At 31.8% G+C, this 57,671-nt stretch carries 59 protein-coding genes (2 of these 59 only partly in view); 23 read left to right on the top strand and 36 right to left on the bottom strand.

Translation table 11 applies throughout. The annotated features are described in order from the left end of the window. The 6 genes from ACE193_RS10100 to ACE193_RS10075 all read right to left on the bottom strand — a co-directional run. On the bottom strand, positions 1-1,908 hold the 5' portion of the coding sequence (locus tag ACE193_RS10100; protein ID WP_375562850.1) for a TIGR03032 family protein. It extends 1,209 nt beyond the left edge of the window; the window shows 1,908 of its 3,117 coding nt (coding positions 1-1,908); its start codon is at positions 1,906-1,908; its stop codon lies beyond the left edge, outside the window. Between the two features lie 223 nt (positions 1,909-2,131). Further along, a complete protein-coding gene (locus ACE193_RS10095) occupies positions 2,132-2,482 on the bottom strand; it encodes a DNA-directed RNA polymerase subunit omega (RefSeq protein WP_375562849.1) in 351 nt (116 codons plus the stop codon). Between the two features lie 78 nt (positions 2,483-2,560). Continuing rightward, positions 2,561-3,472 (bottom strand): outer membrane protein assembly factor BamD, encoded by a 912-nt coding sequence (locus ACE193_RS10090; protein ID WP_375562848.1) that lies wholly within the window; start codon positions 3,470-3,472, stop codon positions 2,561-2,563. Positions 3,473-3,525: 53 nt separating this feature from the next. After that, positions 3,526-3,897, bottom strand: a complete 372-nt coding sequence (locus ACE193_RS10085; RefSeq protein ID WP_375562847.1) for a hypothetical protein — start codon at positions 3,895-3,897, stop codon at positions 3,526-3,528. A gap of 166 nt (positions 3,898-4,063) precedes the next feature. Then, positions 4,064-4,528, bottom strand: a complete 465-nt coding sequence (locus tag ACE193_RS10080) for a hypothetical protein (protein WP_375562846.1) — start codon at positions 4,526-4,528, stop codon at positions 4,064-4,066. Between the two features lie 149 nt (positions 4,529-4,677). After that, positions 4,678-4,965 carry a hypothetical protein gene (locus ACE193_RS10075; protein ID WP_375562845.1) on the bottom strand — a complete coding sequence of 96 codons (288 nt, stop codon included), beginning with the start codon at positions 4,963-4,965 and terminating at the stop codon, positions 4,678-4,680. A 281-nt stretch (positions 4,966-5,246) separates the two neighbouring features. Here ACE193_RS10075 and der point away from each other — a divergent pair, with 281 nt between their 5' ends. From der to ACE193_RS10050, 5 genes are all read left to right on the top strand, one after another. Next, positions 5,247-6,554 carry a ribosome biogenesis GTPase Der gene (der, locus tag ACE193_RS10070; RefSeq protein WP_375562844.1) on the top strand — a complete coding sequence of 436 codons (1,308 nt, stop codon included), beginning with the start codon at positions 5,247-5,249 and terminating at the stop codon, positions 6,552-6,554. A 164-nt stretch (positions 6,555-6,718) separates the two neighbouring features. Beyond that, positions 6,719-8,287, top strand: a complete 1,569-nt coding sequence (locus ACE193_RS10065; protein WP_375562843.1) for an acyl-CoA carboxylase subunit beta — start codon at positions 6,719-6,721, stop codon at positions 8,285-8,287. Positions 8,288-8,389: 102 nt separating this feature from the next. After that, positions 8,390-8,650 carry a hypothetical protein gene (locus ACE193_RS10060; RefSeq protein WP_375562842.1) on the top strand — a complete coding sequence of 87 codons (261 nt, stop codon included), beginning with the start codon at positions 8,390-8,392 and terminating at the stop codon, positions 8,648-8,650. A 28-nt stretch (positions 8,651-8,678) separates the two neighbouring features. Continuing rightward, positions 8,679-9,146 (top strand): type II toxin-antitoxin system VapC family toxin, encoded by a 468-nt coding sequence (locus ACE193_RS10055; protein ID WP_375562841.1) that lies wholly within the window; start codon positions 8,679-8,681, stop codon positions 9,144-9,146. Between the two features lie 225 nt (positions 9,147-9,371). Further along, positions 9,372-10,310 (top strand): DNA-methyltransferase, encoded by a 939-nt coding sequence (locus tag ACE193_RS10050; protein WP_375562840.1) that lies wholly within the window; start codon positions 9,372-9,374, stop codon positions 10,308-10,310. A gap of 165 nt (positions 10,311-10,475) precedes the next feature. Here the strand turns inward: ACE193_RS10050 and ACE193_RS10045 are convergent, their stop codons facing one another. After that, positions 10,476-11,663 carry an ISL3 family transposase gene (locus ACE193_RS10045; RefSeq protein WP_375560648.1) on the bottom strand — a complete coding sequence of 396 codons (1,188 nt, stop codon included), beginning with the start codon at positions 11,661-11,663 and terminating at the stop codon, positions 10,476-10,478. Between the two features lie 11 nt (positions 11,664-11,674). On the opposite strand from ACE193_RS10045, the gene ACE193_RS10040 reads away from it, so the two are divergent. The 3 genes from ACE193_RS10040 (at position 11,675) to ACE193_RS10030 (ending at position 14,772) form a co-directional block, all read left to right on the top strand. Beyond that, on the top strand, positions 11,675-11,968 hold the full coding sequence (locus ACE193_RS10040; protein WP_375563354.1) for a type II toxin-antitoxin system PemK/MazF family toxin: 294 nt from the start codon (positions 11,675-11,677) through the stop codon (positions 11,966-11,968). A gap of 44 nt (positions 11,969-12,012) precedes the next feature. Beyond that, a complete protein-coding gene (locus tag ACE193_RS10035; protein ID WP_375562839.1) occupies positions 12,013-12,480 on the top strand; it encodes a hypothetical protein in 468 nt (155 codons plus the stop codon). A 78-nt stretch (positions 12,481-12,558) separates the two neighbouring features. Then, positions 12,559-14,772 (top strand): ComEC/Rec2 family competence protein, encoded by a 2,214-nt coding sequence (locus tag ACE193_RS10030; RefSeq protein WP_375562838.1) that lies wholly within the window; start codon positions 12,559-12,561, stop codon positions 14,770-14,772. 34 nt (positions 14,773-14,806) lie between these two features. On the opposite strand, the gene ACE193_RS10025 is transcribed toward ACE193_RS10030, so the two are convergent. From ACE193_RS10025 to ACE193_RS10015, 3 genes are all read right to left on the bottom strand, one after another. Continuing rightward, entirely contained in the window at positions 14,807-15,928 is a 1,122-nt protein-coding gene (locus ACE193_RS10025) for a transposase (protein ID WP_375559008.1), read from the bottom strand. A 314-nt stretch (positions 15,929-16,242) separates the two neighbouring features. Next, positions 16,243-16,989: a polyprenol monophosphomannose synthase gene (locus ACE193_RS10020; protein WP_375562837.1), complete on the bottom strand. Its 747-nt coding sequence runs from the start codon at positions 16,987-16,989 to the stop codon at positions 16,243-16,245. Positions 16,990-17,178: 189 nt separating this feature from the next. Then, the gene (locus tag ACE193_RS10015; protein ID WP_375562836.1) at positions 17,179-17,385 is read right to left on the bottom strand and encodes a hypothetical protein; all 207 of its coding nucleotides are present in this window, start codon (positions 17,383-17,385) and stop codon (positions 17,179-17,181) included. Between the two features lie 122 nt (positions 17,386-17,507). Here ACE193_RS10015 and ACE193_RS10010 point away from each other — a divergent pair, with 122 nt between their 5' ends. Beyond that, on the top strand, positions 17,508-17,783 hold the full coding sequence (locus tag ACE193_RS10010) for a cytochrome b5 domain-containing protein (RefSeq protein WP_375562835.1): 276 nt from the start codon (positions 17,508-17,510) through the stop codon (positions 17,781-17,783). A gap of 27 nt (positions 17,784-17,810) precedes the next feature. Here ACE193_RS10010 and ACE193_RS10005 read toward each other — a convergent pair whose 3' ends face one another. Further along, entirely contained in the window at positions 17,811-18,050 is a 240-nt protein-coding gene (locus ACE193_RS10005; RefSeq protein WP_375562834.1) for a hypothetical protein, read from the bottom strand. 233 nt (positions 18,051-18,283) lie between these two features. Between ACE193_RS10005 and ACE193_RS10000 the strand changes: the two genes are divergently transcribed. The 5 genes from ACE193_RS10000 (at position 18,284) to ACE193_RS09980 (ending at position 27,369) form a co-directional block, all read left to right on the top strand. Then, positions 18,284-19,267 carry an NAD(P)-dependent oxidoreductase gene (locus tag ACE193_RS10000; RefSeq protein ID WP_375562833.1) on the top strand — a complete coding sequence of 328 codons (984 nt, stop codon included), beginning with the start codon at positions 18,284-18,286 and terminating at the stop codon, positions 19,265-19,267. 148 nt (positions 19,268-19,415) lie between these two features. Continuing rightward, complete coding sequence (locus tag ACE193_RS09995; protein WP_375562832.1) at positions 19,416-22,364, top strand: tetratricopeptide repeat protein; 2,949 nt, start codon at positions 19,416-19,418, stop codon at positions 22,362-22,364. A gap of 352 nt (positions 22,365-22,716) precedes the next feature. After that, a complete protein-coding gene (locus ACE193_RS09990; RefSeq protein WP_375562831.1) occupies positions 22,717-25,896 on the top strand; it encodes a DUF2723 domain-containing protein in 3,180 nt (1,059 codons plus the stop codon). A gap of 193 nt (positions 25,897-26,089) precedes the next feature. After that, positions 26,090-26,473 (top strand): helix-turn-helix domain-containing protein, encoded by a 384-nt coding sequence (locus tag ACE193_RS09985; protein WP_375559769.1) that lies wholly within the window; start codon positions 26,090-26,092, stop codon positions 26,471-26,473. Next, on the top strand, positions 26,473-27,369 hold the full coding sequence (locus ACE193_RS09980) for an IS3 family transposase (RefSeq protein WP_375563340.1): 897 nt from the start codon (positions 26,473-26,475) through the stop codon (positions 27,367-27,369). Before ACE193_RS09985 ends, ACE193_RS09980 begins: the two co-directional genes overlap by 1 nt. 43 nt (positions 27,370-27,412) lie before the next feature. Here the strand turns inward: ACE193_RS09980 and ACE193_RS09975 are convergent, their stop codons facing one another. Then, entirely contained in the window at positions 27,413-28,282 is an 870-nt protein-coding gene (locus tag ACE193_RS09975; protein WP_375562830.1) for a DUF72 domain-containing protein, read from the bottom strand. A gap of 93 nt (positions 28,283-28,375) precedes the next feature. Here ACE193_RS09975 and ACE193_RS09970 point away from each other — a divergent pair, with 93 nt between their 5' ends. The 4 genes from ACE193_RS09970 to ACE193_RS09955 all read left to right on the top strand — a co-directional run bounded on the left by ACE193_RS09970 (position 28,376) and on the right by ACE193_RS09955 (position 31,443). Then, positions 28,376-28,894, top strand: a complete 519-nt coding sequence (locus ACE193_RS09970; protein ID WP_375562829.1) for a hypothetical protein — start codon at positions 28,376-28,378, stop codon at positions 28,892-28,894. Positions 28,895-28,988: 94 nt separating this feature from the next. Next, the gene (locus tag ACE193_RS09965; protein ID WP_375562828.1) at positions 28,989-29,678 is read left to right on the top strand and encodes a hypothetical protein; all 690 of its coding nucleotides are present in this window, start codon (positions 28,989-28,991) and stop codon (positions 29,676-29,678) included. A gap of 14 nt (positions 29,679-29,692) precedes the next feature. Then, entirely contained in the window at positions 29,693-30,517 is an 825-nt protein-coding gene (locus ACE193_RS09960; RefSeq protein WP_375562827.1) for a cation transporter, read from the top strand. Then, complete coding sequence (locus ACE193_RS09955; protein WP_375562826.1) at positions 30,517-31,443, top strand: lysophospholipid acyltransferase family protein; 927 nt, start codon at positions 30,517-30,519, stop codon at positions 31,441-31,443. Before ACE193_RS09960 ends, ACE193_RS09955 begins: the two co-directional genes overlap by 1 nt. Position 31,444: 1 nt before the next feature. On the opposite strand, the gene ACE193_RS09950 is transcribed toward ACE193_RS09955, so the two are convergent. From ACE193_RS09950 to ACE193_RS09935, 4 genes are all read right to left on the bottom strand, one after another. Further along, a complete protein-coding gene (locus ACE193_RS09950; protein ID WP_375562825.1) occupies positions 31,445-32,653 on the bottom strand; it encodes an efflux RND transporter periplasmic adaptor subunit in 1,209 nt (402 codons plus the stop codon). A 92-nt stretch (positions 32,654-32,745) separates the two neighbouring features. Beyond that, positions 32,746-33,972 carry a TolC family protein gene (locus ACE193_RS09945; protein WP_375562824.1) on the bottom strand — a complete coding sequence of 409 codons (1,227 nt, stop codon included), beginning with the start codon at positions 33,970-33,972 and terminating at the stop codon, positions 32,746-32,748. A 97-nt stretch (positions 33,973-34,069) separates the two neighbouring features. After that, on the bottom strand, positions 34,070-37,252 hold the full coding sequence (locus ACE193_RS09940) for an efflux RND transporter permease subunit (RefSeq protein WP_375562823.1): 3,183 nt from the start codon (positions 37,250-37,252) through the stop codon (positions 34,070-34,072). A gap of 102 nt (positions 37,253-37,354) precedes the next feature. After that, the gene (locus ACE193_RS09935) at positions 37,355-37,795 is read right to left on the bottom strand and encodes a hypothetical protein (protein WP_375562822.1); all 441 of its coding nucleotides are present in this window, start codon (positions 37,793-37,795) and stop codon (positions 37,355-37,357) included. 557 nt (positions 37,796-38,352) lie between these two features. Between ACE193_RS09935 and ACE193_RS09930 the strand changes: the two genes are divergently transcribed. Together ACE193_RS09930 and ACE193_RS09925 are read left to right on the top strand one after the other, a co-directional pair. Next, a complete protein-coding gene (locus tag ACE193_RS09930; protein WP_375562821.1) occupies positions 38,353-39,024 on the top strand; it encodes a helix-turn-helix transcriptional regulator in 672 nt (223 codons plus the stop codon). A 15-nt stretch (positions 39,025-39,039) separates the two neighbouring features. After that, positions 39,040-39,708: a LuxR C-terminal-related transcriptional regulator gene (locus tag ACE193_RS09925; protein WP_375562820.1), complete on the top strand. Its 669-nt coding sequence runs from the start codon at positions 39,040-39,042 to the stop codon at positions 39,706-39,708. On the opposite strand, the gene ACE193_RS09920 is transcribed toward ACE193_RS09925, so the two are convergent. The 13 genes from ACE193_RS09920 to ACE193_RS09860 form a co-directional block, all read right to left on the bottom strand. Continuing rightward, complete coding sequence (locus tag ACE193_RS09920; RefSeq protein ID WP_375562819.1) at positions 39,705-40,172, bottom strand: hypothetical protein; 468 nt, start codon at positions 40,170-40,172, stop codon at positions 39,705-39,707. The two genes, ACE193_RS09925 and ACE193_RS09920, sit on opposite strands and share 4 nt — an antisense overlap. 21 nt (positions 40,173-40,193) lie before the next feature. Beyond that, complete coding sequence (locus tag ACE193_RS09915; protein WP_375562818.1) at positions 40,194-41,081, bottom strand: hypothetical protein; 888 nt, start codon at positions 41,079-41,081, stop codon at positions 40,194-40,196. Between the two features lie 4 nt (positions 41,082-41,085). After that, positions 41,086-41,427 carry a hypothetical protein gene (locus ACE193_RS09910; protein WP_375562817.1) on the bottom strand — a complete coding sequence of 114 codons (342 nt, stop codon included), beginning with the start codon at positions 41,425-41,427 and terminating at the stop codon, positions 41,086-41,088. A gap of 46 nt (positions 41,428-41,473) precedes the next feature. After that, entirely contained in the window at positions 41,474-42,043 is a 570-nt protein-coding gene (locus ACE193_RS09905; RefSeq protein WP_375562816.1) for a hypothetical protein, read from the bottom strand. A 4-nt stretch (positions 42,044-42,047) separates the two neighbouring features. Further along, positions 42,048-42,398: a hypothetical protein gene (locus tag ACE193_RS09900; protein ID WP_375562815.1), complete on the bottom strand. Its 351-nt coding sequence runs from the start codon at positions 42,396-42,398 to the stop codon at positions 42,048-42,050. 1 nt (position 42,399) lies between these two features. Then, complete coding sequence (locus ACE193_RS09895; protein WP_375562814.1) at positions 42,400-42,648, bottom strand: hypothetical protein; 249 nt, start codon at positions 42,646-42,648, stop codon at positions 42,400-42,402. An 86-nt stretch (positions 42,649-42,734) separates the two neighbouring features. Continuing rightward, the gene (locus ACE193_RS09890) at positions 42,735-43,232 is read right to left on the bottom strand and encodes a hypothetical protein (protein WP_375562813.1); all 498 of its coding nucleotides are present in this window, start codon (positions 43,230-43,232) and stop codon (positions 42,735-42,737) included. Between the two features lie 33 nt (positions 43,233-43,265). Further along, positions 43,266-44,402, bottom strand: coding sequence for a hypothetical protein (locus ACE193_RS09885; RefSeq protein ID WP_375562812.1), 1,137 nt, complete (start codon positions 44,400-44,402; stop codon positions 43,266-43,268). A gap of 142 nt (positions 44,403-44,544) precedes the next feature. Further along, the gene (locus ACE193_RS09880) at positions 44,545-45,006 is read right to left on the bottom strand and encodes a hypothetical protein (protein ID WP_375562811.1); all 462 of its coding nucleotides are present in this window, start codon (positions 45,004-45,006) and stop codon (positions 44,545-44,547) included. A 72-nt stretch (positions 45,007-45,078) separates the two neighbouring features. Then, positions 45,079-45,507, bottom strand: coding sequence for a hypothetical protein (locus tag ACE193_RS09875; RefSeq protein ID WP_375562810.1), 429 nt, complete (start codon positions 45,505-45,507; stop codon positions 45,079-45,081). Positions 45,508-45,594: 87 nt separating this feature from the next. Beyond that, complete coding sequence (locus ACE193_RS09870; RefSeq protein WP_375562809.1) at positions 45,595-45,957, bottom strand: hypothetical protein; 363 nt, start codon at positions 45,955-45,957, stop codon at positions 45,595-45,597. 54 nt (positions 45,958-46,011) lie between these two features. Continuing rightward, positions 46,012-47,397, bottom strand: a complete 1,386-nt coding sequence (locus tag ACE193_RS09865) for a hypothetical protein (protein ID WP_375562808.1) — start codon at positions 47,395-47,397, stop codon at positions 46,012-46,014. An 85-nt stretch (positions 47,398-47,482) separates the two neighbouring features. Then, a complete protein-coding gene (locus ACE193_RS09860) occupies positions 47,483-47,836 on the bottom strand; it encodes a hypothetical protein (RefSeq protein ID WP_375562807.1) in 354 nt (117 codons plus the stop codon). A gap of 297 nt (positions 47,837-48,133) precedes the next feature. Between ACE193_RS09860 and ACE193_RS09855 the strand changes: the two genes are divergently transcribed. Then, on the top strand, positions 48,134-48,751 hold the full coding sequence (locus ACE193_RS09855; RefSeq protein ID WP_375562806.1) for a Crp/Fnr family transcriptional regulator: 618 nt from the start codon (positions 48,134-48,136) through the stop codon (positions 48,749-48,751). Between the two features lie 180 nt (positions 48,752-48,931). On the opposite strand, the gene ACE193_RS09850 is transcribed toward ACE193_RS09855, so the two are convergent. Further along, positions 48,932-49,369, bottom strand: coding sequence for an STAS/SEC14 domain-containing protein (locus tag ACE193_RS09850; RefSeq protein ID WP_375562805.1), 438 nt, complete (start codon positions 49,367-49,369; stop codon positions 48,932-48,934). Positions 49,370-49,866: 497 nt separating this feature from the next. Here ACE193_RS09850 and ACE193_RS09845 point away from each other — a divergent pair, with 497 nt between their 5' ends. Further along, entirely contained in the window at positions 49,867-50,628 is a 762-nt protein-coding gene (locus ACE193_RS09845; RefSeq protein WP_375562804.1) for an SDR family oxidoreductase, read from the top strand. A 172-nt stretch (positions 50,629-50,800) separates the two neighbouring features. On the opposite strand, the gene ACE193_RS09840 is transcribed toward ACE193_RS09845, so the two are convergent. From ACE193_RS09840 to ACE193_RS09830, 3 genes are all read right to left on the bottom strand, one after another. Further along, positions 50,801-51,604, bottom strand: a complete 804-nt coding sequence (locus ACE193_RS09840; protein WP_375562803.1) for an alpha/beta hydrolase — start codon at positions 51,602-51,604, stop codon at positions 50,801-50,803. Between the two features lie 61 nt (positions 51,605-51,665). Continuing rightward, positions 51,666-52,025, bottom strand: coding sequence for a hypothetical protein (locus tag ACE193_RS09835; protein ID WP_375562802.1), 360 nt, complete (start codon positions 52,023-52,025; stop codon positions 51,666-51,668). 11 nt (positions 52,026-52,036) lie between these two features. Then, entirely contained in the window at positions 52,037-52,342 is a 306-nt protein-coding gene (locus ACE193_RS09830) for a DUF3817 domain-containing protein (RefSeq protein WP_375562801.1), read from the bottom strand. Positions 52,343-52,534: 192 nt separating this feature from the next. Between ACE193_RS09830 and ACE193_RS09825 the strand changes: the two genes are divergently transcribed. Continuing rightward, positions 52,535-53,314 carry a septal ring lytic transglycosylase RlpA family protein gene (locus ACE193_RS09825; RefSeq protein ID WP_375562800.1) on the top strand — a complete coding sequence of 260 codons (780 nt, stop codon included), beginning with the start codon at positions 52,535-52,537 and terminating at the stop codon, positions 53,312-53,314. Positions 53,315-53,483: 169 nt separating this feature from the next. Here ACE193_RS09825 and yidC read toward each other — a convergent pair whose 3' ends face one another. The 3 genes from yidC to ACE193_RS09810 all read right to left on the bottom strand — a co-directional run. Next, positions 53,484-55,325: a membrane protein insertase YidC gene (yidC, locus tag ACE193_RS09820; RefSeq protein ID WP_375562799.1), complete on the bottom strand. Its 1,842-nt coding sequence runs from the start codon at positions 55,323-55,325 to the stop codon at positions 53,484-53,486. A 181-nt stretch (positions 55,326-55,506) separates the two neighbouring features. Then, a complete protein-coding gene (locus ACE193_RS09815; protein ID WP_375562798.1) occupies positions 55,507-57,201 on the bottom strand; it encodes a CTP synthase in 1,695 nt (564 codons plus the stop codon). 77 nt (positions 57,202-57,278) lie between these two features. Next, positions 57,279-57,671: the 3' portion of a gliding motility lipoprotein GldH gene (locus tag ACE193_RS09810; protein WP_375562797.1), read on the bottom strand. The gene runs 84 nt beyond the window's last position; the window shows 393 of its 477 coding nt (coding positions 85-477); its start codon lies off the right edge, out of view; the stop codon is at positions 57,279-57,281.

Raw genomic sequence — 57,671 nt, 5'->3', positions numbered from 1 at the left:
CCAACCAAATACTTCTCCCTTATATCTCAATCCAAAGCTCAATATATCAACTCTACTACCTTCATGACTAAAAGGATCAACTGTAATTGGATACCATTCTGTAGTGGATTGTCTATGTTGTATTTTTTGTTTTTCAGCTTGAGTAAGTGTGTTCCACTGAAACATTTCAATATCTGTATTCCTATGCTCTTTCCTAACCCAAGAAGCCTTTGCCGTTTTTTCTATTTCAAATTTATATAGACTAGAGGCGACAGATGGTTTTACCCAGTTGTTATTTTTAAAAATAGAAGTAATTTTCTCAGCACTTTTCCAATCAGAACGATATTTAATATGAAGGCTATTGAACTTATTTTGACTTAAAACTTTTTCAGCACGAACCAATAATTCTTTTCCAATACCTAAATCCCTAAAAGGAGGAAGAACATACCAACTTAATATTCTAGATATGACATTAGAATGAGATTCTATCAGTATTGCTCCAATATACTGTTGTTGATTGCGAGCAACAATAACCAATAAAGGCTCATTAAATTTCTTTACTTTAGCTTGTAGATCTAATCTTGGAAATGTTAATGTATTGAATTGTTTGATTATCTGTGTTATAGGTATATTAGAAGCTATCTGATATTTTATATCTTCTACAGAAGTTGCGGCAATATTTGGATCTAATATAGGGGTATTATTATTTTGCAAAGGTGAAGAGATCAGAGATTCTTGTTGCTTTTGGATATTCTTGGAAGAAGTAACCTGTGGTAGAGAATAAGGAGATTGAAATGAATCTTTAGATTTTTCATCTAAGGTTGTTAGTGCCTTAAAATCTACTGTATTGTCATCTCCTTCTATCGAAATATAGCGTGTAACATCAGCAGAAGTCAAATCAAGACTACTTGGGCGTTTTACATTAGGAAGTGCTTGAACATCATAAAGCTCTACTACCTCTCCTTTTATTTCAAATTTATGAACAATTTCTCCTGTATTAATATCTACTATCCAAAAGCCACATTGAGGTTCTGTATTTCGGCTTTGTAAAATTTCATCTAAAGGCAAGCCTGTAAAAGTACGTTCGTGGCGAGGCTTTGAAAGCCCTATAATTGCATAATTTTTATGAAAAGCCAATCCACGCAAAAAACCATCTAATTTAGTAATAGCAATAAACTTATTGTCTTCTACATAACCAAATTCTCCTCTCCCTGCATTCAAAACCCAAATTTTATCTTGATAATAGCGAGGTGAGTGAGGCATAGAAAGTTCGTCAACAAGTACTTCACTTGTTTCCATATCCATTACAATTCCTCCATCTTGTCTATGTTCTCTCCAAGAATCTAACAAATTACTTTGAGAAATTGCAGTAACATAACGAGGTTTACCATCACGCATAGCCATTCCATTGAGATGACAGCGATCTTCTGCAACCATTTTGCTAATAAAAGGAGGCATCCAAATAGGCTTAAAATTGTATTTTTGACTGACTTTAGCAATACAATTATAGCGAGTATTCACGAAAACAATTTCTCCATTTTCATCAACAGAAACATCATGAACATTCAAATCTCCAGTATTAAATGCTTGACGAGGGATATATACCTTATCTGCTTCTTTATGAATCTGACCCTCTGCAAGGGCATTTTCGAAACGCCAAAGCAAAAAACGAGTACTTAAATAAAAAGAATTTTCAGACTCTACATGCAAACCCATAGCTCTATCAAATGACTTTTCAGAAACAAAAAGATGCTTAGTTGTATCTCTACCTATCAAAAAAAGTTTGTTAGTTTGATAAGTAGAAATAGCCAAACTAATTTCTTCAGTTCTGAGCCATTCCAAAAAATCAGAACTATAATGAAAAGTAGTATCCGATTCTGTTTGATGAAATAATGTATTATTGATTTTGCTAGTAGTTGATGTTTGCATTTAGATATAAATACGATTACTTAAAAGTAGATTGTAAAAAAAAATCTTTTGAAAAAGATGTAAATAGTTGATATTCAAATAAATTAAATGATTAATAGTGTTAATTAATAGCGTTGAATAATTCTGAAAATTACGGATTAATCATTGTTTTACGAAATTTTATACAAAAAAAATACAGTCAGATTTTGTTTTTGACTGTATTTTAAATTTAATCAATCTCAATTTACAAAGAAGGATTGCCTTCCTCTGACTGACGATAACGATAAAATAGTTTTCCTTCCATTAATTCATCGGTTGCTAAAGAAGTAGATTTTGGCATACGCTCATATTGGCGAGAAACCTCAATTTGCTCTTTGTTTTCAAAAACTTCCTCCAAAGAATCTGTTCCTACATTAAATTCAGATATTTTTTGATTTAATTCTTCTTTTGTATCTGTCGAAATCTGACGAGAACGTCTTGCAATTACAGAAATAGATTCGTAAAGATTACCAGTCGCTGCAATGATAGCTTGTACATCACGAGTATGAAGATTAGCTGTCTGAACACGACGAGGATTGAATTTTTTAGCTGACATATTTATATAAATTGTTTTGTTGTATTGTAGTATAACTTTTAAAAAAGAGAAACGCAAGTTTTCTTTTAGATATTTAATTTATTCAGATTCTCCAGCCGAGCCTTCTGAAGTAGTTATTTTTTTAGGGTCTCTCTTGTCTTTTTCTTTTGTATCGATAACTTCGCCTTTTTCTATATTTCGAATAGCTTTTTCTATATTTCCATAGATATTTTCGGCATCTCTGACAAATTTACTGTTTGGATAACGGTCTATTAAATAGAAATAGTATTCTTTAGAAATCTCATAGCGTTCTTTTTGTTTGCTATAAATACTATTTCTTGCCAAATCATACTCAGATTTAAAACGCAAAAAAGCTGCTTCATCAAGTTGTGGAGCATCTGGGAAGTCTCTTTGAAAGTTTTCTAGTGCAATTACAGCAGCTTTATAACGACCTAAATTATAAAATAACTCTGCATTTTCGAAGGCTTTAAGCTCTAATTTTGCTCTTAACTCGTCCAAATGATTACTAGCTCTTTTGGCATAATCCGTTTCTGGATACGTATTGATTACATCTTGAAAGGCTTGAATAGCTTCTTTTGAGCTTTCTTGGTCAAGGTGTGTACGAGGAGAGTCTTTATACAACGAGAAAGCATTCATAAAATAAGCCTCTGGTGCATTTGGACTTCTACGATAGGTAAAATAAAAGTTTTTGAAATAATAGGCAGATAAAAGATACTGCTTTTGATAAAAATGGCAATAAGCATATTTGAATTGAATGTCTTCTGCTCGTGGGTCACCTTTTACTATTGGAACAACATCTTCCCACAACAAACCTGCACGATAATAATCGCCTTCTTCATAATATTTTTGAGCTACCTTATCACGTTCACGCCAGTTTGGGTCTGACATCGCTTTTGTGAATTTACTACAAGAACTAAAAAAACCTGTAACTAATAAAGTACAGATTAAGAGAAATAAAAGATTTATGTTTTTCATTTGAATGAATTTCATTTTAACAGTTTGGGTAACACATTTTGAGAATTATATTTATTTTATTCTACTTTTTATTCAAGATTCAATTCTATCATAGAATTTTCTATATCATTTACATCAAAAATTTCTTTAGCTGTTTTATGAATAAACTCAATACAAGAATTATATTCTTCTGCCGAATTAATACTAACTCTATAACTATAATTTCCTTCTCCTTTGGGAGCTTCCCAGCCTAAATCAAGTGTTTTTTTCTGTAAAACAGTGCTTAATTGTTTGTCAGAAGGAAGATAATGATTAGAAACTGCTTCAAGCAATAAATGACTTGAATAGAACTCTCCAGCTACTTGGATATAATAGTTTTCTCCTAGATTAATAATAAGAAAGTTTTGTGTTCCTCCTTCTTCTATCAAGCGTTTGAGTGAGTTATGGAGTGCATCTTTCATAAAATAGGCACTTTTAAAGGTTTGATAGTGAGATGATTATAAAATATTTTTTATTCAAATCACAACGTGTTTTTTTCAATTTGCAAAGATACAATAATATAATTTGATTTTCAATTTCTGAATTGTCTATCAATCACTTAACTACCTATTTCTTTGCTTTTTTGTCTTAAAAGTGAATAATTTGCAAGAAATAAAGTACTGCAAAGGCAACCCCTAAAAGAATAATACCGACAGTAAAACCAATAAAAAAGGTAGAAACTGAAAAAGGAGGTTTGTTTTGAGCTTCTAATTCTTCAATAATACGCTGTCTTTCAGTAATTTGTTCTTCCAATGCTTGTGCTTGTTGCAGTCGTTGTACACTATCTTCTTCTCGGTCGCTAATCTCTGTACGTAAAGCTTCGATGGTTTGCTGCGTGCTTTCTGTCATTGTTTTGAGTTGAGTGAGATATTCTTCTCCCCAAAGACCATTTCGCCAACGTCTATACGCTAGTTTTTCAGATTTATCAGCCGTAAAAACGACCTTCAAAAAGGCAATTAAGATGATAATAAAAAAAAGACTTGCAATACCTACAAAAGAAGCTAGTAGAGTATCATCCATCAATCGCTCCCAAAATAAATTCAAATTCTCCATAGAATCAGTTACCAGTTACCAGTAATCAGTTATCAGTAAAATTCAATTACCAATGAAATAACAAATACTGAATTTTAAAAAAAATATTTTCAAAATGAAGTGTACTTCCCTAATCTCCAAATCTAAACCTCTATTCTATTCTCCCCAAATTACACAAAAAAAGGAAGAAGCCAAACCACCAAAACAATAATAATCGAACCACCAAAACCAAAGTAAGAAACATATTTCAATCCATCCTCTAAACCTTTACTCTTAAAACCACTCAAACTTAATGCAAGGGCAAGAAGTCCACAAATAGAAAATAATAAAAGAACAGTAGTATGATGAAGTGTGTCAGCAAATTTAGGCATCGTATTACTTACTTGTTTGAGCTGATACAACACATAAAACATCGAAGCTACCAAACCAGCACTAATATAGGGAGAGAATTTTTTCATTGGAATAATTTGCTCAATTTATTTTTATAAAATTATTCAAATATAGGATTTTATATCCATTTTATTAGTCGATTTGCGCTTGCTATTTTATAAAATTGTATATAAAATCAAAATATTGAGGATTTTTTTAAAAAAACAAGTAAACTATTTCCCAAACACTACTCAATCAATTTTAGAAGTCCAAAAGAGTTATGTAATTTTGTAGATTAATAGAAAAAGTAAAAACCAAAGGTTGGTTTTAGGTAAAAAATAGGAAATTAACTTTCCTTAAAAAATAAATTATGTCAAATATTGTAGCCATCGTAGGACGACCAAATGTCGGTAAATCTACTCTTTTTAATCGTTTAGTTGAAGCAAGAAAAGCCATCATGCATGATGAAAGTGGCGTTACTAGAGATAGGCATTACGGACAAAGTGAATGGAACGGCAAATTTTTTACAGTCATCGATACAGGTGGTTATGTTGTTGGTTCAGAAGATGTTTTTGAAAAAGCCATAAGAGAACAAGTAGAAATTGCTATGGAAGAAGCCAGTGTAATTTTATTTATGGTTGATACACACGTCGGAGTTAGTCCTCTTGATGAAGAATTTGTAAAAGTATTAAGACGTTCAAAAAAACCTCTTTATTTAGTAGCAAATAAAGTAGAAACCTTTGAACACAGAACAAGCGCATCCGAGTTTTATAATTTAGGAATTGGCGAACTATATTGTGTTTCTTCTCAAACAGGAACAGGAACAGGTGATTTATTAGACGAAGTAGTCAAAAATTTTGAAGAAGTAGGAGAAGAAAATCCAAACGAAGGATTGCCAAAAATAGCTATTTTAGGTCGCCCAAATGTTGGTAAATCTTCATTTTTGAATATCCTTTTAGGAGAAGAAAGAACAATCGTCTCAGATGTTTCGGGTACGACAAGAGATTCTATCGATACACATTACAAAGCCTACGGACAAGAGTTTATCTTGACTGATACAGCAGGGATGCGAAGAAAAGCAAAAGTAAAAGAAAATATCGAATTTTATTCAGTGATGCGTTCTTTGAAGGCGTTGGATGATTGTGATGTTTCTATCATTATGGTGGATGCCACTCAAAAGCTAGAAGGACAAGATTTGACTTTAATACGTTTGGCAGTAGAAAGACACAAAGGAGTTGTTATTATTGCCAATAAATGGGATTTGGTAGAAAAAGATTCCAAAACGGCACATGAATATACATTAGAAATGCAGGAAAGACTGGGAACAGCTTCTTGGATTCCAATTATTTTTACTTCAATGCTAACCAAACAACGAGTTTTTCAAAGTATAGAAAAAGCGATTGAAGTGTATGAAAAAAGAAGTGCAAAAATTTCTACTTCAAAACTCAATAATGTATTATTACCAGATATTAAAAGAACGCCACCACCTGTTCATCGTGGAAAAAATATTTCTATCAAATACATTACGCAACTTCAAGGAAGTGCACCTTTGTTTGCTTTCTTTACCAATTATCCTCAACACGTTCAAGAATCTTACAGACGATTTTTGGAAAACAAAATACGTGACCATTTTGGTTTTGAAGGTGTGCCGATTCGTATTGTTTTTAAAGAAAAGTAGTATTAGAATTACGAATTACGAATTACGAATTACGAATTTGATTTTTATATAAATAGTCTTTTTATAATTCTTTATTATTATGTATTTATCCTATTAATCATAAAAAATCACTCGCTAATTCTACCAAAAAGTCATTAAGAATTTTAAAAATATAAAACAAACACATGAGCCAACAAAACCCATACAACGGAAATACTCCAAACGAAGTCTTAGACCGAAAAAATGCAGAAGCAATGCTCGGTGGTGGACAAAATCGTATTGATGCACAACACAAAAGAGGAAAACTAACAGCTAGAGAACGCATAGAGCTACTTTTAGATGAAGGTTCTTTTGAAGAAATTAGACGTTTTGTGACGCACCGAGCCAAAGATTTTGGATTAGACAAACAACATTATTTGGGCGATAGTGTCGTTACTGGTTATGGAACGGTAAGTGGGCGTTTGATTTATGTTTTTTCGCAAGATTTTACTGTTTTTGGTGGTTCACTTTCAGAAGTACATGCCGAAAAAGTTTGTAAATTGATGGATTTGGCAATGAAAAACGGTGCGCCTATTATTGGTCTAAATGACTCTGGTGGTGCAAGGATTCAAGAAGGTGTTGTTTCGTTGGCTGGTTATGCAGATATTTTTTATAGAAATACAAGAGCATCAGGCGTAATTCCTCAACTTTCTGCCATTATGGGACCTTGTGCTGGTGGTGCTGTTTATTCTCCTGCCATTACAGATTTTATTATGATGGTAGAAAATACCTCGTATATGTTCGTAACGGGACCAAATGTCGTCAAAACGGTTACGCATGAAGAAGTTACTGCCGAAGAATTAGGAGGAGCAAGTACGCACAGTACAAAAAGTGGTGTAGCTCATTTTTCGTGTGCAAACGAAGTTCAATGTATTGAAAATTTGAAAAAACTTATCTCTTATATTCCTCAAAACTGCGAAGAAATTGCGCCAGTTTATCCTTATGAACCAAAAGACGACGAACTCCGTCCTGTTTTGAATGACATTGTTCCTGAAGATGCCAATAAGCCGTATGATATGCGTGAAATTATTGAAGGAACGATAGATGAAGATAGCTTTTTAGAAGTACATAAAAATTATGCTGAAAATATCTTAGTTGGTTTTGGTAGAATTGGTGGACGTAGTATCGGAATTGTAGGGAATCAGCCTTCAAATTTAGCAGGTTGTTTGACGATTGATGCAAGTAAAAAAGCAGCTCGTTTTGTTCGTTTTTGTGATGCTTTTAATATTCCATTGCTTGTTTTTGTAGATGTTCCAGGATTTTTACCAGGGACAGACCAAGAATGGAATGGGGTAATTACTGACGGTGCAAAACTCTTATATGCTTTTAGTGAGGCAACTGTTCCACGTATTACGGTCATTACTCGCAAGGCTTACGGAGGTGCGTATGACGTAATGAACTCAAAACACATTGGCGCAGATATGAATTATGCTTATCCAAATGCAGAGATTGCCGTAATGGGAGCAAAAGGAGCAGCCGAAATTATCTTCAAAAATGAAATTAAAGCAGCCGAAAATCCTGCTGAAAAGCTAAAAGAAAAAGAAGACGAATACAACCGAAAATTTGCTAATCCGTATCGTGCAGCGCATAGAGGTTATATTGATGAAGTGATTTTGCCAGAACAAACACGTCAAAAATTACTTCGTGCCTTCAAAATGCTAGAAAATAAAGTAGATTCTTTGCCAAGGAAAAAGCATGGGAATTTGCCTTTGTAGTAATTTTATAAGTTGTTGATGTAGTCAATATCAACAACTTATATAACCCAATTATCATTTACGTCGTTCTTTAAATAAAAAAGGAATAAAAACTGAACATCTATGATACAGGAACGAAAATATAATCTTATACAGCAAATTGTTCTGTTACAAAATGAACGATTACTAGCTCAATTAGAAGCCCAAATGGGTCAGCAAGATATATGGGATAAGGTAGTACGACCTATGAGAAAAGAAATTAGCGTTGAAACTTTAATTAAAGAACAAAATTATAAGCCTATTTCTAAGCAGAGTTTTTTTGAACAAGCAAATGCCATTCAAATTACAGAACCATTAGATGAGCTTTTAGAAATGCTAGACTAATCTAATCCAATATTATAAATATATTTAAGTGAAAAATTATATTCTTGATACAAATATTCTACTGACTTACATTCGAAATACGACAATAACGCAAAGGTTAGAGGAAGATTTAGATTTGTTTTCAAGTGAGAATAATTTACTTATTTCTGTTGTTTCTTTGGGAGAAATAAAATCTATTGCTTATCGCAACAAATGGGGTAAGAACAAATTAGAACAACTAGCTAAACTACTAGATAATTTTTTGGTTGCAGATATAAATGTTACAGAAATTGTAGAAACCTTTGCAAAACTAGAAGCATATAGTCAAGGGATTTTGAGGGAATGGGAAGGCAAAAAATCGTCTTTTTCTGCTAGAAATATGGGGAAACACGATTTGTGGATTGCAGCTACTGCAAAAATTTTAAATCTTACTTTAATTACCACAGATAAAGACTTTGAACATCTTTCTGAAATAATAGATATTGTAACTGTAGATTTGAATAATTATAAATCTTAAACCCAAAAAAACTCTCTATATTTCTTTTGGAAAGGTAGAGAGGTCTTTTTAATACGTTTCTAGTTCAAGATTTTATCTTGGACTAGATGGGGACTTCATGAAATTTATCTAAAAACCTGTAACGCTATTTCAGGACGAGACAATATATCCTAATTTAAAGCCTTTTAAAAGATATAAAGAATAGTTTAGAGTAAGTTCATACAACCATCAATGATATTTATAAAAATGCCTCAACTCCACAATAAAAGTTCACACCAACTAAAAGAAATAGAAGATAATTCTATCGATGCCCTTATTACTGACCCTCCGTATGGTATTTCTTACCAAAAAAATGAGTGGGATAAGAGTTTGCCAAATAAAAAAGTATGGAAAAATAGTTTCAAAAAAATGAAATTTGGTAGTTTTGGATTAGTTTTTAGTTCGGTTAGGCTGATGCATCGACTTATGGTTGATTTAGAAGATAGTGGTTTTTTGATAAAAGATGTTTTATTTTGGTCGTATCTCAATGGAATGCCTAAAAGCAGAAATGTCGGACTTTCAGTAGATAAAGAACTAGGTGTAGAAAGTGAAAAAATAGGAGAGTATAAATACGTACAAGGCTACAAAAAAGACGGAGCAGAAAGTTATAAAACAGATAAACATCACAAATTATCCCCAAGTTCTGAACTAGGAAAAAAATATGATGGCGCAGGACTAGGACTCAAGCCTGCTTATGAACCTATTATTTTGATTCAAAAACCAATTGAAGAAGGATTAAAAGTAGCTCAAAATGTTATAAAATATGGAACAGGTGCTTTAAATTTTGAAGAAACTAGGATTCCTTTCCAAGAGAATGAAGGCAAAGTAGGACACAATCCTCATGAAAAAGGAAGGATTCCTGCAAATATTATCCGAACAGATGCTTTTGAAGATGGTTATGATAAGTTTTTTTTAGTGCCAAAGGTAAGACAAAAGAAAGATGATTTTAATTTTCATCCGACTCTAAAGCCTGTTGAACTGATGCAGCATTTAGTAAAACTAATTACTTTTGAAGCCCAAACTGTTTTAGACCCTTTTATGGGAAGTGGTTCTACTGGAGTAGCTTGTATGGAGTTGAAAAGAGATTTTGTAGGTTATGAACTTGATAAAGAGTACTTTGAAATAGCAAAAAAGAGAATGCTTTGAAAAAAACTAGATTATTTTGAATAATAATATTTTTTGTGTAGTTATGTTGTAATTATGATTCAATTCAATCATCAAAAATGAAACAATACGATATAGTCATTGTAAATTTGAACCCAACAAAGGGTAGTGAAATAAAAAAAATAGGCTCTTCCGACAATTTAGCGATTATATAAATTTGACTATCATTCTGGCTCTCAAATTTTGAAAGTTTCTAAAGCCATATACATTCCTTTTGATGGTCTTAATTTTATTATTAACTCCCTCTACAATTCCGTTAGAACACCTAGTTTCAAAGTAATTAATAATATAATTTTTCCAAGAATTAAATGTACCTATAAATCTATTCAAAGCTGTATGATTTATTTTTTGAGCTGCTTCTATCCATTGATCTAGTAATTTCTGAGCTTCTTGTCTACTTAAATCAGTATTAAATATATTTTGTAATTCTACTTTTATAAAATAAACTTCTCTAAGCACAGAACTAAACCTAAATGCTTTCAGTAAAATTCGTTTTTCTTTAGCAGTAAGGTCTTTCCAAGCCTTGTATAAAAGCCATTTAATTTGCTTGAAATGCACATTTTTAGCATCTTTTCGTCGCAATTCTTTACGAATTTTATCTAGTACTTTGTTACAGTGTTGAAAAAAATGAAAGCGATCTATTACTACATCAGCATGAGGAAATACTTCTTTTGCTGTAGTGGAAAATCCCTCCCACATATCACAAGAAAATACTTCAATACCATTACAAAAAGCCTCTCCTTTAGCTAAAAAATAACTCTTTAAATACTCTTTATTGCGATATTCTAAAATATCCCAAACCAAACCTGTGTCTAAATCTACCAAAACTACAGCATACTCTTTTTTTCCTTTTTTATAGGCAAATTCATCAATACCTAAACGTTTGGGGAAGTAATCTAAGTGTTCGTCTATTTCACGTTGACTGTATCGTTTAAAAATACCGTTTAAAACATCCCAAAGTATGTTTTCTCGGATAGCAACCTCCTTGAAACTACTGTCTTTCAAACATAAATAAAGATATTTTTCCAAACGATGCGTTTGGTTTTTATGCTTAGATACAAAACTAAAGACTTCTTGAAAATAACGACCACAATCTTCACAATGAAATTGACGAGAAGTTAAGTGTAAAAAAACTTCTTTATCTAAAATATTTCGGTCACGAATAATACGTTCCGAAGTAGAAGTTACTTTTTTGCACTTTTTTAAGCAGTGCGGACACATAGATTCTTCCAAATTACTTTCTCCATAAATAGTCAAACGCTCTTTAGAAGACTCTATTTCTGTTACTGAAAAATCTGAAAATCCTAATAATAGTTCTATTGTAGTAGTATCCATAGGAAAGCTAAATTACAAAATTATCGCTAAATTGTCGGAAGAGCCAAAAAATACGACCTTGTGTAATCATTTCTCCAAATGATAGTAATGAGCTTTTAGAAACTCTAATTGTTTGTCCAATTACTTCAAAACGCAGAAAATACCCTACTAGAATTAATTTTAAGCTAAAAGGAAAGAAAAACTCTATTGCCATTGACCAAATTAGAACAGTCGATGAGAGTAGAATCGTAAAAAAAGTAGGAAGACTAAGAAAAAAGACAATCAAAAAAGTTAAGAGAGTTTTGAAAGAAACTTTGGTAGATTGAATAATAATTTTCCAGTTATCAAAAATATTCCATAATTTTAAGATATGAAAATTAAAATAATTATATATCTTTTTTTGTTTTTATTTCCTATTACAATTCTTTCTTGTTCTAGTCAATCCACCTATTGCAATGAGCGTTTTGAGTATTGTTTGGATTATCCTGCTGCTTTTGAGCCGTTTGGAAGTTCGAAGAGTAATGATGGACAGATTTTTTATATTGATGGTGGAAAAATAGAACTCTTAGTTTGGGGTAGCGTAAACGGACAAAATAGAACCTTACAAGAGGAAAAAGAATATATTTCTCAAAGTCGAAAGGTAGAATATCAAACCCTCAATGACAAAATCAAACCTAATTTCTTTGTGATTTCTGGATTTGAGAATGGAAAAGTATATTATCTGCGTACAGAAAAAACGCCGACTGGTTTTCGTTCTTTTGAAATTCGTTATCCAAAAGAAGAAAAAAAAACGTATGATAAATTTGTAGAAAAAATTAGTTTTCAAGAAAAAAAATAAAAATCCTCGTTGACGGTTTCATTTGAACCTCAACGACGGTTGTAATTTAAAATAAACTCCAAATCCTAATAATAAACTATGAATCCACGAGACAAACCTCTTTTTCGCTGGGATTCGTACCCACTTATACGCCCTGTTTTGGCGTTGATTATTGGGATTTTAATAGGCGAATATTCTCAAATTGGTTTAGCTTTTTCACTGGGAATTTTAGCTACTTTTTCGGTGGCTTATTTGGGACTTCATTTTTTATTGAGAGCTACTGCAAAAACTCATTTTTCTTGGTTTCATTTACTGACTTTAATGACCGTTTTTGTAGGAATGGGAATGTCTTTGGTTTCGCATGTAGAGCCAAAAGAACGCCCTTTACACCTAAAAAACAACAAAAAAACAGTTTTAGCTTATCAAGGAAAAATCGTTTCAGAGATTCAAGAACGTGAAAAATCGTATAAATTTGAATTTGAAATAGAAAAAATCCGTACTGAAAAAACGTGGCAACTTGCAGAAGGAAAAGTATTGGTTTATCTCAAAAAAAATGAATTTCTAAACGATACAAGTTTCATAAATAATACCGACAAGGTTTATAATTTTGGCGATGAACTATTGATAAAAGGTGTTCCTATTCTGACCAATCCACCCGAAAATCCGTCTTCTTTTGACTATCAAAAATACTTAAAATACCATTATATTTGGCATCAAGATTTTATCAATTCGTATGATGTTGTTTTAGTAAATAATCAAAATAAATCTGAATCTCAAAGTAACTTAACACTTCTACAAGAATTTCGTAGAAAAGCGATTGATTTTCGGATGTATTCGGATAGTATTTTGAGAGAAACGATGCCTTCAAAACAGAGTTATGGTGTAGCAAGCGCACTTTTTTTAGGAATCAGAGATGGTCTTGATAATGAAGTACAAAATGCTTATCGTTCTGCTGGTGCAACCCATGTTTTGGCTGTTTCGGGATTGCATGTGGGTATTTTGAGTTGGTTAATCGCTTTTATATTTGGATTTTTGAAGAAAGATAAAAGAACGAAATACCTTTATTTGTTTCTGATTTTGAGCGTTTTGTTTGGTTATGCTTTTCTTACAGGGCTTTCTCCTTCTGTGCTGCGTGCTTCGGTGATGTTTGCGATTATTCAGATTGGTCAGACGTTTAGCAAGCGTTCAAATATTTATAATAACTTGGCTCTTTCTGCACTTATTTTGCTGATTGCTAGTCCGTATATGCTTTTTGAAGTTGGTTTTCAGCTTTCTTATTTAGCTGTTTTGGGAATTGTACTTATTCAACCCAAGTTAGCAAAAGTTTATACTCCTCCTAACAAAATTATCAAGTATTTTTGGGAGTTACTGACCGTTTCGATAGCTGCACAACTTATTACTTTTCCAATCTGTCTGTATTATTTTCATCAATTTCCTACTTATTTTTGGCTTTCAGGATTTGTAGTTATTCCTGCTGCGATTGTGATTTTGTGTGGTGCAATAGCTGTGATTTTGTCTAGTTTTTTGAGTATGACAATCAGTTCTTTTTTAGGAATAGCTTTGTCATTTATTATACAAGCTGTCAATTATTTAGTTTTTGGGATAGAAAAACTGCCTGTTTCAGTTTTGGAGAATATCCGAATTAATTTTGCTGAAAGTATGCTTTTATATGCGCTTTTGATAGGTTTATTCTGGTTTTTTGTTTTGCCAAGAAGGATTTTCTTATACTTTTCTCTGCTGTGTAGTTTACTGTTTTTTGGAGTAAATTTATACAAAAATATAGATGCAGAAAATCAAAAACGACTGGTTTTTTATCAGATAAGAAAAGGTTTTGCTCTTAGTTTGCAAGAAGGAAGAAGAAGTGTTACACTTTTAGATTCGGCAAGTTTTTATAATAAAGAAGCTCAAAGTTATTGGCTTACTGGAGATTTGCTTTCAAATGGAAAAATAGAAAATAGCCTTATTAACTTGGATTCTGTTTATCAAGAAGAAGTAAAAAGTGAAATAGTACAAATTCGTGATTGGAATGGAGGAAAAATCATTCTTTGGAACAATAAAACGATTTTGTTGTGGAATAAAAGGCTGAAAAAAGAAACGAAATTTCTCCCCAAATTAGACAATATAGAAATAGTTTGGATAAGCAATAATCCGATTTATACCTTAGCAGAACTCAAAAACATTAAAATGAAGTATATAGTTTTTGACGATACCAATTATAGCTCAAGAATAAAATTACTTTCCAATGAAGCCAAAGTCAATAAAATTCAGACTGTAATTTTGAAAAATGGAGCTTTTCAGAAAGAGTATGAATAAGTAGTAAGACATACAGTACTGGACATGTGTTAATTTAGGTTGTATTTTGAGTTTTAGATTTTTGCACTAATTGGGTTATTATTTTTAATATTTTGTCTATAGAAGTAGCATAAAATACTACTTTTCCATATCCGATTCTAAAAACAGACTCGTAAAAGGATTCATTGTCTTTTTTTACTCTTTGTTTTGTTTTTACTCCTTCTAAGATACAGAGTAAAAAAGATGCAATTACTAATGCCATTAGAACACGAATTTTTCTTGGGTTTACCATTCCTAACTCCTCTAAATGAAATCCATTTGTTTTCAAATGTCTAAATAAACACTCTATTTTCCATCTGAGATAATAGATAGCACTAATTTTCTCCTTTGTTAAACGATATTTGTTGGTTAATAAAATGACAAACTTTTCACTTTCTTTTGCTGCTTGAGCATTATAAGAAATCACTATTTTTAGTTTTTTTGCAAAGTCAGTTTCAAATTCTTGGCTTACTAGTTTGCCTGATTTAGCTTTTTTAAGTAAGCTGTGGTATTTTTTAACTTCTAATTGATAATCTCCCTTACAAAGACGAATAATGTAAGTATATCCTTGTTCTTCTAAATACCTAAACCAAACTCTACCTTTATACTCTCTATCAGCTAAAATTGTAAATCTTTTTAAAAAAGGATATAACAATAAAGCCGATGCTAATAAACTTTTACGATGAGCAACAGTAGAACTACCTTTTCGTTCTAAATTGATCCAAAAAATAGGAATAGCCATTTTTCTATAAATAACACTTAAGACCAAAACATGATAGGTATATTCCCCTAATTGCCAAACACTACCATCCATAGCTAGATAGAAAATTTCTTTTTTTATGTCTTTTCTATTCAAAAAAGAGCCTATACTAAAAACTAGAATCAGCTTCCATAGTGTTTTTTGAACATAGACATCCAAAAAATAACGAGTAAGCCGTTTATAATGAGAATCAATTTGAACAGTAGGAGAATTTAAAAAAATACCTACTTGATTTTTTAATTTGTTTAGATTAACAGTTTCTTTTATCAGAATACAGCTAATAAGCAACAAAGTAGCGTGAACATAATGGATAGGAATATCTGAAAATTCCTTTGTATATTTGTTCAGCAGGACGGAATAGAGTTTTTTGGTTTTCACACTTCTAAATTAACTCTTTCTGTCCTTTTTTTGTCAAAAATTTAACTCATGTCCAGTACTATAAGTAAGACATTATTAGCAAGTGATTTTTATGATAATTACAGGATAATACAATAAAAATTAAATAAGTATTAAAACGATATTATTATTTTTGTTTGTATTTATATTAAATTTCATCTTAAAACCGATAGCTCGGCGAAGCCAAATTATATAAATCACTCGCTAATCAGTTATATGTATTATTAATTTTTTATAACTACTTAATAGGTTTTAATTTGTATTTACTTCTAACTTCTTAAATCTGACTTCTGACTTTATCTATTATATTTCTTAAAAAAACTATTAATTTTCATTTGAACAACCCCCCAAAAAGCCTCTTTAAATATCCCTGACGACATTTTTGATGTTCCTTTTGTTCGGTCTGTAAAAATAATAGGAACTTCGCCCACCATAAAACCGTATTTCCAAGCTGTAAATTTCATTTCTATTTGAAAGGCATAACCGACAAATTTTATAGTATCCAAATTTATCGTTTCCAAAACCTCTCTGCGATAACATTTAAAGCCAGCCGTTGCATCGTGAATAGGCATTCCTGTAACTGTTCTGACATAAATACTAGCAAAATAAGACATCAAAACTCGGCTCATAGGCCAGTTTACGACATTTACACCTTGCACATAACGAGAACCAATCGCTACATCATTTCTAATTCCCTCTTCATTTTCTGTGGCACAAGAATTATAAAGACGAACTAAATCTTTTGGGTTGTGCGAAAAGTCGGCATCCATTTCAAAAATGAATTGATAATCGTGTTGCAAAGCCCACTTAAAACCGTGAATATAGGCTGTTCCTAAGCCTAGCTTGCCTTTGCGCTCTTCGATATGAAGAGAATCAATAAATTCTTTTTGAAGTTCTTTAACTTTCAAAGCTGTTCCGTCTGGCGAACCGTCGTCAATAATGAGGACGTGAAACGGAAGTTCCAACGAAAATACGGCACGAATAATAGCTTCGATGTTTTCGATTTCGTTGTAGGTCGGTATAATTACAATGCGTTCTTTCACGGTTCAAAAATACATACAATTATTTTACTCACAATAAAAGAAATATAAATTTTGAGAAGATTTAGTAATTTTGCGAGTCATTTTATAAAATTTATAGATTTTCTGTTTCTAGTAATAAAGTGTTGCTTAATTAAAATAACCATTCCTGTATAATAGAAATGGTTTTTGAGTTGTTAGTATTTTTTACTTTTATGAAATTTCTTTCTCTTTGTATCTTGTTATTCCTTTTGGCAAATCATCTAATAATTTCTCGGCTGCTAGTTCGTCTTTTTTGCGTTGTTTTTTTTCTATATATTTTTTGAAAAACTCAAACTCACTCCAATCTTGCATCATAAAAAGCAAAACTAAAAGCGAACTAAGTAAGGCTACTTCCCAAATAAAAATAATTGCGCCCATTTCAAATAATTGATAATTTTGAAGTTGAGTGTAGAGATGATTATAATCTACAAGTTTTTTCTCTTAAAAATGTTTCTTAATTTACACAAAATTGTATTGATAAAAAAATACTAATGAAGTTTATGGCTACTGATTTATCTCCTTTAGAAAAGGAAAACCTACCTTTTTATACTAAATCTCAACTTGCTCTTCAAAATGGACAAGACCGTTCAGAAATTTGGTGTGCATATAAAAACTTAATTTATGATGTTTCTAGTTCTAGGCTATGGTTAAAGGGAAAACATTATCAGCATTGGGCAGGGCAAGACCTTACAGCAGAACTTCAAAATGATGCTCCTCATAATGAAAATGTTTTCGATAAATTTGAGGTAGTGGGCATACTAGTAGAAAGTAAATAGATATATTTAATCTCGTATTAAAACTTTTTAGTCAAAAATTTTAGCCAACTCTTTTTCTATTTTACTGAGTTTGCTCAAAATTTTTGTATCATCAGGAGTATCATTATTGTACTCTGTCGGTCGTATGCCATTTAAAAAAAGACGTGATTCAATTACATTGCGAATCAATTCATCTTCTTGTGCATAGGTCGTGATGATTTTATCAATAAAAGTACGAATACTTCCTTGATTTGGATTATTAGCAGACTGTTCTTCTGTATAACACATATAATTTAGATTTAAAAAGGAAAAGTCTAGGGTAAATTTAGGATAAATTTTAAAATTAAAGTAGATTTATTTAATAGATTTCTCAGCTAAAAATTAATATTAATTTATTAAATTTTCACTTATTTAACAAATGACAGGCTTTTTGAAAAAGTTACATTTGTAGTTGTTATAACAAAATTATTTTCTATTATCTCAAAAAAAGCACCAATATTAAAAATAAAATTTAATTTTTTATGAAAAAAATACTAAAAGTACTTATTGCAGACAAACTACATGACTCTTTTAAATTTCACTTTTTAAATAATAAAATAGAATATACTTATGCTTTTGACTGGAAAGATAGCGATATTCTAAATCAAATACAAAATTTTGATGGTTTAATCCTAAGAAGTAGGTTTGCTATTGATGATAATTTTTTAAATTACACTAAAGGGTTAATTTTTATAGCTCGTGTAGGTTCGGGTACAGACGGAATAGACAAAAAATTGCTTGCTAAAAAAGACATCACTTTACTTACTGCTCCTGAAGGAAACCGAAATGCTGTTACTGAACATACTCTAGGATTGATGTTTTCAGTATTGAATAATTTTAAGAAGGCACAGCATCAACTATCTAATTTTGAATGGGAAAGGGAAGCCAACAGAGGAACAGAATTAGCAGGAAAAACAGTTGGAATAATAGGTTATGGAAATGTAGGCAGACTACTTTCTCAAAAGCTGCATGCTTTAGGTTGTGAAGTTTTGGCATTCGATAAAAGAAATAAAATACAAGATAGCTTTGCAAAAATTGTTACTTTAGAAGAATTGAAAGAAAAGGCTAGTCTTGTATCGATTCATATTCCATTAGATGATGAAATAAACGGAGAAAATGGGAATTTTTACTTTGCTGATGATGATTTCTTTTCCACTTTTAAGCATCCTATTTTTTTTTTTAATACCTCAAGGGGAGAAGTTGTAGATACAGATTCACTTTTAAAACACTTGAAGAATGGGCAACTAAAGGGAGTTGGTTTGGATGTCTTGGAAAATGAAAAATTAAAAAACTTTACAGACTTGCAAAAAGAGCAATTTGAAGAATTGATTGCTATGGAAAATGTAATTTTGACACCTCATGTGGCTGGCTGGACGTTTGAATCTTACGAAAATCTCAATAAAGTCTTGGGGCAGAAAATAAGTGAGTTTGTAGAAGATTATTACGCTCAAAAGAAAAATAAATAAAGCCATGTCCTAACTTTATAATTTGTTGGTGTCTATTTTGCTAAATTTATTAAAAGAGATACTAAAGTTTTTTTATAAATTAGAGCTTAAAAATAAATAGAAGTATTTTTAAATAATTATGTTTTTATTGTAATCTATTCAACTTCTAATGAAATATGTAATACTTTTGCTAATTCTGTTTCAAAGCACACATTATTTGTATGCTCAAGAAAATAATGAAATACAAGTAGATAGCCTTGATGCTTTTACTTGGAAAGAATTGGATAGTATTGGAAATAATTTTCTGAAAAAATCTAATTATGCAGAAGCTCTTATTTTTTTAGAAAAAGGATTAGAAGTAGCTCAAAATCAATTTGGCAAACAAGACACACTCTACGCTACGGCAGCCTACGATTTAGCAATGGTGTATCGGATACAAGGCTTGTATGAAAAAGCTGAACCACTTTATATTCAATCAAAAAATATTAGAGCGACTGTTTTAGGAAAAGAAAATAGTGATTATGCAGCCTCTTGTAATATTTTGGGGATTTTGTATCACAGCCAAGGATTATATGAAAAAGCTGAATCCTTGTATATAGAGGCAAAATCAATTCGTGAAAAACTATTTGGAAAAGAGAGTATGGATTATGCAGCAAGTAATAATAATCTTGCTTTATTGTATTTTGATAAAGGAAAGTATGAAAAATCCGAACTGGCGTATATAGAATCCAAAGAAGTTGTCAAAAAAAATCTAGGAGAAGAACACCGATATTATACTGTTTTGGTAAATAATTTAGCATTACTTTATCTCAAGCAAGGACTGCATAAAAAAGCAGAGCCATTATTTTTGGAAGTACATAAAATAAGGCAAAAAACAGTAGGTAAAAAACACTTTGATTATGCTACTTCGTGTAATAATCTAGCTAATTTATATAGTTCGCTATCAGAATATGAAAAAGCTGAATCACTTTATTTGGAGGCAAAAAAAATAAAAGAAGAAATCTTAGGAGTAGAACATCCTTCTTATGCCAGTACCTGTGATAATTTGGCAAATCTTTATGTCAAACAAAGAGTTTATCAAAAGGCTAAACCTCTTTATATAGAAGCCAAAAAAATAAGAGAACAGGTTTTGAGTAAAAAACATCCTTTGTATGCCAAATCGTGTCAAAATTTAGCTAGTTTTTATAAAATAATAAAAGAATATGACAAGGCAGAACCATTATATATTGAAGCCAAAAACATTCGTGAAATGGTTTTGGGAAAAGAAAATCCTGATTATGCTAATTCTTGTGCTAACTTAGCCAGTTTTTATAAGGAAATAAAAGAGTATAAAAAAGCAGCACCTTTATATGAAGAGGCTACAATGCTAAAAACAAACCAGTTAAAATTAATTTTTCCTATTTTGTCAGAAGATGAAAAAGAACAGTATAGTATTAGTTTCAAAAAGTATATCTATGATTTTACAGATTTTGCAATTTTATATCATAATCACAATCCAAAACATTCTATTTTAGATGATTTGGTCAACCTTCAGTTATTTTCTAAAGGTATTTTGTTTTCTTCTACTCAAAAAATGCAGAATCAAATTTTGGCAAGTAAAGATACAACGCTGATAAATTTGTTTGAAAAATGGAAAAAAGAACGTACAAACTACTCTAAGGCGATAGAATTACCTTTAGAAATAAGAAAAAAAGAAAAGATAGATTTAGCTAAAATGGAACTTCAAATCAATGAAATGGAAAGAGAACTCTCCAAAAAATCTAGCTTAATAAATCAACCTTTGCATAATCAAATTCATGACTTAAAAACCATTCAAACAGCATTAGATAAAAAAGAAGTTTTGGTTGATATGATTCGTTACGAAAACTCTAGTACAAATGTAGAAAAAGAGAGTAAAGTAAGTTATGCAGCTCTAATTATTCCTTCCAACAAATCTAAATCTTCTCAAGTAAAAGTGGTGGTTTTAGAAAAGGGAAATGAATTGGAAAAAACAGAATTTTATTATTATACAAATACGACGATTTTTGAGTTAGATAACCAAGATTCATATAATTTTTATTGGAAACCAATCAATGAGGAACTTCTAAAAATAAATCCAAAAGGATTTAATAAAATTTATTTTTCTCCTGACGGAATTTATCACAAAATAAGTCTGCAAAGCCTTTATAATACTCAAACAGAAGATTATTTGATAGAAGAACAACCTATCGAAATTTTGGCAAGTAGTACAGATGTCGTTATAAAAAATAAAAAGCCTTTAAAATTATCTTTAGAATTAAATTTGTCTTCCAAAGTAGAAGCTAAAAAACAAACGCAAGTTTATATTTTTGGTTATCCTACGTATGATATTCGCCCTAATATAAAACCTAAAGATTTTACCAAAAGCACAACACGAGGCATACAAACAGATTCTATAAAAACACCAATATTAAAAAATGAAGTTTCTGAGTATAACGGTTTGCAACGTATTATTGGGCATCAAAAATCAGTTACTATTTTAGAGGGAACAAAAATTGAAACCTCACAAATCAATGCTTTATTTCAAAAAAAGAAAATACCTACTTTACTTCTTCAAAATGAACAAGCCAACGAACAAAATATAAAAAAACTTCATTCTCCTCCCATTCTTCATATTGCTACACATGGATTTTTTATTGATGAACCCTCTGATTCAGAACTTAAAAACCTACAAGATTCAGAAGACAGAAATTTGCTCAAAAATCCTTTTCTACGAAGTGGACTTTTACTTGCAGGCTGTCAGAATCCTCAATTACAAGGCGATGATGGTATTTTATCTGCTGAAGAGGTAATGAATTTGGATTTGCAAAACACAGAATTAGTCGTCTTGTCGGCCTGTGATACAGGTTTGGGAGATGTGGAGGGAGGAGAGGGTGTTTATGGTTTGCAAAGGGCATTTCGTCAAGCAGGTGCAAAAAATGTTTTGATGTCCCTTTGGAAAGTGGATGATAATGCTACCCAACTGCTCATGAATTATTTTTATACAGCCATATTAAAAGGAAAACCAAAACGAGAAGCCTTACGAATAGCACAACTAGAACTCAAAAAATTATACCCAAATCCGTACTATTGGGGTGCTTTTGTTATTGTGGGAGAGTAAATCAAAGTTAGAAGTTAGATTTCAGAATTAAGAAGTAAATGAAATTAAGATTGGCAAGTAAAACACTCATTTTTTCTAAATTACCATAATTTAATTTCAATTATATACAGTAGTTGCCAAACTTTTATTAATTTCGTGTCTTGAAAAGAAACTTTTATTTAAAACATATTACTCTTATAGAATTGGTTTTAACTGATTACTGGTAATTGTTTACCGATAACTGTAACTTCGTGTCTTGAAAAGAAATTTCTAAAAAAAGTCAGACTACTATTAACTTAATTATCAAAGTATATTTACTGATAATTGATAACTGGTAACTGATAACTGTAAAATACTGATAACTGTAAAAAAAATGGGTTTTAATCGTCTTAATACTATTGTAGGTTGGCTAATCTTTTTGATTGCCACTACTGTTTATGTACTCACTCTTGAAAACACAGCTAGTTTTTGGGATTGTGGAGAATTTATCGCTGTTTCATACAAACTAATGGCTCCTCACCCTCCTGGTGCGCCTTTCTTTTTGCTTGTAGGACGTATTTTTTCTCTCTTTGCTTTAGGAGATGTCTTGGAAGTAGCTTTTTGGATAAATATGCTTTCTGCTCTGTGTAGTAGTTTTTCGATTTTGTTTTTGTTTTGGACAATAACGATGCTTGCTCGTCGTATTGTTCGTCCTACTTTACAAAAAGTAATGGATGCAAAAACTGAAACAGAACTTAAAAAAGGTTTAGATGCACAAGAAAATGATTATACACTGGCTGAAAAAATAATGATTTTGGGTAGTGGTGCTATTGGTGCATTGGCTTATACTTTTTCAGATTCGTTTTGGTTTTCGGCAGCAGAGGCTGAGGTTTATGGAATGTCGTCATTTTTTACAGCGATTGTAGTATGGGCAATTTTCAAATGGGAACGTATTGATGATGAGCGAGACTCTAACCGTTGGCTTATTTTTATTGCTTATTTGGTAGGTCTTTCTATTGGTGTTCACCTTTTGAATTTACTTGCTCTTCCAGCTTTGGCGTATGTTTATTATTTCAAAAAATATAAAACGGAAAGTACATTAGGTTGGATAATGACCTTTTTAGCAGGAACAGGAATTGTAGTTTTGATTACCTACGGTGTTATTCCAGGATTACCTTCTATTGCTGCTAAATTTGAAGTTGCTTTTGTGAATACATTTGGTTTACCGTTTGGTTCAGGGGCATTGTTTTTTGCTATTGCTTTTTTTGCTGCACTTGTTTGGGGAATTTTTTATTCTATCAAAAAACAAAATGTACCTTTAAACACAGCTCTTTTGTCATTTGCTTTTATAATGATAGGATATTCTACCTATTCACTTATTTTGATTCGCTCAAATGCTAATCCTCCTATTGATGAGAATAATCCAGAAGATGTAATGACTTTTGTTTCATATTTAAAACGTGAACAATACGGTGACCGTCCTCTTGTCTATGGAAGAACATTTGCTTCGGAGCGTACAGGACAGGATATTGGAGCTGCTATGTATCGTAAAGGAAATGAAAAGTATGAAGTATATGACCATAAATTTGAAGTTACTTACGACAATAAAGGAAATATGCTTATGCCTCGTGTTTATAGCCAAACAGGTAATCATCCAGAACTTTACAAACAATGGCTAAAATTACAAGATGGAGAAAAACCAAATTTTGCTGATAATATAAACTTCCTCTTTACCTATCAATTCGGACACATGTATTTCCGATATTTTATGTGGAATTTTGCAGGAAGACAAAGTGATGATAAGGAAGCTGGCTGGCTTCATCCGTTTGAAGATTTAGGAAAAGAACTACCAGTAGATTTAGCGACTAATAAAGCAAGAGATAATTTTTATATGTTGCCTCTTATCTTAGGAATTTTAGGATTTATTTTTCAAGCCAATAAAGACCAAAAAGGATGGTGGATTACCTTCTTGATTTTCTTTATTATGGGAATTGGTCTTGTGCTTTACCTCAATTCTCCTCCAGTCGAACCTCGTGAGCGTGATTATGTATATGTAGGTTCGTTTTATGCCTTTTCCATCTGGATAGGTTTGGGAATGCTTGCCATAGCTAATTTCTTGAAAAAATATACTTCTGGAATGGCTGCTTCTAGTGCTGCGTTGGCTGTTGCTTTTATTATTCCTACTATTATGGGTGTAAAAGGTTGGGATAATCACAATCGTACTGGACGTTATTTGTCAGTTGATCAAGCTAGAAATACGTTAGCAGCTTGTGAGCCAAATGCAATTTTATTTACTGGTGGAGATAATGACACATTCCCTCTTTGGTATGTGCAAGACGTGGAAGGTTTCCGTACTGATGTTAGGGTAGCCGTTTTGAGTTACTTTGCGACAGACTGGTATGCTGACCAAATGACAAGCCAAGTAAACGATTCGCCTCCAATTCCAATTTCATTAGAAAGAGAAGATTATATTCAAGGAAAAAATGATTACTTGATGTATATCGGAAATAGAGATGGTTCAGAAGACAAAAATATTAATTCGCCTGTTAATTTAGAATTATATCTTGACCTTCTGAAAAAAGAAGACCCTCAAGTAATGGTTCAGTTACAAGATGGAAGTAGTACAGGAAAACTTCTTTCTAAGAAATTTGCATTAGCTATTGATAAGCAAACTGTTTTGTCAAAAGGATTTATTCCAAAAGGCAAGGAAGATCGTATTGTTGAAAGAATGGAATTTGATATTAAAGGAAATAATATTTATAAAAATGACCTTTTATTATTAGATTTAATTGCGACCAATAAATGGGAACGTCCGATTTATTTCAATCAAACTTCTGCCAATACAATCAATTTTAACTTGAGAGAATATCTTCAAATGGATGGAATGGTGTATCGTCTGATGCCGATTGCTGCACAAAGTAATGGAGATTTGGGAGAAGTTAATTTTGAAGAAATGAAAAAGGCTGTTGATGAGTTCCAATTTAGAGGAATGCAAACAGAAGGCTATTACGACGACGAGTACAAAAAATTCGGAGCGCAATTCCGTCAAGTGTATTTCCGTTTGGCACAAGAATACTTTGAACGTGGAGATAAGAAAATGGCTATTGAAACGATGGATAAAGCCTTCGAACAGTTACCTGTTATGAATGTTCCGTATAGTTATTACGAACCTTATTTTGTTCAACTCTATCACTTAGCAGAAGCAGATGATAAAGCTCTTGCACTTGCAGAAGATATTTCTAGTCGTGCTATGGGTAATCTGAATTTTGTCTATAAAAATAATTTGAATCAATTTAATTATAGTGATTTAGTTCAGCGTAGTAGTATTCAGATGCGTGTTTTGATGTCAGTTTATCGTCAATTAGATGCCATGACAACACAAGAAATTCAGCGTTTGGAAGCCAAAAAATCAATTATGAAAGAAGAAGGAAAAATCGTAGTTGATAATGATGGAAATGATGTAAAATTAGAATTCTCTGATAGCGACCAAACTCGTTTGGATAATCTGAAAAAACGTCAGACAATATTCACAGATGCTATTCAAAAATATAGCGCAGCAGGTGGAATGCAATAAGAAATAGCTTTTGATAAATCAAAAATCCTTACAGAACTTTATGTTTTGTAAGGATTTTTTTGTTTTTATCTAAAAAAGCGAAGGCATATCATTTTTTGTTTCTTCTCTAATTTCTTTTGGAGGATTTATATCAGAATATCCTTTTTCTTTCAGTTGTGTCGTCCTAATATAGTGTTACACAACTAATTTTATTATGGAACGTAAATATGTTAAACGTACACAGAAAGACTACACCATGCAATTCAAACTTCAAGTAGTTAAGGAAATTGAACAAGGTCTTTTTACAGTCACTCAAGCCCAACGGAATTATGGTATTCAGAGCCGAAAAACAGTTGTGAATTGGCTTGATAAATATGGTAATTTTGATCATTCTTATAAAGTAATTCGTCCTATGAAAACAGCAGAACAACGTTTAATAGAACAAGAACAGGAAATTCGTCATCTAAAAAAGCAAAATGCTACTTTACAAGAAGAGCTATCTACTTTAGATAAAAAGGCTATTTTGTTTGATATGATGATTGATTTAGCAGAAAAGGAATATAAAATTCAGATACGAAAAAACTCCAAACCCAAGTAATTAGTTCATTTAGTGAACAGCATGCAACAAGTATAAGTAAAACCTGTAAATTGCTTGGGATAACTAGACGGGTGTATTATTACTCTTTATTGCGAACGAAAAAATGTAAAGAGTTGGCTCAAAAAGTAGTTGATTTAGTAAAAAAGGTTAGAGCGCAAATGCCAAGAGTTGGTACTCGTAAACTCTATCATATTTTAGAAGCTCCTTTGAAAGCCTTGAAAGTGGGACGAGATAAACTATTTTTTATTTTAAAAGCTAACCATCTTCTTATTTTACCTAAACGGAGGTATCATGTTACTACAAACTCACTTCATCGTTTCAAAAAGCATAGAAATTTGATAGCAAATTTGAAAATTGAACGAGCAGAGCAAGTTTGGGTAAGTGATATTACTTATGTTGGAACAAGGGAGAATCCGATGTATTTAGCATTGGTTACAGATGCGTATTCAAAAAAAATAGTGGGTTATGATGTTTCTAATAGTTTAGAAACAGTTGGTTGTTCAAATGCTTTGAAAATGGCATTGAAAAACAGAAACTATCCTTTACGAGAACTAATTCATCATTCAGATAGAGGGGTTCAATATTGTAGTGATGAATATCAAACTATTTTAATTAAAAACCGTGTTCGTTGTAGTATGACAGAATGCTATGACCCATACGAAAATGCTGTTGCAGAACGTGTGAATGGAATTTTAAAACAAGAGTTTTTATTGGACTCACAAATAACTTATTTGAAGTTTTTACAAAAAGTGGTAAAACAAAGTGTGGAAATTTATAATACAGAAAGACCTCATTGGTCGCTCTACATGCAAACACCACAACAAACACATCAAGAGGAAAACATTCGAATAAGAACGTATAAAAAAGAAAAATCAGACAATCTAAAGACTGCCTGATCTATATTTAATTTATCTAAAAACCTGTAACACTATTTCAGGACTAGACAAGTTTTTGAATAAGAAAAACAGCCATTTCTGCCGTTTTGATATTTTCAGGTTGATGCAGCCAAAAATGAAATTCTTTTAGTCCTGCTTTTACCCATTTGTCCATTCTTTCTACCCAATCTTCCATTCGCTCGTAATCCGTTTTGTCTAAATAATTCCCCACCAAACGAATAATCATCGTTTCAGAAGTCAGTCGCATGTGCATTACATCACGCCTACCAGCAACATCGGTCATAAGAGCAATAAAACCATAACGACGCATAACCGAAAAAACTTCTCTTACTGCTTCTCTAGTTTGTTCATCTTGTGTATTAAATTCTGAGGCAAACCAATCTTTATTACGAAATTCCACAGCCAAACGAGTTTCTACAGGAAAATTTTCTAAATAATTGATTAAAACTCCTGCTTTCTGTGGCGAAAAATGAGGAGGAAGTTGTAAAAAACAAATGCCTAACCTATCCCCAAAAAGTGCCATTCTATCACAAAAAACGGCTGTCAGTTCTTCACATTCTACAAGTTGTTTGTGGTGGCTAATTCCTTTATAAATCTTGGGACAAAATAAAAATCCTTTAGGAGTCATTTCTTTCCATTTCAAAATTCGTTCTGTTGGTGGAATTTGATAATGGGTTACATTAAGCTCAATAGAATCAAACTGACGTGAATAATGATATAAAAAATCACTGGGTTTTGCTTTTTGGGGATACCAAATTCCTTTCCATTCAGGCGTTCCCCAAACAGGTGCAGCGACACGTATAATAGGTTTTTGTGTAGGTTCTAATTTTGATAAAAAGGCTTCTGTTTCTAGGTGGTCGTCGGGTAGCGTAAAATCTACATTTCTTATATCTTGTAATTTCCCAAATTCCATAATTGACTATTTTTTTGTAATTTAACTGTATAACAGACTTCCCAGTCTGTTCAAGTAAAATCAATTTCTGAAATAGAATGTTTTGATAAAATTATGAAAAAAATAATAGTACTTTTTTGTGTTCTTTTTGTCTGTTTTGGGTTTTCTGAAAAGGAAAAAATTGAAAATTTAAGAATAGTAGAAAATTGTTGTGATTATGAGCCTATAGGTTGTATTACTCTCAAAAAACTAGCTCCTGGATATACTCTTTATCAAAATAAAAAACAAAGAATTACGGAAGGCAAATTTTCTTTTTTAGTTGATATTCATGTAGAAAAAGATTCTGATTATATGCTACGTTATTTTTTTCTAAATTCAAATGGTAATTTGGAACAAACAGGTGGACTATTTTTATTGAATCAAGAAAATGACACATTAGCAAGAACATTTTTGAATGGAAAACATTATGAAGGTTTTACGTATAAATCTACTAAAAATGAAACATTGAGAGTATATATAGACCCACAAGAAAATCCTCTTTTACTCCAAAAACACAAGAAAAAAGACAAATGTGCAAAAATACGTTGCATAGAATATGCGATTGGAACTAGAATGGTAGTAAAAGAAGATTAATAACCAATTATGAAATTTTATCTAAAAAAATGACTGTATTTGTGTAATTTTGAGTATTATTCTGAAATAAAATATTTTTAAAAGGAAAATTTCAATGAAAAAACTACTACAATTTGCTTTTGTGTTACTTTCTGTTTTTACACTTACCTCTTGTTTTGAGCTTCGTGAAGAAGTCTATATCAAAAAAGATGGTTCAGGAACATATTCATTGACTGTAGATTTAAGTGGACGAAAACAAGAAATAGCTGTTACTACTTCTCTCACAGATTCTACTCAAGAAGAAAAAAACTTTGTTGCCAATATTGAAAATGTAATTCAGAAAAGTAGTGAGAGTTTTTCTGAAATTGGAGGGATTACTCATGTTGAGTACAATACAGATTACGAAAATTACCTCACAGGTTTTAGTTTTGATTTTGATAATGTAGCCTCACTTACGGCTGCGCTCAATCAACTCAATACCGAACCTGCTCCTTCAAAACCTGCTTTTGAGTTTTCGAAACGTACTTTTGAAAGAAACAATACACATTACCTCCAACCTCTTTTAGATAGAGCAAAAGAAAGACAACAAACACCAGAAGATGAAGCAACAAAACGTTTTCAAGATTATGTTTTTGAGTCTGCTTCTTATGTTTTTATTGTTCGTACAGAAGGAAAAATAAAGAAATATTCTAATAAAAAAGCTACTTATTCTTCTGATGACAAAAATGAAGTAGTTTTGAATTATAGCTTTTCAGAACTTCTTTCGGGTAGAGCTAATTTGGATAATAAAATGAAAATAAGATAAAAAGCTAAGATTTTATGCAAAAAACTCTTTTTAAGATTACAAAAATGGATTGTCCGTCAGAGGAAAATCTGATACGTATGAAGTTGGATGCTATTTCAAGTATTAAAAATCTTGATTTTGATATTCCGAATCGTGAACTGACTGTTTTTTATGAAGAAGAACAGCAACAAAAAAAAGAATTTGAACGCATAGAAAAAGCTATTTCTGAACTAAACTTAGGAGCAAAAAAAGTAAAAACAGAGCATACAGCACAAAATAATTTTACAGAAAATCAAAGTCAGAATAAAGAGCAAAGAAAACTCCTTTGGATTATATTAGCTATTAATTTTGCCTTTTTTGTAATTGAAAGTACAACAGGGTTTATTTCTAAATCTATGGGTTTGGTTGCTGATAGTTTGGATATGTTGGCAGATGCTTTTGTGTATGGAATAAGCCTTTTTGCAGTAGGAAAATCGCTTATTCAGAAACAAAAAATAGCAAAAATAGCAGGATATTTTCAAATTATTTTGGCTTTTTTGGGATTTATAGAAGTGCTAAGAAGGTTTTTTGAAAACGAAGAACTACCCAATTTTCAGACTATGATTATTGTTTCATTCTTTGCGTTACTAGCCAATGGAATTTGTCTTTATTTGATGCAAAAATCAAAAAGTAAAGAAGAAGTACATATAAAAGCAAGTCTAATTTTTACATCAAATGATATAATAATTAATGTAGGAGTGATAATAGCAGGTGTTTTGGTAAATTGGTTGGGTTCAAGTCTGCCTGATTTGATTATCGGAACGATTGTCTTTTTTCTGGTTCTACAAGGTGCAATCCGTATTTTAAAATTGAGTAAATAATGAAGCGATTTGTATTCGCTTATCATTTACAATTAATAATTTATCATTCCTTATTTATGATTCCATTCTTCATAAAACTTCTTGCTCGTCTCCCTTTTTGGTTTTTGTATAGAATTTCTGATGTTCTTTTTGTGGTGGTTTATTACGGAAAACTATATCGAAAGCAAGTAGTTTTGGATAATTTGTATCGTGCCTTTCCTGAAAAAACACAGAAAGAAAGAGAACAAATTGCAAGAGCTTTTTACAGAAATTTTTGTGATTTTATTATTGAAATACTAAAGTCTTTCCATATTTCGAAAGCAGAAATTGTTAGGCGCACTCGTCCGACACCAGAATCACTAGAAATAGCCAAAACAGTAGCTAAAGACAAACAATCAATTATTGTTTTGGCAACACATCATTTGAGTTGGGAATGGGTTAGTTTGTCCTGTTCGGTAGAATTAGAAACGATTGTGAAGCCTATTTATAAAAAATTAGCCAATAAGAAAATGGAAGAACTCATTTATAAAATGCGTTCACAGTTTGGCGCAGTTCCTTTAGAAATGAGAGTTTCAAATAGAGAAATTGTCAAACCCACAGATGTTTCGGTAGGTTATGTTTTGGTAGGTGACCAAACGCCAGCAGGAAATAATAGACAGTATTGGACTAACTTTTTTGGAAAAGAAGTTCCTTTCTTTGTGGGTGTGGCTCGTCTTGCGCCTCAATCTAATTTACCCATTTATTTTTTAAGAATTACGAAGCCAAAACGAGGGCATTATTTATATTCTTTAGAACTAATGCGAACTCCTCCTTACAATCCAGATGAGAGTGGAACAGACTTTTCTATTCTTGATGAATACTCAAAAAGAATAGAAGAAGCTGTTCGCAATTCTCCTGAAAATTGGCTCTGGACGCATAAGCGTTGGAAACGAGCAAAGAAAGATTAATTTAATGCGAATGTCCAACCGTTTCAGCCGAAGAAGCATTCAAATAATATGCTCCTTTACTCACAAAAAGAAGCTCAGAAATTGATTTTTGGATTGAATTATCTTTAATTAAAAACTGAAATTCATCTTCATTTTGTGCATAGATTTCAATTTCCACTTTATCAAATTCAATTCCTTTTTCTGTTTTTTCTTTCTGAATAAATACAAAAAACTGCTCTCTTTCTTGAATCAAAGCATCTTTTGGCAAAGTAGGACGGTTTTGTCCTTTGCTTTCAATCGTTATTTTTCCAAGTGTTCCATCTCTAAGAATGGTAGCTAATTTTTGTTTGATTTCTGCGTGAAGACTTACCGTTTTAGTAATTGCATCAATCGTATTTGAAATGGAATAAACAACAGCTTCAACAGGTTTTGCAGTTGGCGAATTATAAGGAATAAAATTTACTTTTTGCCCTTCTTTAATGGCATCAATATCTTTTTCATAGACCAAAATTTCGATATGCAAATGCTCTTCGTTCAAAATTTCTACCATAGATTTATTCGCATCTATAAACTCTCCCAACTGTCCGACAATATTATGCGTCATTCCTGAAATAGGCGCAAGAACAGAAAATGTAGAGTGAATAGAATTAGCAGAAAGTGATTTTGTAGATAAATTAATGAGATTTAGTTGAGCTTGTAAACCTGCTTTTTGAGCCTTTGCCATATCTAATTCTGCTTGAGCTTGTTGCACAATCTTTTGAGTGGTGGCATCTTGTGTTTGTAAATTTTTTTGGCGTTCCAAATCAGATTCCAACATTATCAGACGAGCCGAAACGGTCAAATATTCTTGTTGCATCTTGAGTGCTTCTGGGTTTTCAAGAATAGCAATCGTTTGTCCTTTTTTGACATAATCCCCTTCATGAATCATAATTTGTTTTATTTTTCCTCCTAAAACGCTCCCTACTAAAGCCTTATTTTGTGGGGGCAAATGTATTGTTCCTGTTGCTTCAATTATTGTTGGAATTGATTTGAGAGAAGAATTATTTATTTCAATTCCTAGTTTTTTGATTTGCTCATTTGTAAAAATAGGATGGGTTTCTTCCGTTGATTGGTGTTCATTGGTGGTGCTTTTTTCAGTATGCTCGTGTGTGTGTGTCGCATCTTTTTCACAACTCCAAAAAAGAAGCACAAAACAAGCAAGAAAGGCTGAATATATGAGGTTCGTTTTCATTTTTTTATATTTATATTTTGTACCACAGACTTCCTCGTCTGTGAAGAATATTTTGTTTTTTGCACAGACTGGGAAGTCTGTGATACGTTTTTTTAATTATTCAAAAATTCCCACATTGCTAATGTGCTATTGAAACTTTCTAGTGTTTCAAGATAAGAAAGTGAAGTTTGCAGTGTCTGTTGTTGAATTTGAACAAGTTGCAAAACTGAAATTTCGCCTTCTTTATATCTAATTTGAGCTAAATTAGTTAGTTCTTCGGCTTGTGGAATTTGCTGGTTGCGATAGCTTTCCAAAATGCTCTGAAGGTTTTGTAATTTCATAAAAACTGCCTTTTTTTCTTCTGAAATCGCATTTTTTTGATACGCTAATTCATTTTGAGCTTGTATTTCTTTGATTTTGGCAACTTGAATTTTAGAATTATATTCTCGCCAAACCAAAGGCACAGAAAATCCTGCTTGAAAAGCGTTATAAATACCAACTTCGCCATCAAAAGTAGGAGAAGAATAACCCAAATGTAACTCTGGCATTGCTTTACTTCGCTCTACTGAAATCTTTTTTTGAGCTAAATTTGTTTGCGCTTCAAAGTAAGTAAGTATTGAATTTGAGGAATCAGAAACAACCAAATTTGAAATAGAACTATTCAATATTTTAATATTAGAATCTATATTTGAAATAGAATTTTCTAAGAAAGAAAGGTCATTTTGAGCTAATTTTTGCAAATCATGAAAAGTCATTTTTAATTCATTTTCATTAATAGATTTTTGTTGTAGCAGTTGTAAACGCTGATTTTGTGCTGTCAGAAGTTCCATTTTATTTGTTTGTCCTGCCTGTGTTTGAGCTTTTGTGATTCTTTCAACTGTTTTCCACAAGCTATCTTGTTTTTGTAAAAGAAATTTTTTTTGAGAAAAAAAGACAAATTTGTAATACAACTGACTAATCTGATTTTTGAGTACATTTTTTTGATAATTCAGATTTGCTTCTGCACTCATTTCTTGTGCTTGAAACGCTTTTTTAGTTGCCGAAATCGAACCAATAGGATTAAAATTTTGAGTAATAGTAACCATTACATCCCGATTATAACTACTCTGAACATTTCCGTATTGAAGAGAAATATTTGTTTTGGGAACAGAAAAAGCTCCTTTTTGCTGACTAATTGCACTTTCAATGTCTAGTTTGTTGTTTTGTAATAAGCCATTGTTTAAAAAAGCAATTTCAATTATTTTATCTAAAGAAGATTTTTTTAAAGAATCTGTTTGTGAAAAAACAGGAAACTGAATCGATAGAAAAAATAGAAGTACTATTATTTTTGATGGTTTCATTTTTTTAAGAATTTATGTATTACGTAGCTGACAGCTTCCAAGCTGTCAGAATAATAAGAAGTATATTTTTAGAATTTTTTAAATGATAGCTTGGAAGCTATCGGCTACGTTTTTCCAAAAATCCATATAAAATAGGAAGAACAATAAGCGTCAAAACGGTTGCCGTCAAAAGTCCACCAATCACAACGGTTGCAAGAGGTTTCTGAACTTCTGCACCTGCTGCTGTCGAAATTGCCATCGGTAAAAAGCCCAATGCAGCCGTTAGGGCAGTCATCAAAACAGGTCTTAAACGGTCTTTTGTACCTTGAATGATTCGTGTTTTTATGCGTTCTTTTAATGATAAAGTTTCAGTCAGATTTTCTTCTTCTGTACTCTCCTCTTTTTTAAGGTCATTAAAACGAGCAATCAAAACAATTCCATTCAAAACAGCAACTCCAAAAAGGGCAATAAAACCTACTCCAGACGAAATACTAAACGGCATATCACGCAAGTACAACGCCCAAATACCACCAATGGCAGAAAGTGGAATCGCAGTAAAAATTAAAATAGCCTGTTCAAGCGAACCAAACGTAATAAAAAGAAGAGCAAAAATCATAAGCAAGGCAACAGGAACGGCAATCATTAGACGAGCTTTTGCAGCTTGTAGGTTTTCAAATTGTCCTCCATAGGTAACCAAATAACCAGAAGGTAATTTAATTTGAGTCTCAATTTTTTCAGAAAGTTCATTGACTAAAGATTCTACATCTCGCCCTCTGACATTGATTCCGACAGTTAGTTTTCGCTGTGTATTTTCTCTGGAAATCTGTGCTGCACCTTCAATGCGCTTGATTTTGGCAACTGTATTTAATGGAATTTGCTGAGTAGTAGCGACATTATTTGTAATGGAAGGAATCGAAATAAATAGATTTTCTAGTGTTTCAGTCTTGTTTCTATCCTTTTCAGACAAACGAACTACCAAGTCAAAACGTTTTTCACCTTCGTAAATCGTACCTGCATAACCACCTGCAAAAGCCGTTTCGACTAGCTTATTTGCTTCATCAATCGTAATTCCGTACTGCGCTAATTTTTGTCTATCGTATTCGACTACAAACTGAGGAAGTCCAACAATTTGCTCTACTCGCACATCTCCTACACCTTCAATATTTTCTGAAATTGTGCCTATTTGTTGTCCATATTTGAAAAGTGTATCCAAATTCTCCCCAAAAACACGAATGGCAATATCTGATTTATCGCCTGTAATAAGTTCATTAAAACGAAGTTGAATAGGCTGCGAAAACTCAAATTGTGCATGAGGTAAAATCTCTAAAGCCGTTTTCATTTTTTCTACTAATTCTTCTTGGTCTTGCGTGGTTGTCCATTCTGATTTTGGATGTAGTAAAATCATAATATCGCCAGTTTCGATAGACATTGGGTCAGTCGGAATTTCTGCTGTTCCAATTTTTGAAACTACATCACGCACTTCATTAGGAAAGTTTTTTATCAAAATTTGTTCGGCTGCCGTAGTGGTTTTGATGCTTTCTTCTAAAGAACTTCCTGCTGGAAGAGTGAGCTGCATCGCAAAATCGCCTTCTTCTAAAGTAGGAATAAATTCGCCTCCCATTTGTAAAAAAACATACAAACTCACTCCAAAAACAAGCACAAAAATACCTACAATACTTTTTCCGAATTGCAATGATTTTTCAAGAATAGGAATGTAAAAATTTTCGGCAGCTTGCATAATTGAATTTGAAATTCGTTCTGCAAAACTGTGTTTTTCTTTTATGTTTTTTGATAAAAGCCAAGCCGACATCATCGGAACATACGTCAAAGACAAAATAAATGCTCCCAAAATGGCAAAAATAACCGTTTCTGCCATCGGTTTAAACATTTTTCCCTCAACGCCTGTAAGTGCCAAAATTGGTAAATAAACCATTAAAATAATGATTTCTCCAAAGGCTGCCGATTGACGAATTTGTAGAGAAGAATCCAAAACAGCATTATCCATTTGCTGGGCTGTCAGTTTCTGACCTTTATATTTTTTGTAGATTTGATGAACTACATTTTCAACAATGATAACCGAGCCATCGACAATCAACCCAAAATCAATCGCTCCTAAACTCATAAGGTTTGCCGAAACTCCAAAAAGATTCATCATTCCAAAAGCAAACATTAATGCTAACGGAATTACAGAAGCGACAATAAAACCAGCTCTAAAATTCCCTAAAAGCAACACCAAAACAAAAATTACAATCAATGCACCTTCTGCTAAATTCTTCGAAACGGTATCAATAGCTCTTCCAATCAAATCGGAACGCTCCAAATAGGGAACAATACTAACTCCTTCGGGCAATGCTTTTTGAACTAATTTTATACGCTCTTCGATATTTTTTATAACTTCTGAAGAATTTGCGCCTTTGAGCATCAAGACAATTCCACCAACTGCTTCGCCTGTTCCTCCTTGTGTCATTGCGCCTAATCGGGGTGCAAATCCTTCTTTTACTTTGGCAATTTCTCCAATCAAAATAGGTTTTGAGTTTCTGACCTTGATAGGAATTTGACGAATTTGTTCTAAAGATTCTATCAAACCTTCTGTTCTGACATAATATCTATAATGCGTTTTTTCGATATAACTTCCTCCACCATTAGAGTTATTCATCGCCAAAGCATCATAAATATCATTCAACGTAATTCCCAAACCTTGCAACGTTGCAGGATTGACAGAAACTTCATATTGTTTGAGATTTCCACCAAAAGAACTCACTTCGACAATTCCTTCCACGCCAGCCATTTGTCTTTTTACAATCCAATCTTGAATCGTTCGTAGGTCGGTAATAGAATATTCTTTTTGAAATTTTTCTTCTATTTTGAGTGTATATTGATAAACTTCACCCAATCCTGTTGTGATAGGCATTAAAGAAGGAATTCCCAAATGAGTAGGAATTTCACCAGAAATAGCTGTTAATTGTTCGCTAACGAGCTGACGAGCCTCCAAAAGTTTTGTTTCCTCTTTGAAAACAATCGTAATAACTGAAAGACCGTATTTTGAAACCGAACGCACCTCAACCACATTTGGCAAATTTGCCATTGAGAGTTCGACAGGCGTAGTAATAAAACGCTCCACTTCTTGAGGAGCTAAAGTAGGAGATTGAGTAACAATCTGAACTTGATTATTGGTAATATCTGGGACGGCATCTAAAGGCAAGTTGAGGAGAGAATATGTTCCCCAGCCAATAAGAGCCAAAACTCCTATAAAGACAATGAATTTATTTCGAATAGAAAATCCGATTAGGTTGTCTAACATAAAATTTTTGATTTTGAAGATTTTATGTCGTTGGTGGGGACACCAACAACGGCATAGATTCGCTTCTGAGGAAACGAATGCACGAAAAAATAAATCGAAAGATTATGCTAAAACTGGGGGCGCACGAAGAGGAATATTCTTAAAAAGAATATCTTGAATAGTGTGTGCAAAAAAACAGATGTATGTATTTTTGCTAGAAAGTACTGCTTGTTTGGTATGATTTTGAGCAGTAGAAAAATCTGTGAAAATAGTCGTAAAATCAGAAGTTTGTTTAACTATTTTTTGAAGTTCTTTAGAAACAGAAGTACCTTCTTCTGTAAAATTATGCAAATGTTCTTCTCCAACATTCGGAGAATATAGCAAAGCAAAAAAGTTTGAAGGCACTGCTTTGTGTGTGTGAACCGAGTTTGACTGACAAACTACATGCTGATGATGACAATGAGGTGTAAATGAATGTCCGACAAGCAAAAACAAGCTCATGACTATCCAAAAAAATGGAAAGCGAGTTTTGATGTTTTGTGATATGTGTGGGAAATTATTCATTTGGTATCACAGATTTTCTAGTCTGTGTCTATATTTGTTTAATTCACAAACTGGGAAGTCTGTGTTACTTAATACTGCAAAAATGAGAAATTTGTTGTCATATTTCAAAATAAATTTTCTTAAAACGCTAATTTGGAAAGAGTTTAATTTAGAATAAACCCTAAGGTTTCTTGGTTTTATTAAGCAGCGATATATCTGTGAGTATAGTCTATGAAACAATAAGTGAAACAATAAGATTTGAGTTCTTGGTTATAAATGTACTAAATCTTAAAAGGGTCATTTATAATTACAGGGCATGTTCATAAAAACTTTGTCAGTAGTTTTTGGTAATCCAAAATAACTCTGACAATAGTTTAGGTACAGACGAGCTTATTTTTCCAACTATTGACAGCCTTCTGAAAGGACTGTCAAAGTTAAAAAAATGCTATAACTTATTTGATTAAACATATTCACAAGCTCAATTATTTTTTATGAACATGCCCTGTTTATAATTAATTTCTTATTTTTATTAAAAATTATTAATTTTGTATTCCACTCATTTACAAAAAGATAACACTATGTTTGACCAGTTTAGTATTCAAGAAGTTTCTCGTCAAATCAAAGCAGGTGAAAAATCTATTGAAGAAATAACAAGACATATTCCATGTCATTTGCATATTAATTCATTAGAAGATTTTTCTGTCATTGAAACTGATACCAAGTTACTAGAGTATTTTGATATAGATATTGAAGAGTTAAATAGAGAAGGGTTTACTTATTTACAAAAAACGGTTCACCCTCAAGACTTGACAAATGCAGTTAATGTGAACTTAGATTATATTACAAATCAAGAGGAGATGACACATGTTTCATTTTTTCAGCGAGTTACCTATCCTTCTCATAGAGAAATGCTTTATTATACGAGAGGAAAAATATTGGATGATAGTCGTATATTAAACTTGAGTGTACCTGTTCAAGACTTAGAACTCTTCAATCAAAGTATTAATGATATTTATGATAATGTAAACTTCATTAAAGAGAATTTGGAAAGATTTAGTCTTCTGACCAAAAAAGAAATAGAAGTTTGTAAGTATTTATGTGGTGGAAACTCCTTGCAAGGTGTGGCTGATGCGATGGGTGTATCTACTCACACTATCAAAAATCATAAGATTAATATTTATAGAAAAATGAATGTTCATAGTTTTTTTAGATTTTATAACTTTGCCGTAAAATTCAAAATACACAAGTAAAATAGATTTAATTATATGGGTGTTTTAGATATACAAAAATCTCTTGCTCGTCTGAAAAATATAGATGAGGTAAAAACAGGTACAGAAGATTTCTTAGGCTTCTATCATGAAAATGATAAAGATACAATTAACTTGTTGTATTTAGAAGAAAAGGGCTGTCAGATGTATGGCAAGACATTGAAAGAAATACAAGAGGCAGGAGCAGAATTTTTAACTGATATTATGCATCCAGAAGACCTAAAAAGATGTGTTAATCTTCTATTAAAATTTGCAGCCCAAAATGATGAGAGCAAAACGTTTAGTTATTTTCAACGATTGAGATTAAAAGGACAGACAGAATATCAAGTTTATTTTACTTGTGTAAAACTTAATAAAAAAAGAAATATATTTCAAAGCATAACTTGTCCGATTACACAAGTAGATGATTTTAAGGAAGAAGTAAACACTCTTTTTGATTCTTCAAGTTATATTGAAAAAAAACTTTCTCTCTACAAAGAGTTTTCAAAGCGAGAGAAGGAGGTTATTCAGCTCGTTTGTCAAGGGCTTGAGGTAAAGGAAATTGCTGAAAAATTGTTTTTATCTCCTCATACCATTACTAAACATAAAAAAAATATCTATAAAAAAAGTGGCTTTTCTTCAAGTGCAGAACTAATACAGTTTGCTTTGAGTTTCAATTTGGCTTAAGTTATATTTTTAAAAAAATAATCAACAAACATTATTAATACTCCAGAAATACCTGCTGTCAAGAATACTCCTGTCATTAAAAAACCAGTATCTGTTGGTTTAAAATAGTTGACCATACAGAATACATAAAAGCCTATAGGTAAAATAACAGCAAGTGATAAAGAAATACTCCTATACTTTTCATTTCGTTCTGTGTTTTTTTGTTTATTTGCTTTTTTAGGTTTTGTTTTTTCTTGTTTGATTATAAGAGCATTCTCTTTAGGAATTTTTTTTAAAGTTGATGATTGATTACAATGCTGACCATTCATATAACTCCAAGAATCTTCTAAAAAAGCTGATTTACAGACAGCACAAATTACAACAGTATCATTTTCTTGGATAGTATCTCCAGTAATAGGGTCTTGTCTATTTTCTCTTAGAAAAGATTTATACTTTTGGTGATGTAATTGGTGCTTATTTATCATTTGAAACTAAACTTAGCGTTTTTACTCGTTATAATAGCTAAACTCAAAAGGTATTTGGACTTTCTTTCCAAATGAATCTAAAATATATAGAATACATTTTTTTGTGATTTTTCCTTTTTCAGAGTCGTTTGTGAAAATTATCACTTTTCCATCTTGAATAAACTCAAACCTACCTTGAAACCTACCTGATGCATTATACAAGGTTACACCATTTATTTTTTCAGAGTCAATTCCTTCTGCAATTACTTGAGCAACATAGGTAGCCTCAACAGATTTTATTGTCTTAGTCTTGCCAATACTATCGACTTTTATAATGATTTGTTCTCTTATGTGCTGATGTTTTTCCTCAAAATCTGACTTTTTGAACATCGTAATGCCATCTATAAGTTTCAGAATTTTATCATGTATTTGTTCATAAGGCACTTTATTATTTGTTGCTCCAACAAAAATAGCACATTTAACACCATCGAAGTATTTATGATAAACTCCTCCAGTATTCTGTTCTTTTTTGTTAGCTTTTTCTAATCTTGAACCATAACCAACAAACCCTTTATAATCTAATTTAGATATTTCAAGAATTTTTTCACTGGCTTTCAACTGTTCTATTTGTTTTTGAATGGCAATATTCAACTCTTCTTTAGATGGAGTAACAGAACTATATTCTACAGATATTTCAACAAAAACATTTTTGAGTTTCTTATCTCTGAACCTTAGAGTATAATTTGATTTATTTTCATCTAGTAGGTAACTACGATTTTCATCATTACTTTCCTCTACTTCAAATGATTTAGAGTCTAGTTCTATTGATACAGTCGGTTCTAAAAATAGTTTTATCTTTTCAGATTGAGAATATACTTGACAAGAACATAATACTGATAGTATAAATGTATAAAGTATTTGGAGTTTCATTACTTTAGTTAGTTAGGTGTTTTGTAATTTCTGTTTCCCACTCACTATAGTTTTTCACAACAATTCTATAAGTTTCGTCAGCTATATCTGTTACTTCTAATATGTTTTTTTGCAATCCTTGTTTTCCTTGTTGTATGCTTTTAATCTTAGAAAACTCTAAATTAAAGCCATAATTTTTCTCCTCTACTTTTTTCTTGAGAAAGAACCCTAAAATACCTCCACCTCCTACACCAGCTTTGTGGGCTTGTAATACAAGTTTCTCTTCAGTTAAATAAAGCGTGCCTTGCAGAAGACTGATTTTAGATTTTAGATAGCCTACTTTTTCTTGTTTTAGTACTGCTGCCATAGTCTTGTTAAGTTTTTGATTAGAGATTTTAATAATTGGAAATCTATCAGAAGCGATAACCGATTCTTAAATGAAGGTTAATAGCTGCTCCACTTTCGTTTTCGTCATATCCATTTTTCTTTGTGAAATAGTAAGCATAGCCAATACCAATTCCAGTTTCGTACATAAAGTGCTTGCCCAAGTTTCTTCGCATTCCCCAAGTAGGAATAGCAAAAATCTGATTGGTAAGCAGAAGCCCATCATCGTTCGAAATCATAAACCAGTCTGGATAATAGCTTGTCTTTAGGGATAAAAAATTGCCACTATTTCCCTCTATATTTTTTGATTTATTAGCACGTTTATTCAAGTTGTAGTACCAGCGTGGTTCTAATGTCAATACTGGTGTTAGAATATAGTTGGCTGTGTTGTTTTCATTTCTTCCGATTTTATAAATCTGACCTTCCAAACCAAATTCTGTTCGGAGTGCAATTTTATTACTAAGTTTGACTTCATTATGTACCCAAATACCTAAAAAGCCTGTTTGGATACCGAATGTAGAATTTTCTACACTTGTGTCTTGTGCTTTTAGATTAAATATAAAAGTTGATAATAATAGAATTAAAAGTAGTTTTTTCATTTTTTTAAATTTGTTTTTTGAAATAAATAGTTTTTGAAAATAATTTTAAAACAAGCAAGTCATCTTCAAAGGAATATTTTATTCTGATAGGATTTTGTTCATTCTGCCAAATCTTGATTTGAGTTTTTGTGTATTGAAACTTTCCTTTATAAATTGAAAAATAACTATCTACACCAATAGGAATATCTACTTGAGCAGTCAGGACTTTTTCTTTGTAATAAACAGAAAAAACAAAGTAGCCTTGGATAGCTCCCCTTCCTATCCATTTTGAAAAGTCTAGACCGTAGTCTGGCAATCTTTCAATCTGCTCAGTAGATTTCCATGTTCCTAGAAAAGAATTTGAATTAGTTTTCATTTTATCCTAAAAGATACATTAGCAGACCAATAACTGTTACAGCTACTCTTGGCACAAGGTCACTGATAAGTTGCTTAGAAAAAGATTTGCCTATTTCTAGATTTTCGTCTGTATTTTCGTTGTCTGTGCCTACTTTTTTAGAAATTTTTGCTCCTGCCATACTGCTCTGAGCCATTACGAGCCAAAGTAGTTTCCAAAGTGTATTAATGCCTCCTAAGAGCATTATGAAAAATCCAATATCTGAAATCATTATTAAAACTGGTTGAAAGTTAAGACTTCGTTTTTTTATCAACGAAGTCATATAAAAAGGTAATTTGGTAATTATTAGGTTGAAACTTATAGTTTCTCAATTTCTCCTATGCGTCCTATACTTATGAAGCAATCTTTTTTCTCTTCATTAGTATCATAGTTAGTGTGTGTACCTTGATTAATTGTGCCACGTACACGTACTTTATCGCCAACTCTTATAGCTTTTCCATTTTTGTCTTGAATGACCAAATCATCTTTTGTATATGATTTAGGGATAGGCTTCATATGATTAAGAGTGTCTCCTATATTAATTTTAACTTCAGGATATACTTCTCCACTTTCATGAGTCAGAATAATATCATAACTATCGCTTTTGATTCCTAATACTCCAAGTGTCTGTTCGCTAGGCATACTGACGATTCCCTCTACATAGACTTTTTCCCACTGGTATTTTTCTTCCCAAGTTTCTTTTGGTGTTAGGTAAGGGTGGTTTTTGTTTTCACCTCTATTTTTTGGACTAAAGTCACAGCTTGTTATTAAGAAGCAAATCAGAATAATTAAATAAATAGCATTATACTTTTTCATAGAATTCGAATAATTTTTTTATAAAAAAATAGTTTAGTTGACAATTACTTGAGCAGTATGTTCTTCCCCTGTAATTGTATTTCTCAAAGTATAAGTAAAGCTAAATGGTTTGGGAGTATCTGTTGGTACAAAAAACACTGAATTGTAAAAAGGGGCAAAACCTAAACCGTGTGTTCCTCCTTCTATTCCATTCCAATCTACGATTACGTCCCAATCATTAATTAGATAAGTACACATATCATCATTATCTAAATAAGGAATATAATAGTAGTCTTGAAACTCTATAAACTCATTGAAAGTACTCAAAGAACTAAGTGTATCTCTGTAGAAATGACTAGCTTCTAATGGCGAGTAAAGAGTTCCCAGTGTATCGTATGTAGGTTTTAGTAAAGCTAAATTTGCTTTATAGCCTTCAAAGAGTGGTAAGGTAGTATGATCAAACAAGTCGTCATTTAATGAAGAGGTACATGAAGTATCTGTATTTTCTCCAACTTCAAATAGCAAACAACTTGTATATGAGTTTCCATTTGATGTTTTAATATAAACTTGACGTATTTCAAGCCCCATAAAATCACTAGGAGTATAATAATCGACTTTTGAATTTGAAACATCTCCATGAATATCTATAGTAGACCATTTTCTGAAAGGTTCTATGGAAATACGCTCTGTGTACCATTCCGTAATAGTACCACAAAGGTTATCATTACTAAAAATATCTAAATCATAAAGCAATGTATTCTCAGTAGTATAATAGTAATCACCAACAGCCTCACAAATATCAGCATCTGGATGATATTCAATTCTTAAAATTCTTTTTTCACCATTTAAGCGAAACTCAAATTCATCTGTTCTAGGGTTGTTTTTGTCAAAAATACGATACAAGACAATATCATTTTGAAATACATCTGCTCTTCCGTATTTGGGAGCTGTTATCAATTCTACTTCTGATCCTACTGGAACATCAAGTAGATATGAAAAGTCCACGAGATATGCAGCCATATTTGAACTTGTCGAAACTATTATAACATTATCTTTAGGCTCTTCTATTGGTGTAATAGGACTGATTTCAATATCATCTTTTGTTGTATCACAAGATGTGATAAATATTGTAACAAAAAATAACATTATGATTAGACATGTCTTTGAAGAATACTTTTTGAATACTTGCATAGCTTTTATAGGTTAAATGGTTTGGAGTAATCATATCAAGTTTAATTATACATTACATATTTGCTGCATGTTTAGTTTGATATTATTACTTTATAAAAAGGAGTTATTTATGTTCAAGAAGGTTTTTTGTAATATTACTTGTTTACTTGTGTCCAATAATTTTTTGAGTTTTGCTACACGCTTTTAGGTTGTGTAAAGGACATATCCATTTATCTTCTATAATCAGCATTTTAGCACCATTATGAGGACAAATTCTGTCTTTACAAGACTTTCCTAAATGTTTTTTCACAAACTCTCTATATATCAAGTGTTTTTCTGGATTATCAAGACCAGCACTTTTCCGTCTTAGTTTTTTAGGTTTATATACAATTTTAGGATACTGTGACTTATAAATAAGTGAGTTAGATTTATAAGCGTAGCTTAGAAACCTTCCATCAATATGATAATGTGTTCTCTTTGCATATTCTCCTAAATCTTTATCAGCATGAGCAAATGGAATAATAGGCATATCGTCTATATAACCATCAAAGCTTTGACATACTGCATGTGCGACTAAGTAAACCTGTCCAACTTCTGGATTTTCAACATCTTCTATTTTATCCATTTTGGAGATATATAAAACGAGAGGTTTTTGAAATTAATGAGTGTATAGAAAACGTAATTATTTCAACATTAATCATAGCTTTTCAAACTCATTGGCTACTACATATGACTCTTCTTTTGTATCTTCATGGAATACTAATACACGAATACGTATTTTGTCTCCCACCTTAATAACTTGTTTATTTTTATCTAAAATATAAAAGTCATCATCAGTATATTCTGCTGGAAGAGGTTTGATTTCATGTGGAACAGTACCATCCCCAATTTCTACGTTAATGAGAGGATATATTTCTCCATTTTCATGTGTTACATTGATATTTTGTGTAAGAAAGCCTCCAGACTGCTCATCTGGTAGGCTAACCTCCCCTTCTAGATACACAAAATGATTATTCCATTTTTCATCATAGACTTCTGAAGGAGTTAGTGTAGGTTCTTGTCCTCCACAACTTATCATCAAGAAGCAAGTGATGATAGCAAACCAAATAGAATTATATTTTTTCATAGCTGATCGTATTTTTAAGTTTAGAGATAGTTTAGATTTTATGAACTACGTCAAAACATATTGATTAAAATTTAATAGACTTACAGGTTAATTCAACTTTTCAAATTCATTGATAAATAACTCATAAGGTTCTTTTTCATTAAGAGAGCATATGCACACTTGAACACGTACTTTGTCTCCTGCACTAATAACTTGTTTGTTTTTATCTACAAAATGTAAGTTGTCCTCAATTGCTTTTAGCCAAATATTTTTTGGTGTTATTTCATTTTTAAAAAAAAGAACTTCAATAGTTGGATATTTAATTCCATTTTCATGCATTAGTTTAAGCCTATCTATGTCATAGTGTCCTTCTTCATTGGGAATAATTATACCCTCTATGTACACCAATTCATTGTTCCATTTTCCACTAGAAATCTCTGTGGGAGTAAGAGCAGTATCACAACTAACCATTAAGAAACAAATAAGAATCATGGAACAATGAAAAGTGTATTTTTTTATAAAAAACTATTTTGCTTTTTCACAAGGAATATAATAAGTTCTACCTTCATAATCCCAATACATAGTTTGTTCAAACTGACCGTTATCTATGTACTTTTGCTTGAGGGTAAGTTGTATATATCCACAGCCTTCTTCATCTTCAAAAACACCTATGAAGCCAGCATATCTTTCAGTAATAAATCCATAGTCATCTCTTCTAGTCATCCAGTTCCAAGCACCATCATTCAATACTTTTATCCACTTTCTGTCCCAGCCTCTTCTCTCATTCAGACCATTTAGTCTTGCGATAATATCAGCCTCAAAACTAGCTGGAGCTCTTGGCACATTAGGCATTTCTCTTGATTCAAACTCACTATCATTGAGTGCTTTACTCCATTTTGCTACGGCTTCTTTATCACTCATATCCAGTTCAAAAGTTCCAGAAAATAGATTTTCATAATAAGGTTGATAATCATTTACACTATCATCATAATCATAGTCATCTCCCATTGTCATTTTGATAGTATGATTGAATGTTCCTAATTTTTTTATTTTATTGACTATCCACACTGTATTCTGTATATCTATATTATTGTACTTGCCTGTCGTTGGAATAACTTGAAAGATAAAGTAGTTTTGTTTTCTCATCTCTTCATCTAATGCCAATACAGACTGACTTCCGATAGTTCTTTCTTCTTCAGTTAGGTTTTTGGTATAATCAAAGAAACCAACTTCTAAAAAGTTCTTTCTATTGGTATCCATCAGACGAGGTAGTTTTTCAAGAGCCACAGGAAAATAAGCCACAGCCCAAATTTCATCTCCAAGTGTGAATTTTGTCTTAATTTTAGACATATCTTCCTTACCTATTTCTGGCTTTTCTGAAAAGAAAACTACTTTTCCTGCATTTTTGGCGTGAAAATCTGAAGTTGGGTTAGAGGCAATAAAAATAGCAGGTTTTGAGCTATACTCACTTTGATACTCTTCATTTTTCAGTAAAGTCATTTTTTGTTGTGCCTTACTTTTGAGACCTTTTTCTTTCATTAGATTCTTCAAAAGTTTTTTGTCTTGACATAGCAAAAAATAATCTTGAATAGCTCTAGCTTCATTTAAGACATATAACTCTGCCGTACCATCGCTAATAATTATGTGTAAAGGATATTTAGTGTTTTTTACAGTTTCAAAAATTGTTTTTTCATTATTGATAGGTGCTAAGGTTGTACTGATGTCATTCATATCAATTCCGTTATAAAAAAACTTCATTTCAAGCTTGATTGAGCCATCTGGACGTTGAGCTATTTCTGTACTTGCAACATACATATTGTGGCAGAGATACGTACCACTAATATCTTTTGCTTGAACAAAAAGAGGAATAAATAATAAAAGAAGAAGTAGTATATTTTTTGAATATTTCATCACGTAGTAAAATTTTGAATAAATAAGTTTGTAAGGACTTGATAATTTTAGTTATCAAGTCACTTTTTTAGAAAGTAGGATTGATTTAGTTAGAAATAGATCTTCTTAACAGGTCGTCTGTAATAGTAACATAAGTAATGTTATCGTACTCGTCAATATTAAGGACTAAGAAATAGGTGTTTTCGCCATCCCATAATTTTATTTCACAACGTCCACCATTTGAAAGAGGAATATCTATACTATTATTTGGCATTAAGTAATCTTGTCCTAATTCTGGCATTACATTTCCACTCCAACCATTCAAAAAATGGATATAGATTCCTTCAATAGTAACACTAGCTTCTGATTGAAGTCTTACTGTGTTTTGAGCTGTTGCATTGTTAGCAAAAAAAGTAGAAAGTCCGATAAATAATAAACTGATAAAAAGAAACTTTTGCATTGCCGTTTTATTTTGAGATAAATGAATTTATAAAAAGAACAGTGATTTTTTCTGTAATTATTTATCACAAAAGTAGTGGTGACTACAAAAACTGACAATAGGGCATTTGGGGTATTTTTCTAAAATGTGCTTTGTTATTGATTTATTTTTATAATTTATTGTACTAAAGGTAGTGAAAAACTTGTTTTTTTGACCACTTTTTTTTTGATAAAAAGTAGGCTTCGACTCTTCAAAACAAATCGTCTATAAATTGATTTTACTACTACTTAAAAACAATGATTATCAATTAAATAAACTATGTTACAAACCTTCACAGAGTTCAAAACTTCGCCAGAGCTTACCCAAAAACTTTACGATAATAGCATTATCAAAAACTATAAAGCAGGTGATGTTATTTTGGAAGAAGAATCTTCTATTCGTTCCATTCCAATTATTGCAAAAGGAAGTATTCGTGTTATCCGAACGGAAGAAGATGGTAGAGAAATTTTTCTTTATTATATCAAGTCTGGAGAAAGCTGTATTATGTCTTTTTTGGGAGGAATGCACAATGAAGCGAGTAAAGTGCGTGCAGAGGTCGAAGAAGATGCAGAAATTTTATTTTTGCCGATTGAAAAAGTAATGCTATTTATAAAAGAATATCCCGAATGGTTGGATTATATTTTTAGGTTGTATCATAAGCGTTTTGAGGAACTTTTGGATGTCGTTAATGCAATGGCTTTTAAGAAAGTAGATGAACGTCTTTTGCATCTTTTACAGAAAAAAGTAGAACTGACAGGTTCGAAAACCATTTCTATAACTCACGAACATTTAGCCAACGAGCTTGCGACAGCTAGAGTGGTAGTTTCAAGACTTCTAAAACAACTAGAAAATAACGGTATAGTAGAGTTGGGCAGAAATAAAATTACAATTCTGTAATAAAAGGAGTTGATACAGGAGTTTAAATTTCTCATTTTGAAAGAAGAAAAAAAGAGTTCATTTTTCTAAAGCACAAATAAAACTGTTATACAACAAAGACAGACTAGGTATATAATCTGTCTTTAGTTTATCTATTGTTTTTTAGCCACAAAATAGAAGTTTAATATATATAATTTAGCTTTACAAACTATCTGAAGTTACAGCAGAAGAGATACTGTTTTCAATCCAATTGCGTGCTTCTTCTGTATTATCAAAGTACTGTACTTCAAAGGTTTGGCTTCCTTTTTCGCCTTCCATAGTTTGTTCGATAGAAAGTTGTGAAATAAATTCTTTTGATACAATAATAGCGTATTTTTTTAGTCCTGCTGCTATAAAACGAGGAAAAACCTCATTATCTACCCAGCTTTGTAATTCAATTGTAATAGTAAAAGAAAAATCTCGTGTATCATCTAAGATATATTTAACATTGTTTTTTTCAGCACATTCTACTACCTTATTTATTTCATTGTGAAAAGTATCTGTTTCAAGGTCTTCACTTTTTGGAGTCCAAGATTTAGATAGTAAAGATTTAGACTCATCAAAATTGATAGTCTGATAGTCGCTTTTGTAAAATTCCATAGGATTGTATTGGTTTAATTAAGTAATTATTGAAAGAGTATTTTTTTGTACTTAAACTCTGTTAATGAATGAGTTTTAATAGGATAATATTTATTTTTGAAGTTGTGTTTATGAAGATAAAATTAGTTATTTGCTCTATCAAAAACTAACTAGAGTTTTTGTGTTTAGTACTTATGTATGTATTATATTGATTAAGTGTCTATTTTATCTTTTTGATTTCTTGTTTTTAATTTTTTATATTAAATTACGGTTTTAATATTTAACTATATAGGGTATGAACTGTGATTGATAATTTGTATTTATTCAAGTGTAGAAATGTATCTGATTTGGATAAAATGTGTATTTTTAAAAAAAAACTGCTGCTTATTATTTAATGAAGGCGAGTAATACCAATCAAAAAATGAAAAAGACATTTTTATTCATAAAGAACTGAATATTTTATATATTGCATTCTATACTTTTTATCCTATAAACAAATAACCATTTAATTATTTATTATGTCTAGATTTCAAGATAAAGTTTGTATTGTTACAGGTGGAGGCAGTGGTATCGGATTGGCTGCAGCTCGTTTATTTTTAGCAGAAGGCGCAAAAGTCATGATTAGTGGACGCACAAAAGAAAAACTTGACAAGGCGTGTGAAGAATTAGGTAGCGACAGAGTACACAGTATAAAAGCCGATATTTCGATAGCCACTGATCGTCATGCTCTCGTAAGTGAAACAGTAAAAGTCTTTGGAAAAATAGATGTACTACATATCAATTCTGGCATTGCTAAAGCAGCTCCTATCGAACAGATGACTGAAGAAATGTACGATGAAGTTTTTGCAGTAAACCTTAAAGGACCTTATTTTATGATTCAGGCAGCTCTTCCAGAAATGAATGATGGAGGAGCAATCGTATTTACAGGTTCTATTTCTAATCAAATTGGACAACATTCGCTAAGTGCTTATGCTGCTAGTAAGGCTGGATTGCGTTCACTTGCCCGAACATTTAGTGCTGAGTTGCTCTCACGCAAAATTCGTATCAATATGGTTAGTCCTGGAGTTACACAAACGCCAATTTTGAATATGCCTGGACTTTCAGCAGATCAAGTACAGGGAATGATTCAGGCTTTAGCCTCTCAAAACCCAATGAAACGCATCGGACAACCAGAAGAAATTGCTAAAGCAGCTTTATTTTTAGCTTCTGAAGATGCTTCTTATATGCTTGGTACAGAAATTATTGCTGATGGAGGATTTACACAATTACAACTTACTTAGTAGCTGGCTAGTTTGTAATCCGAAATGAAAGGTAGAATCAAAAAACCGAAGAGCTTGTTTAAAAACAAACTCTTTGGTTTTTTTAATTGTATTAAGTAACTGGGAAAAATAGTTATATGTATGTAATCTGCCTGATGTTTCAAAAGTGTTTTGACAGTTTAAATTTCCACAGTTATTCTAGTAATTTATTTACAGCTTCAATATATTTATGAGTTTCTACAATCGGACACATAATATGTTCTCCCTCATAAATCAAAGACTGATTCTGAGTTTTACAGTTTTGCTTGACTTGTTGGTAGTGTTCGAATGGAACGACCTTATCTTTTTGAGAATGAATAAATAACACTTTTATTTTCTGTAAAGATTTTATATCCTTTTTTGAATTATATGAAATTTGGATTGTCTTTTTTATAAAATTATGTCGCTTGGGCATATAAAAAAGGGCAATATCTGTTATTGAACTAATTCCACTATCTAGTATAAGCCCTAAAACTTTAGATTCATTTTCTTTGGCTAGATAAGTTGCAATCTGACTTCCAATCGATACTCCACAAATAATAACTTTTTGTGATTGAACCTTCTTTTGTTGTAATGCAAAATCAAAAAAGACTTGTCCGTCTGATAAGATATTTTGATGAATAGGCTTTCCAGTTGATTTTCCATAGCCCCTAAAATCGACCATAAAAACTTGAAAGTCATCTTCTAAAAGAGGTTTGACATATTTTATATAATTAGAAACATTACCCCCATTTCCGTGAAAATAAAGTAGTGTTGCTTTGGCTATTTTTTGTTTTGGGTATAATAAATAAGATGTAATTGTGTCTTGTTCGACTTTATGAAAAAAGGAATCATAAGTAATAGAATCAAATTCTACCCAATCTTTACTTGGAAAATAGAATTTTTCATCCATTTGAGCGCAAAGACTTATAGGCAAAAATAGAAATTCAAAAAGTAGTAAAAAACGTATAAAAAACATTATTTTTTTAGAGAGAGAGAGTTGGAGAAGAATTAAAGCGACATTTTTTAGAGGAAAATATCTACTCAATTTTTAGAAATTCAAATGTCATATATTCATCAAGCAAGTCATTCATCATATTTCCCATTTCTAATTCATCTTCATTTTGATAATACCATAAAACAGTAACAGGGAATTTATCTTTTGAGAGTGTTTCTATATCACATAAAATGTTTAGCAATAATCTAAACAAAACATCCTCATCATGCAGCTTGATTAAATCAATTCCTTTTATGATTACTTCAAATTTCTCATAATTGTCTTTTTTATTTTTTTTAAATTCTCCAAAAATTAGATTATGTTCTTCTATAAAATCACCAGAAGTTATATTTCCTAAATCAATTTCTAAAAAACCTTTCTCTAAATCTAATTGATAAGCCATGTTTTTTTAAATTAAACGTTTTGCTCTTCTTTAAAAATCTTTTTATCAGCTACAAAAGTTCCAAAAGGAATAACAGAAGCCAACAACGCCCAAAAAATAGTAAGTAGTTTCCATTTAAACTTATAGCCAACAATCAACACCAAAAGACAGTAGGCAATAAATAAAATTCCGTGTGCCATTCCGACAATTTGGTTAGGTTCTTTCATTTCCCACACATATTTGAGTGGCATCGTAACAAAGAGAATAACTAAAAAAGAAATTCCTTCTACTACACCAAGAATACGTAAAAAATTGAGGAGTTTAGATTTTGAAGACATAAGTATCAAGTTTTTGATGAATATTTAATAATAGAATACAAAAATAAGCGTTTTAAAATTGCAAAATTCTTTAAAAATTACTAATTAGCATAACTAATTCCCTTTAAAGTAGAATAAAATTGATTTATAGACTTAATTTATTCTATTTTAGCAAAAAATTCTATCCAAAATTCCACCTCTTTATTGTTTTTTATGAAGTTAAAACACATTTTTTACTGTGCTGTTGTGCCTTTTGCCTTATTGCAACTGAGTGGAACAAACGAATATGATTATCAGAAACTAGGTTATACGCAAAACGGAAAAGCCTCTTATTACGGAACAAAATTTCACGGCAGACCCACAGCAAGTGGCGAAAAATACAATATGTATGACGCAACGGCTGCCCACAAAAAAATATTATTCAATAGCTTAGTAGAAGTTACTAATAAAAATAACGGTAAAACGGCTATTGTACGAGTAAACGACCGAGGACCTTTCAAACCAGGTCGCATCATTGACCTTTCTTATGCAACAGCAAAAAAGTTAGATATGGTGCGTGATGGTGTAGTAGATATAGAAATTCGTCTTTTGCGTGCAGGTGCAGATGGTGAAACTCTCTCTCCACAAGGTTCGGAAGAAAAACAAGACAAAAGAAAGCCACGTAGGAAAGTAAATATCAAAAAAGCTCAAAAGAAAAATAAATATTTACCTCGTATTTATAGTATCTGGGGAACACAAAAATATCCAGAAGATTTTGGTGTACAAATAGGAAGCTATAAAGATTTGAAAAATGCTGTACAGAAAGGAAAAAATTCGATGGCAGCAGGTTTTGATGAGGTTTATATTCGTGTTAGTTGGACAGAAGACCGTTCGCAACGTCTTTTTAGAGTTTCGGTAGGAGATATGAATGCTACACAAGCCAGTAGTTTTGCCAAAAAATTAGATGCAAAAGGTTTTAGAGGTTGTTTTCCGAAGGCACATTTTAATGATTGATAGTTTTATGTGTCGTCGGTGGGACACCGACAACGGTAAGAGGTAAACCGTCGTTGAGGCTTCGCCGTCAACGAGGATTTTATTTTTACACAAAAAAAGCAATAGACTTTAAAAATCTATTGCTTTTTTTATGCTTAAAAATTGCCGTTGTTAGTGGAACGACCATTTTCTATTTCAATTTATCCTTTTTATTTGGATTTGTTTTTTTTGTATCAACATTAGGTTTTGCTTTGGCTTCTGCTTGTTTTTCTTGTGCCTCTGCCATTGCATCCTGCATACGTTGCATGAACGAAGAACCTTTTTTGCCACTTTTCTTTTTCTCGTCTCTACGAAGCTCTAGTTTTGCTCTAATTTTTTCTTCATTTACAAAGAACTTACGAATTACAAGAGTTTGTGTAAGTGTAACAAGGTTTGAAGTTACATAATAAAGCGTCAGACCAGCAGGGAAAGAATTTAAGACAAACATAAACATAACTGGCATTCCGTACATCATCACTTTTGGATTAATAGGAGAGTTTGCCATTGAAGTTTGTTGTGTACTTACACTTGTTACCAAAATCTGTGAAGCAGTCATCATTAGCGTAAACAAACTGATATGCGAACCATAAAAAGGAATATTAAATGGTAAATTCAAAATTGAATCATACGTAGAAAGGTCATTTGCCCACAAAAAGGCTTCATTACGAAGTTGAATAGCACTTGGAAAGAACGTAAATAGTGCAAAAATAATAGGCATCTGTAATACCATCGGCAAACATCCACTCAACGGATTGACTCCAAACTCACTATTGAGTTTCATTGTTTCTTGTGATTGTTTGGCTTGGTCATCTGGATACTTTTCTTTAATCTTTTGGATTTCTGGTTGTAAAACTTTTGTTCTAGCTTGTGCTACATACGATTTGTAGGTAAGAGGAGCTAAAACCATTTTAATCATAAATACCATTACGATAATTAGAATTCCATAGTTATCAATGAACTTCTCTAAAAAATTAAATAATGGAATAATAATATACAAACTTATTGGCTGCAAAACTGCCCAACCTAAATATGTGTTTTCTTGGAAACCATCTGTAACAGCTTTGTTAATATCGTGCTTATTAGGGCCAAAATAAAAACGTGCTTTTGCATCAGCAGTAAGTGAAGAAATAGGAATAGACGTTTCTACTTTTAGCGTTTTGATAGTAGAAGAATCTGTTTCATTGACAGCAGCCGAACCAATCGTTAGTTTTTCAAATTGTCTGTCAGTAATAAGAGCTGCATTGAAGAAACGTTGTTTCATTGAAAACCACGAAACCGAATTTTCTAAAACCTCTGTTTGTGCATCTGTACTTCCTTTGCTCAAATAATCAAAATCATCTTCAATCGTATAATAATTGATTGTTGTTTCTCTTCTATCTAACTCAATATTTTGGTCAGTACGCTTAATTTGGTCTGTCCAAGAAAGTTGTAAAGATTGCGTAGCTGCATCAGTTTTGATAGCATAAAAAAGCTCAAAACCATCTTTAGGCAATGTATAAGTGATTTCTAAAGGCTTTCCATCAACTACACCAGCAAAAGTAACCTTATCTTTTGTAGCATTCTGAACAGTAAAACCGAGTTTATCAATTCTGACACTTCCAGAAGAAGTAGGCATTGACAATTCTATTTGGCTATTTTGCTCGTCTACCAAAATCAATGGCTTTCCATCGTAGGTTTGATAGTTTTTAAGTTCTACATTCAAAACTTCTGCTCCCAAAGAAGACAGAGCAACTTTGATATTGTCATTTTCCAAAACAATCTCCTTTGCATTTGCAATCAAGGCTTTTGTAGCAGAATCTAGTTCTACTTTTTGTTCTGTTTCAGAATTTTGTGTGGCAGCAATAGCTTCTTGTGCTATTCTGATGCTGTCTTGTCTTTGTTCTGTTCTTTGTTTTTGAGCTTGTTGTTCATCTTTGCTAGGACTAAAAAAGAACATATACGCAATAAGCAAAGCTGACATCAAGACGAGTCCGATGGTTTGATTTTTATCCATTTATACTAAAGTAAATTAATTTTCGATTTTTCTTATCAAGAATAGGTTTTTTATAAAACAAACCTTTATCCTTTATATAGAATAGTTCGAAAAACTGCCAAGTAGTCCGAAAAATTCTTTTTATTTATTTATTTTTCAACCGTCAACGAGATTCAAATGAAACCGTCGTTGAGGTAAAAAACTATTCTACGACTTCTTCCAAACGCTTTTGAAGAGCTGCTTTTATAAATCCTACAAAAAGAGGGTGTGGGCTAAGTGCTGTACTTTTGAGTTCTGGATGAAACTGAACACCTACAAAATAAGGATGTTCGCTTTGTTTCATTTCTACAATTTCTACTAAATTTGATTCAGGGTTTATACCTGTTGGAAGAAGTCCTGCCTTTTCGTAGTCTTTCAAAAATGTATTATTAAATTCGTAACGGTGGCGATGACGTTCGTGAATCAAATCTTTTCCATTATAAACCTGTGAAGCCAATGAGTTCTTTTTAAGCTGACACGGATAAGCTCCCAAACGCATTGTTCCTCCTTTTGTAGTAATATCTTTTTGTTCTTTCATCAAATCTATGACAGGAAATTTTGTATCAGGATTCATTTCTGCCGAATGTGCACCTTCTAATTTCAAGACATTTCTAGCAAATTCCACAACAGCAACTTGCATTCCCAAACAAATTCCGAAAAATGGAATTTTATTTTCTCTTGCATATTTTACTGCCAATACTTTTCCTTCAATTCCTCTATCTCCAAAACCAGGAGCAACCAAAACGCCGTCCATGTTTTCTAAATATTTTTTTACATCATCATCAGAATCCAAGTCTTCGGAAGAAACCCATTTGAGTTTTACTTTGGTTTCTGTTTCTGCGCCTGCGTGTATAAAAGACTCTACAATAGATTTATAAGCATCAGGTAATTCTACATATTTTCCAACTAAAGCAATTTTGACTTCATCAGTTGGGTTTTTTAGCTTTCCTAAGAAGTGCTTCCATTCTTCCAAATTTGGCGTACTATCGGTTGGTAAACCTAATTTATCTAAAACTATATCATCTAAATGTTCTTTTCTCATCAAAAGAGGAACATCATAAATTGTATCTGCATCAATTGATTCGATGACGGATTTTATATTTACATTGCAAAACTGTGATATTTTTCTACGAATGTCATCAGGCAAAGAATGTTCGGTACGACACACCAAAACATCAGGTTGAACGCCTTGTTCAGAAAGCATTTTGACAGAATGTTGAGTAGGTTTTGTTTTGAGTTCTTTTGCTGCACTTAAATAAGGCACTAAAGTAAGATGAATAACTAATGAGTTTTGGTCACCCAACTCCCAACGAGCTTGACGAACAGCTTCCACAAAAGGTAATGACTCAATATCGCCAACGCAACCACCAATTTCAGTAATTATAATATCATACTTTCCAGTTTCTCCCAAAAAGTAAAAATTGCGTTTTATCTCATCAGTAATATGAGGAATTACTTGAACCGTTTTTCCCAAAAAGTCGCCTTTTCGTTCTTTATTAATGACTGTATTATAAATTCTTCCAGTCGTTACGTTGTTTGCTTGTGAGGTAGAAACATTCAGAAAACGCTCATAATGCCCTAAATCCAAATCTGTTTCTGCACCGTCGTCAGTTACGTAACACTCGCCATGTTCGTATGGATTGAGCGTACCTGGGTCGATGTTGAGATAAGGGTCAAATTTTTGGATGGTAACAGAAAATCCTCTTGATTGCAAAAGTTTGGCAAGTGAAGCCGAAACGATGCCTTTGCCTAACGAAGAAGCAACACCACCTGTAACAAAGATATATTTTGTTTTGCGTGGAGAGGTAGAAGGTGTGTTTTTTGAAGTGTTTTTAGTGGAATTTTTGGTCGTACTCATAGCAGTTTGCAAACAGGTGTTTTTTTTGATGCCACAAAATTACGAAAAAAACGATTAATTCAATTATAAATTAAATTTTAGTTTGTAATCCGTATTCCCACTGTTTGTATTCCTTCTAACGAATCTTTACGCATCATCTGTTCTAATTCTATTTTATACTTTCCTTTTTCAGAAAAATCAAAGTTTTGTTCTAATTGAAATTCTCTATTATAAATATTACCAAATCCTTTACCTAGTGGTTTTCCTGTTGTGCAATCGAAGAGCGTATCTAATTTCATTTGTTGAGTAAGGAGTGTTCCCGCTGGAGAAAAAACTTTATAGCGAATGTATGAATTGCAATAATCGTAATCTGTGGTATAACGCAGATGATAAAAAATAGAATGGTTTTGAGAATTATCTATTTGTACTTCGAAAGATTGTAAATTATCTTTTTGCCAAACTCCATTTTCTAGTTCTTTGTGATTTTCATA

It is taken from the genome of Bernardetia aquimarina (assembly GCF_042180575.1).
Lineage (GTDB): Bacteria > Bacteroidota > Bacteroidia > Cytophagales > Bernardetiaceae > Bernardetia.
Note: the sequence above shows the minus strand (reverse complement) of the source record. Positions and strands in the feature narration are given on the sequence as shown.

Excerpts from the sequence above, each read along its gene's own strand:
- ACE193_RS10075 (WP_375562845.1), bottom strand. The coding sequence starts at position 4,965 with ATGAAAAAATTCTCTCCCTATATTAGTGCTGGTTTGGTAGCTTCGATG.
- ACE193_RS09845 (WP_375562804.1), top strand. The coding sequence starts at position 49,867 with ATGTCTAGATTTCAAGATAAAGTTTGTATTGTTACAGGTGGAGGCAGT.
- ACE193_RS09995 (WP_375562832.1), top strand. The coding sequence starts at position 19,416 with ATGAAATATGTAATACTTTTGCTAATTCTGTTTCAAAGCACACATTAT.
- ACE193_RS09900 (WP_375562815.1), bottom strand. The coding sequence starts at position 42,398 with ATGAAAACTAATTCAAATTCTTTTCTAGGAACATGGAAATCTACTGAG.
- ACE193_RS10010 (WP_375562835.1), top strand. The coding sequence starts at position 17,508 with ATGGCTACTGATTTATCTCCTTTAGAAAAGGAAAACCTACCTTTTTAT.
- ACE193_RS09840 (WP_375562803.1), bottom strand. The coding sequence starts at position 51,604 with ATGTTTTTTATACGTTTTTTACTACTTTTTGAATTTCTATTTTTGCCT.
- der (WP_375562844.1), top strand. The coding sequence starts at position 5,247 with ATGTCAAATATTGTAGCCATCGTAGGACGACCAAATGTCGGTAAATCT.
- ACE193_RS10050 (WP_375562840.1), top strand. The coding sequence starts at position 9,372 with ATGCCTCAACTCCACAATAAAAGTTCACACCAACTAAAAGAAATAGAA.
- ACE193_RS09915 (WP_375562818.1), bottom strand. The coding sequence starts at position 41,081 with ATGAAACTCCAAATACTTTATACATTTATACTATCAGTATTATGTTCT.
- ACE193_RS09860 (WP_375562807.1), bottom strand. The coding sequence starts at position 47,836 with ATGCAAAAGTTTCTTTTTATCAGTTTATTATTTATCGGACTTTCTACT.
- ACE193_RS09985 (WP_375559769.1), top strand. The coding sequence starts at position 26,090 with ATGGAACGTAAATATGTTAAACGTACACAGAAAGACTACACCATGCAA.
- ACE193_RS09815 (WP_375562798.1), bottom strand. The coding sequence starts at position 57,201 with ATGAGTACGACCAAAAATTCCACTAAAAACACTTCAAAAAACACACCT.
- ACE193_RS09870 (WP_375562809.1), bottom strand. The coding sequence starts at position 45,957 with ATGGTTAGTTGTGATACTGCTCTTACTCCCACAGAGATTTCTAGTGGA.
- ACE193_RS10005 (WP_375562834.1), bottom strand. The coding sequence starts at position 18,050 with ATGTGTTATACAGAAGAACAGTCTGCTAATAATCCAAATCAAGGAAGT.
- ACE193_RS10090 (WP_375562848.1), bottom strand. The coding sequence starts at position 3,472 with ATGAAATTCATTCAAATGAAAAACATAAATCTTTTATTTCTCTTAATC.
- ACE193_RS09965 (WP_375562828.1), top strand. The coding sequence starts at position 28,989 with ATGAAAAAACTACTACAATTTGCTTTTGTGTTACTTTCTGTTTTTACA.
- ACE193_RS09935 (WP_375562822.1), bottom strand. The coding sequence starts at position 37,795 with ATGAATAATTTCCCACACATATCACAAAACATCAAAACTCGCTTTCCA.
- yidC (WP_375562799.1), bottom strand. The coding sequence starts at position 55,325 with ATGGATAAAAATCAAACCATCGGACTCGTCTTGATGTCAGCTTTGCTT.
- ACE193_RS09895 (WP_375562814.1), bottom strand. The coding sequence starts at position 42,648 with ATGATTTCAGATATTGGATTTTTCATAATGCTCTTAGGAGGCATTAAT.
- ACE193_RS10095 (WP_375562849.1), bottom strand. The coding sequence starts at position 2,482 with ATGTCAGCTAAAAAATTCAATCCTCGTCGTGTTCAGACAGCTAATCTT.
- ACE193_RS09960 (WP_375562827.1), top strand. The coding sequence starts at position 29,693 with ATGCAAAAAACTCTTTTTAAGATTACAAAAATGGATTGTCCGTCAGAG.
- ACE193_RS09975 (WP_375562830.1), bottom strand. The coding sequence starts at position 28,282 with ATGGAATTTGGGAAATTACAAGATATAAGAAATGTAGATTTTACGCTA.
- ACE193_RS10030 (WP_375562838.1), top strand. The coding sequence starts at position 12,559 with ATGAATCCACGAGACAAACCTCTTTTTCGCTGGGATTCGTACCCACTT.
- ACE193_RS09885 (WP_375562812.1), bottom strand. The coding sequence starts at position 44,402 with ATGCAAGTATTCAAAAAGTATTCTTCAAAGACATGTCTAATCATAATG.
- ACE193_RS10015 (WP_375562836.1), bottom strand. The coding sequence starts at position 17,385 with ATGGGCGCAATTATTTTTATTTGGGAAGTAGCCTTACTTAGTTCGCTT.
- ACE193_RS09945 (WP_375562824.1), bottom strand. The coding sequence starts at position 33,972 with ATGAAACCATCAAAAATAATAGTACTTCTATTTTTTCTATCGATTCAG.
- ACE193_RS09990 (WP_375562831.1), top strand. The coding sequence starts at position 22,717 with ATGGGTTTTAATCGTCTTAATACTATTGTAGGTTGGCTAATCTTTTTG.
- ACE193_RS09880 (WP_375562811.1), bottom strand. The coding sequence starts at position 45,006 with ATGGATAAAATAGAAGATGTTGAAAATCCAGAAGTTGGACAGGTTTAC.
- ACE193_RS09850 (WP_375562805.1), bottom strand. The coding sequence starts at position 49,369 with ATGGAATTTTACAAAAGCGACTATCAGACTATCAATTTTGATGAGTCT.
- ACE193_RS10085 (WP_375562847.1), bottom strand. The coding sequence starts at position 3,897 with ATGAAAGATGCACTCCATAACTCACTCAAACGCTTGATAGAAGAAGGA.
- ACE193_RS09930 (WP_375562821.1), top strand. The coding sequence starts at position 38,353 with ATGTTTGACCAGTTTAGTATTCAAGAAGTTTCTCGTCAAATCAAAGCA.
- ACE193_RS09835 (WP_375562802.1), bottom strand. The coding sequence starts at position 52,025 with ATGGCTTATCAATTAGATTTAGAGAAAGGTTTTTTAGAAATTGATTTA.
- ACE193_RS10065 (WP_375562843.1), top strand. The coding sequence starts at position 6,719 with ATGAGCCAACAAAACCCATACAACGGAAATACTCCAAACGAAGTCTTA.
- ACE193_RS09910 (WP_375562817.1), bottom strand. The coding sequence starts at position 41,427 with ATGGCAGCAGTACTAAAACAAGAAAAAGTAGGCTATCTAAAATCTAAA.
- ACE193_RS09925 (WP_375562820.1), top strand. The coding sequence starts at position 39,040 with ATGGGTGTTTTAGATATACAAAAATCTCTTGCTCGTCTGAAAAATATA.
- ACE193_RS10045 (WP_375560648.1), bottom strand. The coding sequence starts at position 11,663 with ATGGATACTACTACAATAGAACTATTATTAGGATTTTCAGATTTTTCA.
- ACE193_RS10035 (WP_375562839.1), top strand. The coding sequence starts at position 12,013 with ATGAAAATTAAAATAATTATATATCTTTTTTTGTTTTTATTTCCTATT.
- ACE193_RS09970 (WP_375562829.1), top strand. The coding sequence starts at position 28,376 with ATGAAAAAAATAATAGTACTTTTTTGTGTTCTTTTTGTCTGTTTTGGG.
- ACE193_RS09875 (WP_375562810.1), bottom strand. The coding sequence starts at position 45,507 with ATGAAAAAATATAATTCTATTTGGTTTGCTATCATCACTTGCTTCTTG.
- ACE193_RS09905 (WP_375562816.1), bottom strand. The coding sequence starts at position 42,043 with ATGAAAAAACTACTTTTAATTCTATTATTATCAACTTTTATATTTAAT.
- ACE193_RS10060 (WP_375562842.1), top strand. The coding sequence starts at position 8,390 with ATGATACAGGAACGAAAATATAATCTTATACAGCAAATTGTTCTGTTA.
- ACE193_RS09865 (WP_375562808.1), bottom strand. The coding sequence starts at position 47,397 with ATGAAATATTCAAAAAATATACTACTTCTTCTTTTATTATTTATTCCT.
- ACE193_RS10080 (WP_375562846.1), bottom strand. The coding sequence starts at position 4,528 with ATGGAGAATTTGAATTTATTTTGGGAGCGATTGATGGATGATACTCTA.
- ACE193_RS09825 (WP_375562800.1), top strand. The coding sequence starts at position 52,535 with ATGAAGTTAAAACACATTTTTTACTGTGCTGTTGTGCCTTTTGCCTTA.
- ACE193_RS10000 (WP_375562833.1), top strand. The coding sequence starts at position 18,284 with ATGAAAAAAATACTAAAAGTACTTATTGCAGACAAACTACATGACTCT.
- ACE193_RS09940 (WP_375562823.1), bottom strand. The coding sequence starts at position 37,252 with ATGTTAGACAACCTAATCGGATTTTCTATTCGAAATAAATTCATTGTC.
- ACE193_RS09950 (WP_375562825.1), bottom strand. The coding sequence starts at position 32,653 with ATGAAAACGAACCTCATATATTCAGCCTTTCTTGCTTGTTTTGTGCTT.
- ACE193_RS09830 (WP_375562801.1), bottom strand. The coding sequence starts at position 52,342 with ATGTCTTCAAAATCTAAACTCCTCAATTTTTTACGTATTCTTGGTGTA.
- ACE193_RS09955 (WP_375562826.1), top strand. The coding sequence starts at position 30,517 with ATGAAGCGATTTGTATTCGCTTATCATTTACAATTAATAATTTATCAT.
- ACE193_RS09890 (WP_375562813.1), bottom strand. The coding sequence starts at position 43,232 with ATGAAAAAGTATAATGCTATTTATTTAATTATTCTGATTTGCTTCTTA.
- ACE193_RS09920 (WP_375562819.1), bottom strand. The coding sequence starts at position 40,172 with ATGATAAATAAGCACCAATTACATCACCAAAAGTATAAATCTTTTCTA.
- ACE193_RS09855 (WP_375562806.1), top strand. The coding sequence starts at position 48,134 with ATGTTACAAACCTTCACAGAGTTCAAAACTTCGCCAGAGCTTACCCAA.